The following is a 57,324-nucleotide window of genomic DNA, read 5'->3' as shown; positions in this document are numbered from 1 at the left end:
GTTGCCCATGTCGCTGAAAGTCCTGCTGGAAAACCTGCTGCGCTGGGAAGATGAAAAAACTGTTACCGGCGCCGACCTCAAGGCCATCGCCGCCTGGCTCAAGGAGCGCCGCTCCGACCGGGAAATCCAGTACCGCCCTGCCCGGGTATTGATGCAAGATTTTACCGGTGTACCCGCCGTGGTCGATCTCGCCGCGATGCGCGCCGCCATGGCCAAGGCCGGCGGTGATCCGCAACGGATCAACCCGCTGTCACCAGTGGATCTGGTGATCGACCACTCAGTGATGGTCGACAAATTCGCCACCCCGAGCGCCTTCGAACAGAACGTCGACATAGAGATGCAGCGCAACGGCGAGCGTTATGCGTTCCTGCGCTGGGGTCAGAGCGCCTTCGACAACTTCAGCGTGGTGCCGCCGGGTACCGGGATCTGCCACCAGGTCAACCTCGAATACCTCGGGCGCACGGTATGGACCAAGGATGAGGACGGCCGCACCTATGCCTTTCCCGACACGTTGGTCGGCACCGACTCCCACACCACCATGATCAACGGCCTCGGCGTGCTCGGCTGGGGCGTCGGCGGGATCGAGGCGGAAGCGGCGATGCTCGGCCAACCAGTGTCGATGCTGATTCCGGAAGTGATCGGTTTCAAACTCACCGGCAAGCTCAAGGAAGGCATCACCGCCACCGACCTGGTGCTGACCGTCACGCAGATGCTGCGCAAGAAAGGTGTGGTCGGCAAATTCGTCGAATTCTACGGTGACGGCCTCGCCGATCTGCCACTGGCCGACCGCGCGACCATCGCCAACATGGCCCCGGAATACGGCGCGACCTGCGGCTTTTTCCCGGTGGATGACGTAACCCTCGAATACCTGCGCCTGTCCGGTCGCCCGGCTGAAGTGGTAAAACTGGTCGAGGCCTACACCAAGGCCCAGGGCCTGTGGCGCCTTCCCGGTCAGGAACCGGTGTTTACCGACAGCCTGGCGCTGGACATGGGCAGCGTCGAAGCCAGCCTGGCCGGACCAAAGCGCCCGCAGGATCGGGTTTCGCTGCCGAACGTGGCGCAGGCCTTCAGTGACTTCATGGACCTGCAATTCAAGCCCACCAGCAAAGAAGAAGGCCGTCTGGAAAGCGAGGGCGGCGGTGGCGTGGCCGTGGGTAACGCCGATCTGGTCGGCGAAACCGAATACGAATACGAAGGCCACACCTATCGCTTGAAAAACGGCGCGGTGGTAATCGCCGCGATCACCTCCTGCACCAACACCTCAAACCCGAGCGTGATGATGGCGGCCGGTCTGCTGGCGAAAAAAGCCGTGGAAAAAGGCCTGACCCGCAAGCCATGGGTCAAGAGTTCGCTGGCACCCGGGTCGAAAGTGGTCACCGACTACTACAAGGCGGCGGGGCTGACGCAATACCTCGATCAACTGGGCTTTTCGTTGGTCGGCTATGGCTGCACCACGTGCATCGGCAACTCCGGGCCACTGCCGGAACCGATCGAGAAAGCCATTCAGAAAGCCGACCTCACCGTGGCGTCGGTGCTCTCCGGCAACCGCAACTTCGAAGGCCGGGTGCATCCGCTGGTGAAAACCAACTGGCTGGCCTCGCCACCGCTGGTGGTCGCCTACGCCTTGGCCGGCAGCGTGCGCACCGACATCAGCACTGAACCGCTGGGTAACGACCAGCAAGGCAATCCGGTTTACCTGCGCGACATCTGGCCGAGCAGCAAGGAAATCGCCGAGGCGGTGAATCAGGTGAACACCGCAATGTTCCACAAGGAATACGCCGAAGTGTTTGCCGGCGACGAGCAATGGCAAGCGATCCAGGTGCCGCAGGCCGCCACCTATGTGTGGCAGGACGATTCGACCTACATCCAGCATCCACCGTTCTTCGACGACATTTCTGGCCCATTGCCGGTGATCACTGACGTCAAGGGTGCGCGGGTTTTAGCGTTGCTCGGTGATTCGGTGACCACCGACCACATCTCCCCGGCCGGCAACATCAAGACTGACAGCCCGGCCGGGCGCTATCTGCGCGAAAAAGGCGTGGAACCGCGAGACTTCAACTCCTACGGCTCACGACGTGGCAACCATGAGGTGATGATGCGCGGCACGTTCGCCAACATCCGCATTCGTAACGAGATGCTCGGCGGCGAAGAAGGTGGCAACACGATCCACATCCCGAGCGGCGAGAAAATGCCGATTTATGATGCCGCCATGCGTTATCAGGCCTCGGGCACGCCGCTGGTGGTAATCGCCGGTCAGGAATACGGTACCGGCTCCAGCCGCGATTGGGCGGCCAAGGGCACCAACCTGTTGGGTGTCAAAGCGGTGATCGCTGAAAGCTTCGAGCGCATCCACCGTTCCAACCTGGTGGGCATGGGCGTGTTGCCGTTGCAGTTCAAGCTCGATCAGAACCGCAAGAGCCTGAACCTCACTGGCAAGGAAACCCTCGATATCCAGGGGCTGACTGGCGTCGAGCTAACGCCGCGCATGAACCTGACCCTGGTCATCACTCGTGAGGACGGCCGCCAGGAGAAACTCGACGTGCTGTGCCGCATCGATACGTTGAATGAGGTGGAGTACTTCAAGTCGGGCGGGATTCTGCACTACGTGTTGCGGCAGCTGATCGCCTCGTGATTGCTTGATTCCCGTGGTGAGGGGATTCATCCACGATGGACTGCGCAGCAGGCCCTTTTTTGGCGTCGCTTCGCAACCCATCGGGGATAAATCCCCTCACTACCCGTGCTCGACACAAATACTTTTCTGCAGGCGAAAAAAAACCCGCCGAAGCGGGTTTTTCCCAAGACCATTATCGACTCCCTGTCGGCAGCGATCCTTGCTAATGGTCGATCATCCGTGATCCTGAAACACTCCCTGTGTCTCAGTTGATGGGTGTAGATTACGCCATGGATCCAATCGGCAATAGTCGCAAAAGCTACCACCACGTGTAAGACATTCGCTATAAAAGCCCTTCCGAAAACCCCTACGTCAGTCAGGCACCCAGCCTGCAAGCCGCCATGTCAGTCACCATCACGCTCGCGCGTCTTCGCACTTTCGGTGAGAAACTGTTCAAGTCGACTCAATTGCTCCTCCCAGCCGCGGCTGTCCATGTAGTACGCCTCCTTCTGCCGCACATCGGGGATATGCGCAAAGCCGGACTCGGACACCTTGAGCAATGTGCCGCTCTCGTAATCCTGCAGCTCGAACTTGACCAGCGTTGTCGGCTCCTGGGAATAGTCGATGTTCGGATTGACCGCGTACGGGTGCCAGCGAAACGAAAACAGCTGCTGCGGCTCCACCCGCTCCACCAGCACGTTCCACAGCACGTGTTCATAACCGGGATACGTGACCTGCCCTTGCGTCCATTCCCCGGCAATGAACCGCCTGCCCTCCAGTGCCACACCAAACCACTGACCAAACGCCTCGGCATCGACCAATGCACGCCAGACATATGAACGTGGCGCCTTGAGCGCGATTTTGCGTTCGAAACTATTGGGTACCGGTTTCATAAGTCACCTCCTGTTTTGAACAGTAGGCTTGTATGACCACATGTCCAACCTGAAGTTGTATCAAAGGGCTGCACCTGTCCAATCCAGAGGAAACATTCGGCGGCATTTCCGTTCATTGAAACGAGCGCCCCCCTCCGATGAACCTGTTACCGTTTCCTGCGAAATGGACACAGACAAGGATGAAGCATGCAGCCATCTCTCTCCGAACGTTATCGCGGCGCCCTGCTCGGCCTCGCTTGCGGCGACGCCGTCGGCACCACGTTGGAGTTCAAGCCAAGAGGCTCGTTCCAGCCGCTGACGGACATGGTCGGTGGCGGCCCCTTTCACTTGAAACCCGGGCAATGGACGGATGACACCTCGATGGCGCTGTGCCTGGCGGAGAGCCTGCTGAGGAAAAACACATTCGATGCGGCGGACCAGATGGGACGCTATCTGAATTGGTGGCGATGGGGGTATCTCAGTTCCACCGGTGATTGTTTCGATATCGGCATGACGGTCAGCCAGGCGCTGTCGCGGTATCAGCAAACCGGTCAGCCGTTCGCGGGATCTACCGACCCGTTTACCGCCGGCAACGGGTCGCTGATGCGTCTGGTGCCGGTGGTGCTGTTTTATTTTCCTGATGCCCGGCAGATTCGCCAGTTCGCCAGTGACAGTTCGCGAACCACCCATGCTGCACCTGAAGCCATCGAATGCTGTCAGTTATTTGCCGAAGTGCTCAGCAAAGCACTGCTAGGCGCCTCCAAGTCAGAATTGCGCAAATTGCCAGACACAACCTTCGTTCAACCTAAAGTCGCAGCCATCGCCCGAGGTGATTACCTCGCAAAGTCGGCGAGCGAAATCCGTGGCAGCGGCTACAGCGTCGAGTCGCTGGAGGCGGCTCTGTGGTGTTTTCATCACACTGACGGTTTCGCTGCGGCGATTCTGCAAGCCGCCAACCTGGGCGATGATGCCGACACCACTGCCGCGATCGTCGGCCAATTGGCTGGGGTCTACTATGGCGTTCGGGCGATTCCTGCCCACTGGCTGGAAATGCTCCATGACGGCGAGGAGATTGCAGCCACCGCAGATCGCCTGCTCGAAGCCTCCCGGCTACGCGTCCCTGATTAGAAGCTCCACAGCCGCTAAACTGCACTGCACTTTCATCCGACTCAGTGAGATTACCCAATGTCCCCACGCCTGCTTCTGGCCCTGACCCCCTTTCTGTTCAGCCCCCTCGCCCACGCTGCCGTCGACTGCGCCAATGCCAGCGATCAGGCCACCATGAACCAGTGTGCCGGGCAGGAATTCAAGTCGACTGACAAGGAGTTGAACGTGGTGTATCAGCAGATCACCGGCCGCTTGAAGGACAACCCTGACCGCAAGAAGCTGCTGGTGGGTGCGCAGCGAGCGTGGATCGGGTTTCGCGATACCGAGTGCAAATTTTCGGCATCCGGGGTCGAGGGCGGGAGTGTTTATCCGCTGATCTACAGCAATTGCCTGACCGCTGTGACCAAGGCACGGATTGAGGCGCTGAAGCAGTATTTGGAGTGTCAGGAAGGTGACATGAGTTGCCCGGTGCCAGGGGCCTGACTTTGTAGTGGCTTCGGTCTTGCCGCCAGGTTTGTTGATTCCACACCTGGCGCAGCTTCGGCTCGCTGGCCAGTGAATCGATTTCCGCACCATTACCAACGACTGCGCGGAGCCGGAACATAAGAAGGTGGCGCAGCAATAAAGTACAAACTAATTATTGTAATCAGATAATTTATCATCGAGAATTCGCTACCAAATTGTAACAACCAGGAATTTTCATGAGTACTCACATCAACGGATTGGCGCCGCAGCGCATGCATTGGATCGGTCTGCTGGCTGCGATTCTTGTCTGGGTTCTGGGGGTGACGGAGGTCGGTGGCAACGTGACGATCTGGTTCTTCAAGAAAGATGAAATGCTGGCAAGCCTGCTTTATGCCTTTGCAGAAGGCTCGCCGCAATTGCTTGACCCATTTGTCGAAGGTGCATTGCTTGATCCTGACACTTGGCTGTCATCAACGGTCACTGCGCTGATCGTCTTTCTGGATTTCCTGCCCGTTGTCCTGTCGGCTTACGCGTTATGGCTAACCGGGTTGTTTTTTCTGCGATTGTCGCGCGGCGAAACATGGACCGACCGCAACATCAGGGTTCTCTGGCGAGTGGGCGTACTCTGCATCGTTTCTCCGGCAACCTACCCGCTAATAGAGACCTTGCAAGGTCTGGCGTTGTCGATAGATCTGCCGCCGGGGGATCGGATTTTCCAGTTCTCGATCGGCCTGTCTTCCGCTTCTGCCTACGAGATAATCAAAGGCGTATTACTCTGTATTTTTTCAATTATCATGCGTGATGCAAAAGTACTCAGCGATGAGCAAAGCCAATACATATAGAACAATATAATGACCATTATCGTCCGCCTTGACGTCGTCATGGCCACGCAAAAAATTCGCTCGAAAGAGTTAGCCGCCTTGCTCGGAATAACCGAGGCCAACCTGTCATTGCTCAAAAACGGCAAAGTCAAAGGCGTGAAGATGGCAACTCTGGACAAGCTCTGCGCTGCGCTCGATTGCCAGCCGGGCGATCTGCTGGAATACCAGAAAGACTGAGACTTTCCCCGGACGGCGAGTTATTTATCGCAGGTCCCAATCGTTTAACTCTTATTCAATCCTTAGTTTCAAGGCGGCTTTGTCATGTCCCGTTATTTGTTATGCGCGCTGTTATTGCTGACAGCGTCACTCAGCGGCTGCGCCACACAATTTGACGTAGCACTCAATGCAATCCCTGATCCGGACTATCAGTTCGACCGAAAGGCAACCGTACTGGTGACCTCGACGAATGGCGCGGATGAGAACGCACTGAATGCGCGCTACCATCTTCGCGACATGGTCAACGCATTGAAAGACAGGGGTTTCCAAGAGGTCTATACCGACGCCAACCTGCCCAGAAATCACGCACCGATCAAAATGACCATCAGCCTCGATATCGGCAGCCGGCAAGTGTCTTACCGTTATACCGCTACCGACTATGGGCAAGTGCCAACCAGCACTACCACCGTTTGCAAGAACACCAAGAAGAAAGATGACCGACTGACCTGCACCAGTAAGCCCAATACGACCTATGGTCCGGTGGGTACTTCGGAGCGAATCGGCTATACCACCCTAAGTACCTTTATTGCCACCGCCCGGGATGAGGCGAGTAAACGCACGGTGTATCTGCTGCGGGCGTCGTCTTATAACGAGGACTGTCAGGCCGCCAAGGTCGAAACGTTTCTGGTCGAGCAGGGCCTGCAGAACCTGAACTTCCAGGATCGCGTGCAACGCAACTACAGCGTCACGATGCCCGAGGGTTACAGCTGCAAATAGTCAGTTACCCAAACCCCTGCCTCGACAGCTTCACAGCGCAGCCAACGTGAGCCGGTGTAGTGAAGCGCATCCCGGCTACACGTGCGGATCACCCGGCGGCTTGGCCGGCGCCGCGTATTGCGGCTTGAGGTGGCCGTCCTGGTCCAGTAGCCAGGCGTCCATGATCTGCCGCACCACGGGACCGGCAACCCGACCACCGGCCTCACCGTTTTCGATCATCACCGAGATGGCGATCTTCGGGTGTTCTGCCGGAGCGAAGCCGACAAACAAGGCGTTGTCGCGATGCCGTTCAAGGGTTTTCTCACGGTTGTAACGCTCACCCTGCTTGATCGCCACCACCTGCGCCGTACCACTCTTGCCGGCGATGCGGTACTGCGCACCGGCCGCTGCGGCACGCGCGATACCGCGGGCATCATGCATCACCATCTGCATGCCGTGGTTGACCTGATCCCAGTCACGCGGGTTCTTCAGCAGGATATTTGGCATCGGATGCTCGTCGACCGGCGCCACGCCATCGACCGTCCTCGCCAGATGCGGACGATTCCATACGCCCTTGTTGGCAATCAGTGCGGTGGCCTGAGCCAGTTGTAGCGGCGTGACCTGCATGTAGCCCTGGCCGATGCCCAGGATTACTGTTTCCCCCGGGAACCAGGCTTGACGGCGCGTGGCGCGTTTCCAGGCCTGAGATGGCATTAAACCGGGCGACTCTTCGAACATATCCAGCGAGACTTTTTCGCCGAGGCCGAACATCGCCATGTAGTCGTGCAGGCGATCGATGCCGAGCTTGTGCGCCAGATCGTAGAAGTAGGTGTCATTGGAACGCATGATCGCCGCGTCCATGTCCACCCAGCCATCGCCACTGTGATTCCAGTTGCGGTACTTGTGATCGAAATCCGGGAGTTGGTAATAGCCCGGGTCGAAGACTCGTGTCTGCGGGGTCACAACACCGGCATCAAGGCCGGCAATCGCCACTTCGGGTTTGATGGTCGAACCCGGTGCATACAGGCCGCGTAGCACACGGTTGAACAGCGGCCGATCGATGGAGTCGCGTAGCGCCGAGTATTCCTTGGAGCTGATACCGGTGACGAACAGGTTCGGGTCGAAGCTCGGATTGCTGACCATGGCCAGCACTTCACCAGTGGATGGATCGAGAGCCACCACCGAACCACGGCGGTCGCCCAGTGCGGCTTCAGCAGCTTCCTGCAGTTTGACGTCGAGACTTAGAACGATGTTTTTGCCTGGGACCGGATCGGTGTGTTTGAGCACTCGCAACACTCGGCCTTGGGCGTTGGTCTCAACTTCTTCGTAGCCAACGTGACCGTGCAGCTGCGCTTCGTAGAAGCGTTCAATGCCGGTTTTACCGATGGATTGCGTGCCGCGGTATTCCACCGAGTCGAGGGTTTTGGATTCTTTTTCGTTAATCCGGCCAACGTAACCGATTGAATGCGCAAAGTGCGGACCCAACGGGTAATGCCGAACAAACTGCGGCTCGACATCGAGGCCTGGCAAACGGAACTCGTTAACCGCCAACACGGCGATTTGCTCTTCCGTCAGTTCGTAGAACAGCGTCACCGGGGTGAACGGGTGACGGGACTGCTTCATGGCCTTATCGAAAACCGTACGATCTTCAGCGGGCAAATGCAGCAGATTGATCACCTCGTCCAGCTCCTGATTTACATCAGTGGCGCGTTCGCGGGTGATGATCAGGTTGTAACTGGGACGGTTATCAGCGAGCAGCACACCATTGCGATCGTAGATCAGGCCTCTCGTCGGCGGAATCGGCAATACGTGCACGCGGTTGTTTTCAGAGATGGTCGAGTGGTAGTCGTATTCAACCACTTGCAGGATGTACAAGCGCACCACCAGCGCGCAGCTGATAGCAAAGACAAACAGAGCGCAGGCGATCAACCGTTTGTTGACCAAGCGCTTCTCTTTTTCATGATCTTTGATCGGGATGGGTTCAGGCATTTCTACAGCAACTCTTTGACATAATTTGAGCGCCGATCCGTGGGCATGACATCAATCCGTTAAAAAACGAGCTGCACCATACCAAAAACCGAGTGATCACTTCAGAAGGATTTTCTCCAATGGCAGTCTTGGCGACGGTTGGAACACTCGTATCGTCTGATCTTGGCGAGCCAAGCACTTTCCTGCGGACAAAACAAAACCCCAACTGCTTTCGCAATTGGGGTTTCGGAATTTAATCTTGACGATGACCTACTCTCACATGGGGAAACCCCACACTACCATCGGCGATGCATCGTTTCACTTCTGAGTTCGGGATGGGATCAGGTGGTTCCAACGCTCTATGGTCGTCAAGAAATTCGGGTACTGACTCGTGACCAATTGGCCTCGCTTCAGCAAATCGGGTATGTGATACAGGTGTTTGTGAGCAGCGCGAACTTTCGGTTCATTGCGTCTTCACACACCGCAATCTGGTCTCTTTCGAGCATTCAGATTGCTTGGGTGTTATATGGTCAAGCCTCACGGGCAATTAGTATTGGTTAGCTCAACGCCTCACAGCGCTTACACACCCAACCTATCAACGTCGTAGTCTTCGACGGCCCTTCAGGGAACTCAAGGTTCCAGTGAGATCTCATCTTGAGGCAAGTTTCCCGCTTAGATGCTTTCAGCGGTTATCTTTCCCGAACATAGCTACCCGGCAATGCCACTGGCGTGACAACCGGAACACCAGAGGTTCGTCCACTCCGGTCCTCTCGTACTAGGAGCAGCCCCTCTCAAATCTCAAACGTCCACGGCAGATAGGGACCGAACTGTCTCACGACGTTCTAAACCCAGCTCGCGTACCACTTTAAATGGCGAACAGCCATACCCTTGGGACCGGCTTCAGCCCCAGGATGTGATGAGCCGACATCGAGGTGCCAAACACCGCCGTCGATATGAACTCTTGGGCGGTATCAGCCTGTTATCCCCGGAGTACCTTTTATCCGTTGAGCGATGGCCCTTCCATACAGAACCACCGGATCACTAAGACCTACTTTCGTACCTGCTCGACGTGTCTGTCTCGCAGTCAAGCGCGCTTTTGCCTTTATACTCTACGACCGATTTCCGACCGGTCTGAGCGCACCTTCGTACTCCTCCGTTACTCTTTAGGAGGAGACCGCCCCAGTCAAACTACCCACCATACACTGTCCTCGATCCGGATAACGGACCTGAGTTAGAACCTCAAAGTTGCCAGGGTGGTATTTCAAGGATGGCTCCACGCGAACTGGCGTCCACGCTTCAAAGCCTCCCACCTATCCTACACAAGCAAATTCAAAGTCCAGTGCAAAGCTATAGTAAAGGTTCACGGGGTCTTTCCGTCTAGCCGCGGATACACTGCATCTTCACAGCGATTTCAATTTCACTGAGTCTCGGGTGGAGACAGCGCCGCCATCGTTACGCCATTCGTGCAGGTCGGAACTTACCCGACAAGGAATTTCGCTACCTTAGGACCGTTATAGTTACGGCCGCCGTTTACCGGGGCTTCGATCAAGAGCTTCGCGTTAGCTAACCCCATCAATTAACCTTCCGGCACCGGGCAGGCGTCACACCCTATACGTCCACTTTCGTGTTTGCAGAGTGCTGTGTTTTTAATAAACAGTCGCAGCGGCCTGGTATCTTCGACCGGCATGAGCTTACGGAGCAAGTCCTTCACCCTCACCGGCGCACCTTCTCCCGAAGTTACGGTGCCATTTTGCCTAGTTCCTTCACCCGAGTTCTCTCAAGCGCCTTGGTATTCTCTACCCAACCACCTGTGTCGGTTTGGGGTACGGTTCCTGGTTATCTGAAGCTTAGAAGCTTTTCTTGGAAGCATGGCATCAACCACTTCGTCACCTGAAAGGTAACTCGTCATCAGCTCTCGGCCTTAAGATCCCGGATTTACCTAAGATCTCAGCCTACCACCTTAAACTTGGACAACCAACGCCAAGCTGGCCTAGCCTTCTCCGTCCCTCCATCGCAATAACCAGAAGTACAGGAATATTAACCTGTTTTCCATCGACTACGCTTTTCAGCCTCGCCTTAGGGACCGACTAACCCTGCGTCGATTAACGTTGCGCAGGAAACCTTGGTCTTTCGGCGTGGGTGTTTTTCACACCCATTGTCGTTACTCATGTCAGCATTCGCACTTCTGATACCTCCAGCAAGCTTCTCAACTCACCTTCACAGGCTTACAGAACGCTCCTCTACCGCATCACTTGCGTGATACCCGTAGCTTCGGTGTATGGTTTGAGCCCCGTTACATCTTCCGCGCAGGCCGACTCGACTAGTGAGCTATTACGCTTTCTTTAAAGGGTGGCTGCTTCTAAGCCAACCTCCTAGCTGTCTAAGCCTTCCCACATCGTTTCCCACTTAACCATAACTTTGGGACCTTAGCTGACGGTCTGGGTTGTTTCCCTTTTCACGACGGACGTTAGCACCCGCCGTGTGTCTCCCATGCTCGGCACTTGTAGGTATTCGGAGTTTGCATCGGTTTGGTAAGTCGGGATGACCCCCTAGCCGAAACAGTGCTCTACCCCCTACAGTGATACATGAGGCGCTACCTAAATAGCTTTCGAGGAGAACCAGCTATCTCCGAGCTTGATTAGCCTTTCACTCCGATCCACAGGTCATCCGCTAACTTTTCAACGGTAGTCGGTTCGGTCCTCCAGTCAGTGTTACCTAACCTTCAACCTGCCCATGGATAGATCGCCCGGTTTCGGGTCTATTCCCAGCGACTAGACGCCCTATTAAGACTCGCTTTCGCTACGCCTCCCCTATTCGGTTAAGCTCGCCACTGAAAATAAGTCGCTGACCCATTATACAAAAGGTACGCAGTCACCCAACAAAGTGGGCTCCCACTGCTTGTACGCATACGGTTTCAGGATCTATTTCACTCCCCTCTCCGGGGTTCTTTTCGCCTTTCCCTCACGGTACTAGTTCACTATCGGTCAGTCAGTAGTATTTAGCCTTGGAGGATGGTCCCCCCATATTCAGACAAAGTTTCTCGTGCTCCGTCCTACTCGATTTCATGACTAAGAGACTTTCGCGTACAGGGCTATCACCCACTATGGCCGCACTTTCCAGAGCGTTCCGCTAATCTCAAAGCCACTTAAGGGCTAGTCCCCGTTCGCTCGCCACTACTAAGGGAATCTCGGTTGATTTCTTTTCCTCAGGGTACTTAGATGTTTCAGTTCCCCTGGTTCGCCTCTTGCACCTATGTATTCAGTACAAGATAACCATCTTATGATGGCTGGGTTCCCCCATTCAGACATCTCCGGATCAAAGTCTGTTTGCCGACTCCCCGAAGCTTTTCGCAGGCTACCACGTCTTTCATCGCCTCTGACTGCCAAGGCATCCACCGTATGCGCTTCTTCACTTGACCATATAACCCCAAGCAATCTGGTTATACTGTGAAGACGACATTCGCCGAAAATTCGCAAAACTCTTAAGAGTCACTCACAAATTTTACCTTAGCCTGATCCGTTACCAGTGAAAGTAACGTTCAGTCTATCTTTCTATCACATACCCAAATTTTTAAAGAACGATCTAATCAAAAGACTAGAAATCAGCATTCACCATCACAGCGATGGAATGCTCATTTCTAAGCTTTAACTTAGCTTTCGTCTTCTTCAATGAATCAAGCAATTCGTGTGGGAACTTATGGAGCAGCTGATGTCGTCGATTAAGGAGGTGATCCAGCCGCAGGTTCCCCTACGGCTACCTTGTTACGACTTCACCCCAGTCATGAATCACACCGTGGTAACCGTCCTCCCGAAGGTTAGACTAGCTACTTCTGGTGCAACCCACTCCCATGGTGTGACGGGCGGTGTGTACAAGGCCCGGGAACGTATTCACCGCGACATTCTGATTCGCGATTACTAGCGATTCCGACTTCACGCAGTCGAGTTGCAGACTGCGATCCGGACTACGATCGGTTTTATGGGATTAGCTCCACCTCGCGGCTTGGCAACCCTCTGTACCGACCATTGTAGCACGTGTGTAGCCCAGGCCGTAAGGGCCATGATGACTTGACGTCATCCCCACCTTCCTCCGGTTTGTCACCGGCAGTCTCCTTAGAGTGCCCACCATAACGTGCTGGTAACTAAGGACAAGGGTTGCGCTCGTTACGGGACTTAACCCAACATCTCACGACACGAGCTGACGACAGCCATGCAGCACCTGTCTCAATGCTCCCGAAGGCACCAACCCATCTCTGGAAAGTTCATTGGATGTCAAGGCCTGGTAAGGTTCTTCGCGTTGCTTCGAATTAAACCACATGCTCCACCGCTTGTGCGGGCCCCCGTCAATTCATTTGAGTTTTAACCTTGCGGCCGTACTCCCCAGGCGGTCAACTTAATGCGTTAGCTGCGCCACTAAGAGCTCAAGGCTCCCAACGGCTAGTTGACATCGTTTACGGCGTGGACTACCAGGGTATCTAATCCTGTTTGCTCCCCACGCTTTCGCACCTCAGTGTCAGTATCAGTCCAGGTGGTCGCCTTCGCCACTGGTGTTCCTTCCTATATCTACGCATTTCACCGCTACACAGGAAATTCCACCACCCTCTACCATACTCTAGCTTGCCAGTTTTGGATGCAGTTCCCAGGTTGAGCCCGGGGATTTCACATCCAACTTAACAAACCACCTACGCGCGCTTTACGCCCAGTAATTCCGATTAACGCTTGCACCCTCTGTATTACCGCGGCTGCTGGCACAGAGTTAGCCGGTGCTTATTCTGTCGGTAACGTCAAAATTGCAGAGTATTAATCTACAACCCTTCCTCCCAACTTAAAGTGCTTTACAATCCGAAGACCTTCTTCACACACGCGGCATGGCTGGATCAGGCTTTCGCCCATTGTCCAATATTCCCCACTGCTGCCTCCCGTAGGAGTCTGGACCGTGTCTCAGTTCCAGTGTGACTGATCATCCTCTCAGACCAGTTACGGATCGTCGCCTTGGTGAGCCATTACCTCACCAACTAGCTAATCCGACCTAGGCTCATCTGATAGCGCAAGGCCCGAAGGTCCCCTGCTTTCTCCCGTAGGACGTATGCGGTATTAGCGTTCCTTTCGAAACGTTGTCCCCCACTACCAGGCAGATTCCTAGGCATTACTCACCCGTCCGCCGCTGAATCCAGGAGCAAGCTCCTTTCATCCGCTCGACTTGCATGTGTTAGGCCTGCCGCCAGCGTTCAATCTGAGCCATGATCAAACTCTTCAGTTCAAACATCTTTGGGTTTTTAAGAAACCCTAAACTTGGCTCAGCAATCGTTGGTTACATCTTTGATTTCTCGCGGAGTAACTTGTGATGCTGATAATCTTGTTGACTATCAGTCTGACTCCACAAGCACCCACACGAATTGCTTGATTCAGTTGTTAAAGAGCGGTTGGTTAAGATCTTTCGTCTCAACCGAGGCGCGCATTCTACAGCAGCCTCATTTGCTGTCAAGTGATTATTTTCAGAAGTTTTCGAAGAATTCTTCAACAACTTCAACCACTTGCGCTTCCGATCTCTCGTTAGCGGGAGGCGAATTCTACAGCGTTACACGCTGCTGTCAACACCTCTTTTTCACCGCTTTCGACCGAGAAGATCGAACCATCAAAAGAGCCAAACATCACCGCTCTTTCAACTCCTTCCAGGCCTCGATGAACTGAAGCGACCCACTGTCGAAAACCGCGTAACTCATTGAATCTCAAGGAGTTTTCCGTTTCGACTGCGCCGGAAGTGGGGCGAATTATAGACCTCCAGAATCTGCCGTCAACCGTTAATTTCAGTTTTCTGTCGAGACACCGAAAAAGCCAGCTATATATAGACGCAACGCCTGCGAATGCGCAGTATATTGCCCAACACCTAAAACAATACCCTGCTCTTACTTTCGGACGATGCCTCGCAATGACTGACCAACCTCGCTCCCTGGCCTCAACGCTGTTCCCGGTTGGCCTCTTATTAATAGCCATGGCATCCATCCAGTCTGGCGCCTCTTTAGCCAAGAGCATGTTCCCGGTAGTCGGCGCTCAAGGGACGACCACGCTGCGCCTGGTCTTCGCCAGCGTAATCATGCTGTTGTTGTTGCGCCCATGGCGCGCAAGGCTGACAGCTCAGTCGCTGCGGACAGTGATCGTTTACGGAATGGCGCTAGGCGGGATGAACTTTCTCTTCTATATGTCATTGCGCACCGTACCGCTTGGTATTGCAGTCGCGCTTGAGTTCACGGGTCCGCTGGCCGTCGCCATTTACGCCTCTCGCCGCGCTATCGATTTTCTCTGGATTGCCTTGGCGGCGGTCGGCCTGCTGTTGTTGATCCCGACTGGAGCAACATCCGCGGGAATTGATCTGGTCGGCGCCGGTTATGCCTTGGGCGCCGGCGTGTGCTGGGCGTTGTATATTCTGTTCGGCCAAAAAGCCGGTGCAGACAACGGCGTGACGACTGCGGCTCTGGGCGTGATGATCGCCGCACTGTTTGTCGCGCCGATCGGCATCGTGCATGCCGGCACCGCGTTGCTGACCCCGTCGCTGATCCCGATCGCCATCGGCGTCGCCATCCTCTCAACGGCTTTGCCCTATACCCTTGAGATGGTCGCCCTCACCCGCATGCCTGCCCGCACCTTCGGCACCTTGATGAGCATCGAACCGGCCTTCGGCGCATTGTCGGGACTGCTGTTTCTGCAGGAGTACCTCACGCTGTCACAATGGATGGCGATCCTCTGCATTATTCTGGCCTCCGTCGGGGCAACCATGACCATGGGCAGCACCGCCAAGCCCGCCGTTGCGGCAGATTGAGACAGGATTTGACGAAGGTCTGGCAATTGGCGTTCATTTAGGCCATGTTTAGCCCCCTTAACTCAGTGCCAGACATGGATTTTTCGGACAGGGATATCAAACCGCTTAAAGCGCAGGCGAATACAGGCAGACCCGAGCGCCAGACTCGTGGCTACCATAAGGACGGTAATGAAACGAATTTTGATACTGATCGCTGTATTGGCAGTAGCGGGGTGCGCAGCGACCTCCAAGACTCAGGTGAAGCACGGTAAAAAAGGGCTGCACATCAACTGTTCCGGGCTGTCGTCCTCTTGGGACAAGTGCTACACCAGCGCCGCCAATTCCTGTGCCCCCAAAGGCTACAAGGTCATCGCCAAATCCGGGGACGCCGTGGAAGAACCAGGCGATTACCCGTTCGGTCTCAATCCGGCTGGCTATACCAGCCGCAGCATGATCGTCATCTGCAAGTGAATCATTCTGGCTGCTCGCCTTGTCGAGCAGCCAGTTGACGCCCGATTTCCTCATGACTGGACTGCAATACCGTCTGTTGAATCTCCGGCGTCACCAGCATCCGCGCCACCACCAGTGCTCCGACGCATTGCGACAGAATCGACCAAGCCAAGCTGTCGCTTTCCAGGATTTGCGCCCAACTGGCTTGCAGCCGACAAATCCACAACTCTGCCTGCTCGCGAACCTGATCATCTGAACGGGCAATTTCTGCGCCCAGTGTCGGCAAGGCACAGCCCGATTCAGGCTGCTCCACGTGAGCCATGCTCAGGTACTGCTTGAGACAGCGTTCCAGCCGCTCACGGTCCTGCGCTCCCTTCCCCCCCAGCCGCTCCAGGCTCTGACACAGTTCGCGCTCGACGATAGCGGTGAACAGCTCGTTTTTCGACGAGAAGTGGCTATAAAACGCCGCGCCACTCAGGCCGATCGCCTTCATCAAACCATCGACACCGACTGTGGAAAAGCCCGAACGCTTGGCTGATAGCGCACTGCTGTTCAGCAATTTTTCTCGGGTTTCCAGCTTGTGACCGGCGGAATACCGCATGTGCTTTCCTCTTGATCGAGCGCCTTGACGTTGTCCGGATCCTAGCATAACGTTCGTTCACTTAACGATCGTTTACTAAAGGGGTTCACCCATGAATAACAACAAGAAGGTCGTATTAGTTGTTGGTGCCGGCGATGCCACCGGCGGAGCGATTGCCAAGCGCTTTGCCAGGGAAGGATTTGTCGCTTGCGTCACCCGGCGCAGTGCCGACAAATTGCAGCCGCTGGTCGACGCGATTTCGGCCGAGGGTGGAGAAGCACATGGTTTTGCCTGCGATGCACGCAAGGAAGAAGACGTCATTGCGTTGATTGAAGAAATCGAAACCCGCCTGGGTCCGATCGAGGCGTTTGTCTTCAACATCGGCGCCAACGTGCCTTGCAGCATTCTCGAAGAAACTGCGCGCAAGTATTTCAAGATCTGGGAAATGGCCTGTTTCTCGGGCTTTCTCAATGCCCGCGAAGTGGCCAAGCGCATGGTCACGCGCCAGCGCGGCACCATTCTGTTCACTGGCGCCACCGCTGGACTGCGTGGCGCTTCCGGATTTGCCGCGTTTGCCGGCGCCAAACACGGTATCCGTGCACTGGCGCAAAGCATGGCTCGCGAGTTGGGCCCGATGAACATCCACGTCGCCCATGTAGTGGTCGATGGCGCCATCGACACCGACTTCATCCGCAACAGTTTCCCGGAGAAGTACGCGACCAAGGATCAGGACGGTATTCTCAATCCCGAACACATCGCCGAAAACTATTGGTATCTGCACAGTCAGCCACGGGATGCCTGGACCTTCGAGCTGGATCTGCGCCCGTGGAACGAACGCTGGTAAGCCCCGCCTCCTCCATAACAATAAATAGAGAGCAGCGAAGATGACGAAAACCGTGGAGTTCTATTTCGATCTCGGCAGCCCTGCCACTTACCTGGCCTATACCCAGTTGCCGAAAATCTGTGCCGACACCGGCAGCCAACTGATCTACATCCCGATGCTGCTGGGCGGCGTGTTCAAAGCGACCGGCAACGCTTCGCCGGCGATGATTCCGGCGAAGGGCCGCTACATGTTTCAGGATCTGGATCGCTATGCCAAACGCTATGGCGTGCCGCTGAAATTCAATCCGCACTTTCCGATCAACACACTGACGCTGATGCGCGCGGTCACCGGCATCCAACTGCGCCAACCGGAACGCTTTCACGCATTTATTGATTGTCTGTTCAAGGCATTGTGGGTGGAGGGACGCCCACTCGATGAACCGGCAACTGTCGCTGCGGTATTGAGCGAGCACGGCTTCGACCCCAATGAAGTTCTGGCCCTGACCAACGACGAGACGGTAAAGGCAGCCCTGAAGGACAACACCGAAACAGCCATTAAACGCGGGGTGTTTGGCGCGCCGAGCATGTTTATCGGCAATCAGATGTTCTTTGGACAGGACCGCCTCGACTTCGTCGAAGATGCCCTGCGTCAAGATTAGAAACAACACCCGGGCACTGCCGACAGCGCCCGGGTTTCAGCCATTCAGATCGCCGCGGTGCGCGTGTTCAGCCACTCCAGCGCAGCGCCCTCCAGCAACGGACTCAGACGCTCGCGCACTTCAGCGTGGTAGACGTTGAACCACTGCTTCTCTTCCTGCGTCAGCAAGGACGGCTCCAGGCAGCGTGTGTCGATCGGACACAGGGTCAAGGTTTCAAACTTGAGGAACTCACCGAACTCGCTGTTCCCCGCCTCGCGGTTCATCGCCAGGTTCTCGATGCGCACGCCCCAACGGCCCGGACGATAAGTGCCCGGTTCGATCGAGGTGATCATCCCCGCCTGCATCGCCGTTTGCGGTGCCGGTGCTGCCTGATAGGCGATCACCTGCGGGCCTTCATGCACGTTGAGGAAATAGCCGACCCCATGACCGGTGCCGTGACCGTAATCCACGCTTTCCGCCCAGATCGGTGCGCGGGCGATGGCGTCGAGCAACGGCGACAGAATGCCTTTCGGGAACTGCGCCCGCGAAAGAGCAATCACGCCTTTGAGTACCCGAGTGCAGTCACGCTTCTGTTCAGCCGTCGGCGTCCCCACTGGCACCATTCGGGTGATGTCGGTAGTGCCGCCCAGGTACTGGCCGCCCGAGTCGATCAGCAGCAAGCCGTCCCCCTCGATCACCGCGTGTTCTTCTTCGGTGGCGTGGTAGTGCGGCATTGCGCCGTTGGCGTTAAACGCGGCAATCGTATTGAAGCTCAGCGACACGTAATCCGGACGACGCTCACGGGCAGCCGTGAGCTTCTCGTCGATGGTCAGTTCGGTGATGCGTTCACGACCCCAGGCCGATTCCAGCCAGGCGAAGAATTCGCACAACGCCGCGCCGTCCTGCTCCATGGCTTTGCGGATGTGCTGCGCATCAGCCTCACTCTTTTGCGATTTGGCGAGCGTGGTCGGGTTCAGGCCTTCGACCAGTTTCACCGCGCTGTCGAGGTTATCCAGCAAACCGCTGGTCACCCGCGCCGGATCCACCAGCAGGCTGGCGCCGCCTGGTACAGCGCGCAAGGCGTCGGCGACTTCGCGGTAATCGCGCAGAGTCACGCCATCCTGCTCCAGCACTGCGCGCAACTCGGCGTCGACTTTGCTCAAGGCCACAAACAGGGTCGCTTGCTGTTGATTGATCAACGCGAACGACACAAACACCGGATTGAACGAGACATCGCCACCGCGCAGGTTGAACAGCCAGGCAATGTCGTCGAGGGTGGCGATGAAGTGCCAGTCAGCGCCACGTTCCCGCAAGGTCTCACGCAGTTTGGCGAGTTTCTCGCCACGACTGACCGTCGCTTGCGGTGGCAGATGTTGATAGATCGGCGCATTCGGCAGGCTCGGGCGGTCCGCCCAGACTTCATTCAGCAAGTCGATGTCAGTACGCAAACGCGCGCCGCGGGCTTCAAGCTTGCTGCTCAACGTGCGGGCCGAGGCAACGGCCATCACCGCGCCGTCGACCGCCACCACGCCACCTTCAGGTGTCTGCTCGGCGAGCCAGTCCAGCGGACTCGGCTGACCCGGTTGCAGCTTGACCAGTTCGATGCCGCTGCCCTTGAGTTCCTTGGTCGCCTGCTCCCAATAGCGACTGTCAGCCCAGACTCCGGCGAAATCAGCAGTCACGATCAAAGTGCCGACCGAGCCATGAAAGCCCGACAGCCATTGTCGCCCCTGCCAGTAACCCGGCAGGTATTCCGAGAGGTGCGGGTCCGCCGACGGCACCAGCAACGCATGAATGCCTTCGCGGCGCATCAGTTCACGGGTGTGCGCCAGGCGCTGGGGAACCGTTCCTTCGGTCAAAGTCTGGGTACTCATCATGTCTCCTGCCAATCACTTCATCGTTATTGTTCGTAGCCGTGAAAACCGGCTGGTTAAAGCCCTGTCGCCCAGAATGCCGGGGCACTGGCGCAGGCGCCTTTGATCAGTTCTGCCGCCTGATCGATATCGTCGACGGTGGTGAAACGGCCGAGGCTCAGGCGAATGGTGCGACCGGCCAGCCGGGCATCGTGTCCCAGGGCCAACAGCACGTGAGAGGGCGTGTTGCTCGCCGAGTTACACGCCGAGGTCGCGGAAAAGGCGATCGACTGGCTCAAGGCCGCACTGTTGAATTCACCTTCGCTGAACGTCAGGCTCAGCGTATGCGGGATGCGCTGGCTATCGCTGCCGTTGAGGCGCACGCCAGGCAGGCTCGACAACTGTTCGAGCAAGCGCTCACGCAGCGCCACGATGGATGCTTTCTCCTCATAGAACGCCGCAGCGGCCAAGGCGAATGCCGCGCCCATACCAGCGATCTGATGGGTGGCCAGCGTCCCGGAGCGCAATCCGCCCTCATGGCCACCACCGTGAATCTGCGCCAGCAAGCGCTGTTGCGCGCCGGGGCCGACGTACAACGCACCGATGCCTTTGGGGCCGTAGAGTTTGTGCGCCGAAAACGACATCAAGTCCACCGGCCATTGCTGCAGATCGATCGCCACTTTGCCCGCACCCTGCGCGGCATCGACGTGGAACAACGCGCCACGGCCGCGCACGACTTCACCAATGGCCGGGATATCGTTGAGGGTGCCGAGTTCGTTGTTGACCAGCATCAGCGACACCAGAAAAGTGTCGTCGCGCATGGCTTCACTGACCGCCTGCGGGGTGATCAGGCCATCGGCGTCCGGCACCAGATAGGTCACCGCAACGCCGCCGTCCTGCAATTGCCGGGCGGTATCGAGAATGGCTTTGTGTTCAATCTGGCTGGTAATGATGTGGCCACCGGCAACGCCGCGCGCCTGCGCCACGCCCTTGAGGGCGAGGTTGTTGGATTCGGTGGCGCCGGAGGTCCAGACGATCTGCGCGGCTTCGGCGCCGACCAGTTCGGCGACTTGTCGGCGGGCCTGCTCGACCGTTTGCCGGGCCTGCTGGCCGAAAGCGTGGGAGCTGGACGCCGGGTTGCCGAAGTTACCGTGAAAACCCAGACAGTCGATCATCACCTGGATGACCCGTTCGTCCACCGGGGTGGTGGCGGCGTAATCGAAATACAGCGGACGTTTATTCATAAAAGACTCGCAGAGCGTGTTCCGGGATCAGGAGGCTCGTGTCTGCAAACGGCACAACGCAGCCTCGTGAGCTGCGCGTCGATTCGAGAGCGTCATCAATACCTGATCGGATGCCGTTAAAGAAGAACAACTTCATTTAAAAGTGCGTAGGAACGCTCCTGAAGCCGAGCTTAACAGGCATCGGGCCGGCGGTTGAAGCAATGCGTCAGTGAAAGCTTTCGAGAAGTAACGGGTACAGCGAAATCACCAACAGCGCCGCCATGCCCCAGTTGAACACGCGCAACCAGCGCGGCTCCTTCAGCACGTTGCGCAACAGCGTGCCACACGCCGCCCAGACGCCGACACTGGGCAGGTTGATGATGGCAAACACGGCGGCAATCACCACCACGTTGGTGAAATAACCCTGCATCGGCGTGTAGGTGCTGATGGCTCCGATGGCCATGATCCAGGCCTTGGGATTGACCCACTGGAACGCCGCCGCGCCGAGATAGCTGATCGGCCTGGCCTCGCCTTCGACGCCCTCGCCCACCGGCCCCGAGTGGGCGATTTTCCACGCCAGGTACAACAGATACGCGGCGCCGACATAGCGCAGCACCGTGTACAGAATCGGGTATGTCTGGAATACCGCGCCCAGGCCAAAGCCCACCGCGACCACCAATACGAAGAAACCGCAGGTGATGCCGAGCATGTGAGGAATGGTGCGGTTGAAGCCGAAGTTCACCCCCGACGCCAGCAACATGGTGTTGTTCGGCCCCGGTGTAATCGAGGTGACAAGGGCAAACAGGGCAAAGCCCAACAGCAGATCAAGCGAAAGGGTCATGGAGGGCAATCCGTCGGGGGTCATTCAGGTGTTGACCCTATCGCACGGCAGCCCGCAAACCCACGGACAGTTACGCGAAAATTCGAGCAGTACAGTTTTCGATTAACTTGGACGACCGTGCAGCTGTATGGCTCGCCCGGCGCTCATTTCAGCTTTCTTGTCGAATTGCGATTCGCCCAGCAGTGCGGCTTTCTTCGCGTGATATTCGTCGAAGGACAAGCCGCTGCGATTCAGCGCTTCCATCGCCAGTTCGCGGGTTTCTTCGGCGGTGTAAGGCCGTTGTTCGGGGGAAACATGGGTCGCGCAACCGGCGAGTACGGAGACAACGAGCAACAGCGAAACAGTCAGTAAACGATTCATGGGGAGCGTCCTGGCGAGCGGTGGTAGTCGATGGACAAAGGCTACGCCCGCGCCCGCCCGGGCAAAAATCAACGCGCTCAATAGTGGCTATCAGGATTTCAGCTTGATCGGCGACATATCTCTTAACGATCTATAAATATCGATTAACGTTCTTTTACGGAATAAACAGCAGTCGCTATAAATCCCTGCACTCGGCGAACAACTGTTGCTCCAGCAACTGTTGCTCAGGCAACAGCAGATCAACAAACCCGCCTGATATCCGCACAACCGACTCACGCCAGAGCGCTCAGGCCCAAGTAAACCGGGCCTTTAAGGAATTGGTACAGCGCTTGCTCAAGCCTTGGCAATGACTCACTGCTCGCTGAGCAACTGTTGATAAAAAGGAACTGATCATGTCGCGTCCCCTGAAAGTCGTCGCCCTCTCCGGCGGCACCTGGCGTCCATCACGCACGCTGGTGCTGACCCAAGCGCTGTTGGCCGAACTGGCCGGGCACTTGCCGGTCGAGAGTCATCTGATCGAACTCGGTGACATCGCCCGGCCGTTGGGTGCTGCCCTGTCGCGTCAGGAACTGAGCGTCGAAGTCGAAGCCGAACTGCAAGCCATCGAACAGGCCGATCTGCTGATCGTCGCCGCGCCGGTGTATCGCGGTTCCTACCCGGGACTGCTCAAGCACCTGTTCGACCTGATCGACCTCAACGCGCTGATCGACACCCCGGTGCTGCTCGCCGCCACCGGCGGCAGCGAGCGTCATGCGCTGGTGCTCGATCACCAGTTGCGGCCGCTGTTCAGTTTCTTCCAGGCGGTGACCCTGCCGATCGGGGTCTACGCCACCGAAGCCGATTTCGCCGACTACCAGATCACCAGCGAACCGCTGAAAGCGCGGATCCGTCTGGCCGCCGAACGCGCCGCGCCGCTGTTCGGCACACAAATCAAACCGTTGCTGAAAATCGCTTAAGGAGCTGTTCATGGAGGTTTTCTGGTTCCTGCCGACCCACGGCGACGGGCATTACCTGGGCACCACCCAAGGCGCACGCCCGGTCACCCTGAATTACCTGAAACAAGTGGCGCAAGCCGCCGACAGCCTCGGCTATCACGGCGTGCTGATTCCCACCGGGCGCTCCTGCGAAGACTCGTGGGTGATCGCTTCGGCGCTGGTGCCGTTGACCGAACGCCTGCGTTATCTGGTAGCGATCCGCCCGGGGATCATTTCGCCCACTGTTTCGGCGCGCATGGCGGCGACGCTCGATCGACTGTCCAACGGCCGCCTGCTGATCAACGTCGTGACCGGCGGCGACCCCGACGAAAACCGTGGCGACGGCAGCTTCCTCAGCCACAGCGAACGCTACGAAGTCACCGACGAATTCCTCAAGATCTGGCGCCGGGTGTTGCAAGGCGAATCGGTGGATTTCGAAGGCAAACACCTGAAAGTACAGAACGCCAAGGCCCTCTATCCGCCCGTGCAGAAACCCTATCCGCCGCTGTATTTCGGCGGCTCGTCCGACGCCGCGCATGATCTGGCCGCCGAGCAAGTCGACGTGTACCTGACTTGGGGCGAACCGCCCGCCGCTGTCGCCGAAAAACTTGCCGATGTGCGAGAACGCGCCGCTCGTCATGGGCGCAAGGTGAAGTTCGGTATTCGCCTGCACGTCATCGTTCGCGAGACCGCCGAAGAAGCATGGAAAGCGGCGGACAAACTGATCGAGCACATCAGCGACGAGACCATCGAGGCCGCGCAGAAATCCTTCTCGCGTTTCGATTCCGAAGGCCAGCGGCGCATGGCGGCGTTGCATGACGGGCGTCGCGACAACCTGGAAATCGCCCCCAACCTGTGGGCCGGCGTCGGTCTGGTACGTGGCGGTGCCGGTACCGCGCTGGTGGGCGATCCGCAGCAAGTGGCCGCGCGAATCAAGGAGTACGCCGACCTCGGCATCGAGAGCTTCATCTTTTCCGGTTATCCGCATCTGGAAGAAGCTTATCGCTTTGCCGAACGGGTGTTCCCGCTGCTGCCCGAGCCGTATGCAAGCCTTGCCGGCCGCGGCGTGACTAACCTGACCGGGCCGTTTGGCGAAATGATTGCCAACGATGTGTTGCCCACCAAGTCCTGACCCAACACAAACTCTGTAGGAGCTGCCGCAGGCTGCGATCTTTTGACTTTGTTTTTTACAAGCAAGATCAACAGATCGCAGCCTTCGGCAGCTCCTACAGGACAGTTGTAAAACATAGGAGATTTGGTGTGACCGCCAAACCACAAAGCACCCTGCTCTCCCCGCTGCAGACCGCGCGCCAACTGGCCGCCGAATTCGCCGTCACCGCCGTCGAGCGTGACGAGCGCGGCGGTACGCCGAAGGCCGAGCGCGATGCCCTGCGCGACAGCGGCCTGCTGGCCCTGAGCATTCCCACCCGCTACGGCGGCCTCGGCGCGACATGGAGCGAAACCCTGCAGATCGTGCGCGAGTTCGCCAAGGTCGACAGTTCCATCGCCCACGTCTTCGGTTTTCATCACCTGATGCTCGCCACCGTTCGCCTGTTCTCGCGGCCCGAACAATGGCAGCCGTGGTTCGAGCAGACCGCGCGGCAGAACTGGTTCTGGGGCAACGCCCTCAACCCGCTCGACACCCGCACCGTGGTCAAGGACTTCGGCGGTTGGCGCGAGTTTTCCGGGAAGAAAAGCTTCTGCTCCGGCGCCAGCGATTCACAGATGCTGATCGCCTCGGCCGTCGACGAAAGTGCCGGCGGCAAGTTGCTGATCGCGGCGATCCCCAGCGGTCGCAGCGGCATCACCCTGCACGACGACTGGAACAACATCGGCCAGCGCCAGACCGACAGTGGCAGCGCCACGTTCGAACGGGTGCGGGTCGAAGAATCCGAGCTACTGCTCGATCCCGGGCCGTTGAGCACACCGTTCGCCTGCCTGCGTCCGCTGATCGCGCAACTGACCTTCACCCACATGTTTCTCGGCATCGCCGAAGGTGCCTTTGCAGAAGCCCGGCAATACACCCTGAGCGAAACCCGGCTCTGGCACAAATCCGCTGCCCGCAACGTACGCGAAGATCCGTACGTGCTCGCGCATTACGGCGAATTCTGGGTCGCACTGGAAGGCATTCGTCTGCTGGTCGAGCGGGCCGCCGCGCTGCTCGACGAGGCCTGGGCCCAAGGCCCGAACCTGACGGCAGAAGAGCGTGGACATCTGGCCACGGCGATTGCCACCGCCAAGGTCGCCGCCAGTCGTCAGGGGCTGGACATCTGCAGCCGTTTGTTCGAAGTCACCGGCGCGCGCTCAACCCACGCCTCGCTGCGTCTTGACCGACACTGGCGCAACCTGCGCACGCAGACCCTGCACGACCCGCTCGATTACAAACTCCACGAGCTGGGCGACTGGGCGCTGAACCAGGCGCTGCCAGTGCCAACGTTCTATTCCTGATCTTGCCTTTAATGGAGCGAGTTCCATGCAACTGCTGACCCTTCCGCCCTCACCCGCTCTGGCGACGTCGATCCGTGCCACCGCGCAGGTCTTTGAAGACCCGAAATCCCAGGCCTTGCTGGCGCATCTGCAACAAGTCGCGCCGAGCGAAGCCAGCGTGCTGATCATCGGCGAGACCGGTACCGGCAAGGAACTGGTGGCGCGTCATATCCACAATCTGAGCCACCGCCGGCATCGGCCGTTTGTCGCAGTCAACTGCGGCGCCTTCTCCGAATCACTGGTGGAAGCCGAGCTGTTCGGCCATGAAAAAGGCGCGTTCACCGGCGCGCTCAGCGCCAAGGCCGGCTGGTTCGAAGAGGCGGATGGCGGCACCTTGTTCCTCGACGAAATCGGCGATTTGCCAATGGCGATTCAGGTCAAGTTGCTGCGGGTGCTGCAGGAGCGCGAAGTGGTGCGCCTCGGCTCGCGCAAAAGCATTCCGATCGATGTGCGGGTGCTGGCCGCGACCAACGTGCAACTGGAGAAAGCGATCAATGCCGGCAACTTCCGCGAAGACCTGTTCTACCGTTTGAACGTGGTCAATCTGGAACTCAGTCCGCTGCGCGAACGGCCCGGCGACATCCTGCCGCTGACCCGGCATTTCATCGAGGCCTACAGCCAGCGCCTGGGTTACGGACGGGTCAACATCAGCCCCGGTGCCGAACAGAAACTGCGCAGCTACAGTTGGCCAGGGAACATTCGCGAACTGGAAAACGTCATCCATCACACCCTGTTGATCTGCCGCAATGGCGTGATCGAGCGCGACGATCTGCGCCTGTCCAACCTGCGCATCGAGCGCGCGGACGATCAGCAGTCGAGCGCCGACGATTCACCGGAAGCGTTGCTGGAAAGGGCCTTTCAAAAGCTCTTCGAGCAACAGGCCGGCGCCCTCCACGAAAAGGTCGAAGACGCCTTGCTGCGCGCCGCCTATCGCTTCTGCCATTACAACCAGGTGCACACCGCCGCGCTGCTTGGTCTGAGCCGCAACGTCACGCGCACACGGCTGATCAAGATCGGCGAACTGGCGGTGAACAAGCGGCGGCTCACGGAGAATCTGCACGGTGAACGCCTGATCCAGTTGTCGATCTAGCCGACCAGATTGCAGTGCAGCGCATCGTCATGACTGCGGGCGATGCTGCTCAACACCTGAAAAGAATTGAAGGTCACGGTCTTCGCCTGATGGGCGCGGATCAGTTGCCAGAAATCCTGCTCGCCGCTTTCATAGCGACAGAACGCCGCCTCCCCGGCCTCGCGGCTCTGCCACTGCAGCAAGCTCAGCACCCGCCGACCGTCGTCGCTGACCTGGACGCTGGCGCTGACGAAGCCTGCGTAGCGCTGCGCCAGATGTTCGCTCTGCTGCGACAGCGCACAAACCAATGCCGGCTGCTGACGCGGCTCGATCTCAAATTCGATCAACTGGGTAAAACTGCGATTTTTCGCTGAGGTTTGCATGAGAAGTCCCCACTCATTAAGCCGAGTCTTGCGACACGAAGGCCTGCAGGGTAAAACCTCTAGTTAAGTCAAGGTCAAGAGCCCTTTGCAAAATGATCACCCCGGAAAACCTGCACAAACCGCTCACCGTCGGCGAAGTCGCCGCGCGCAGCGGTGTCGCGGTCACTGCCCTGCACTTTTATGAAGCCAAAGGCCTGATCAAGAGCCAGCGCAATGCCGGCAATCAGCGCCGTTATCCACGGGCGGTCTTGCGCCGGGTGGCGTTGATCAAGGTCGCGCAACGCCTGGGTATTCCGCTGGCGGAGATTGGCGAGGCGCTGAAGAGACTCCCCGACGACCGCGCACCAACCGCAGCGGACTGGAAAATCCTTTCCGAGCAATGGCGCCGCGAGCTGGATGAACGGATTAATCAACTGATCCTGTTGCGTGACCGGCTTACCGGCTGCATCGGCTGCGGCTGTCTGTCGATGGAAGCTTGCCCGTTGCGCAACCAGGGCGATGTGCTCGGTGAGAAAGGGCCGGGGGCGCACTTTCTCGGCTGACGGCTCGTCGGGGAAAATTTCTGCCCGCGCAGACAGTTCTATAGTGAATCTTCCACAAATCCGGTGGAGCCCTACCTCGCAAAACAAAGAACAGGGAGAACGTCATGAGCGTCAAACCCATTCCCGAGGGGTATCACAGCATTACCCCGTACCTCGGCATTCTCAAGGCTGCCGATGCCATCGAATTCTATAAAAAAGCCTTCGGCGCCACAGTGGTCATGCGCCTGGACATGCCGGACGGCCGCATCGGCCACGCCGAACTGCGCATTGGCGACAGCGCGATCATGCTCGGCACACCGTGCGATCAAGGGCCATTGAGCGGCCCGGACCATGCCGTGTCGGTCGGTCTGCATCTGTATGTCACCGATGTCGACAAATCCTTTCAGCGAGCACTGGAGGCCGGGGCGCAAGCGGTGTCTGAGGTCAAGGATCAGTTTTATGGTGATCGCAGCGGGACGCTGAAGGATCCTTATGGGCATCTGTGGTTTCTGGCGACGCGCAAGGAGGATCTGACAGAAGAGCAGATCAAGCAGCGGGCGATGGAGATGTTCAGCCAAGGTTGAGATTTTCAGGGTTTGGGCTGGCCTCTTCGCGGGCAAGCCCGCTCCCACAGGGATCTCTGGTGTTTACACGATAGGTGTCACACAGAAAAACACTGTGGGAGCGGGCTTGCCGCGAAGGGGGCCAGCCCTGGCGACACACATCACACTTCATGAACCACCACACCACGCTTCAACCCTTGCCCCGGATGCCGAACACTTTCAGGATGCATCCCACCCGCACCTGAACAAGGATCAGCCCGATGTTTGCCGGATTCAGCAAAGACCAGCGCCATGTCAACGGCGTCGATATCGCTTACCGCCTCGGTGGCAGCGGCCCGGGGCTGTTGCTGTTGCACGGACACCCGCAGACCCACGTGATCTGGCACAAGATTGCCGAGCAGTTGGCGGAGCATTTCACCGTGGTCGCCGCCGACCTGCGTGGGTACGGCGACAGCGCCCGGCCGGCTGCCGATGAACAGCATCGTCATTACTCAAAACGCGAAATGGCCAGGGACAACCTCGAGTTGATGCAGGCACTGGGCTTCGAACAGTTTTCGATTCTGGCCCACGACCGTGGCGCCCGGGTCGGCCATCGCCTGGCCCTCGACCACCGCGCGGCGGTGCAACGGATGATGCTGCTGGACATCGCCCCGACCCTGGTAATGTACACGCAGACCAACGAAGCGTTCGCCCGCGCCTATTGGCACTGGTTCTTCCTGATCCGCCCGGCGCCGTTGCCGGAAACCCTGATCGAAGCCGATCCCGAAGGCTATCTGCGCAGCGTGATGGGCAGCCGCAGCGCCGGACTCGCGCCGTTCACCGAACCAGCGTTCAGCGAATACCTGCGTTGCCTGCAACGTCCCGGCAGCGCCCGGGGTATTTGCGAGGACTACCGCGCCAGCGCCAGCATCGACCTGGAACATGACCGGGCCGACCTCGCTGCCGCCCATCATCTCGACCTGCCGCTGCGGGTGCTGTGGGGCGCGCAAGGCACGGTCGGGCGTTGCTTCGACCCGCTCAAGGAATGGCAGCACGTGGCAACCAACGTCAGTGGCAAGGCGCTGCCGGCCGGGCATTATCTGGCCGAAGAAGTGCCCGAACTGTTGCTCGCCGAAGCGCTGGATTTCCTGCGCTGAATCGAGCCCTGTACGGCCGATGCTATGCTGGCGGCTTGTGCCGCCAGTGCTCGTTCCCACATGTCCCAGAACCAAGACCCCGTGCCCCTGCCCGAAGACCTGCGCGTGCTGCTGACCGTGATCCGCAAGAACGGTTTCGCCGCTGCCGCCGATGAACTGGGCCTGTCCCCGGCCTACGTCAGCAAACGCATCCAGATTCTCGAATCGACCCTCGGCACCCGACTGCTGCACCGCACCAGTCGCCGCGTGTCGCTGACCGAAGACGGCGAGCGGGTGCAGCGCTGGGCCTTGCGCATCCTCGATGACTTCCAGCAACTGCGCGACGACCTCGCCGACGCCCACGACAGCCCACGCGGGCGCCTGCACATCTGCAGCAGTTTCGGTTTCGGCCGCAATCATGTGGCGCCTGCGGTTTCGCGGCTGGCCGAGCTTCACCCGCAGTTGCAGATTCGCCTGGACCTGTTCGACCGCGCGGTGGACATCGTCAACGAAGGCTTCGATCTGGAAATCCGCGTCGGCGACGACCTGCCCGGTCAGCACATCGGCCGGCAACTGGTGAGTAACCGCCGGGTGCTGTGCGCTGCGCCCGCATACCTTGAGCGCCGCGGCACACCGCAGACTCTGGACGATCTGCAACAACATGACTGCCTGGTGATCAAGGAGCGCGACAACGCTTTCGGCGTCTGGCATCTGGATCGCGACGGCACGCAGGAAAGCGTGCGGGTCAGTGGGCCGCTGTCTTCCAACAACGGCGAGATCGTCCTGCAATGGGCGCTCGACGGACGCGGCGTGTTGCTGCGTTCATTGTGGGATGTGAAACCGTTGCTGGAACAGGGCCGACTGCTGCCGGTGCTGGCCGATTACAGCCAGAGCGCCAACGTCTGGGCGGTATATCCGACGCGGCTGGCCAATTCCGGCAAGCTGCGGGCGTGTGTGGAGTTTTTGCAGGGGCATTTCAAGGATCTTTCTCTCTAGCCCAAACATCACAAAACCCTGTGGGAGCTGGCTTGCCAGCGAAGGCGTCAGTTCAGCCAATATAAATGTTGGATGTGCTGGCCTCATCGCTGGCAAGCCAGCTCCCACAGGGTCAAAGGGGTGTCAGGTCAGCCATGGGTTGGCGGCCAGGTGTTCGCGCTCGAACGCCTCGATCTGCGCTCGCCGCTGCAAGGTACTGCCAATCGCATCCAGCCCCAGCAACAGTGCGGTCTTGCGCAAGCCATCAATCTGGAAGTCGATGACTTCACCTTCCGCCAGACGAATCTGCTGCGCCTCCAGATCCACACTGATCTGTGCCGTTTCAGGCTGACTCACCAACCGGCCAATGCGCTGCAGCTGTGCCTCGTCCAGGGTAATCAGCAACACCCCGTTGCGCTGGCAGTTGTCGTAGAAGATCCCGGCGAAACGGCTGCCGATCAGCGCGCGAATGCCCATTTGCTGCAGCCCCCACACCGCGTGTTCGCGGCTGGAACCGCAGCCGAAATTCGCCCCGACCACCAGAAAACTCGCGCCCTGCCAGGCTGGCTGGTTCAACACGAATTCCGGGTTGGGCGTACCGTCGGCGAGAAAGCGCAGATCGAAAAACAGCCCACGATCCAGCCCCTGACGGTCGATGCCCTTGAGGAATTGCTTGGGCATGATCACGTCAGTATCGACGTTGGCCGCGAGCAGCGGCGCGGCCCGGCCGCTGACTTGCGTGAAGGGTTGCAGACTCATGGACGTTCTCCAAAGTGGCGGATGTCGGTGAGGTGGCCGCTGATCGCGGCGGCGGCGACCATCGCCGGGCTCATCAGGTGCGTACGCGCCCCGGCGCCCTGGCGGCCTTCAAAGTTACGGTTGGTGCTGGAGGCGCAGCGGTCGCCGGGCGCGAGCACGTCATCGTTCATCGCCAGGCACATCGAGCAGCCGGACTGACGCCATTCGAAACCGGCGTCGATGAAGATCTGCGCCAGCCCTTCGGCTTCAGCCTGAGCGCGGACCTCACTGGAGCCGGGCACGATCATCGCCCGCACATGCCCGGCCACCTGCCGTCCACGCACGACGCTGGCGGCGTCACGCAGATCCTCGATCCGCGCGTTGGTGCAGGAGCCGATAAACGCGTGACTGATGACGATATCGCGCAGCGCCATGCCCGGCTCCAGGCCCATGTAATGCAGGGCGCGGCGCATGTCCTGACGCAGGATCGGATCGTCGATGCTTTGCGGGTCCGGCACCTGCGCGCCGATCGGCGCCGCCTGATCCGGGCTGGTGCCCCAGGTGACCATCGGTTCCAGCAGACTGGCGTCGAGATGGATTTCGCGGTCGAACACCGCACCGGGATCGCTGCGCAATTCACGCCATTTTTCCACGCCGAGCGACCACCGTTCGCCTTGCGGTGCGCGGGGTTTGCCCTTGAGATAAGCAAAGACTTTTTCGTCCGGTGCCATGAAGGCGCCGCGTGCGCCGGCTTCGACCGCCATGTTGCAAATGGTCATCCGCGCTTCGACGCTGAGGGCTTCGATGGTCGAACCGCAGAATTCGATGGCATAACCCGTGGCACCCGATGCACCGATGCGGCCGATCAGCGCCATGATCACATCCTTGGACGTCAGCCCCGGCGCCAGCTCGCCCTCCACCGTCACGCGCAGGCTTTTCAGGCGCTTGTAGACCAGCGTTTGCGAGGCCAGCAGGTGCTCGATTTCCGAGGTGCCAATGCCAAATCCGAACGCCCCCAGCGCGCCGTACGTGGTGGTGTGGCTGTCGCCGGCGGCGATGACCATGCCCGGCAGAATGAAGCCCTGCTCCGGGGCGATCACATGCTCGATGCCCTGACGTTTATCGAGGATATCCAGCAGTTCGATGCCGAAGTCCCGGCAGTTCTCCGCCAGATACGACACCTGCCGCGCACCGCCGGCATCAGGCATCGCCGCCACCCGTTTGGGGGTGGTCGGGTTGACGTGATCGACCACCGCCAACGCCGTACCCGGCCGCCAGACCTTGCGCCCGGCAGCCCGCAGACCGCTGAACGCCTGAGGGCTGGTGTATTCGTTGATCACCTGGCGATCGATATACAGCAGCACATGGCCCTGATCGTCGAGGCGGCACACGGTGTGCGAATCGATGTGTTTGTCGTAGAGGGTTCTGGGGCTCATCAGGGGGCTCACTCGGGGAATCCAGTGCTTTCCATCATAGGGAGCGCTTTGATCGCATCAATTGCCAGGCAGTGAGAGCGGCGTTCATGAATCGTGTTTGATCGCCTGCCCGCAAAAATCCTGTAGGAGCTGTCGAGTGCAACGAGGCTGCGATCTTTTGATCTGTTGTTTAAAGATCAAGATCAAAAGATCGCAGCGTGCCGCAGCTCCTACAGGGGGATGTCGTCGCCCCCTGCGAAGTGCGAAACATTTGCTTTCATATCACCTTTCGGGATTTGTCCGGCTCATCCGTCCTATAGAGATGCAGGCCGTTCGCACAGGCAACCGCCACGACCGCGCCTTTTGCGGACACCCGCGCTGCGAAGCCCGTAGCCGCGTGCCCTTTCATCGAAATCAAGACGCGCAATCATGTCGAAGAAATCCCGTTCCAAACTGTGGTTCCTGGTGCATAGCTGGCTCGCGCTGCCGATCTGGTTTTTTGTCCTGATCGTCTGTGTCACCGGCACGCTGGCGGTGGTCAGCCAGGAAATCGTCTGGCTGGCCAACCCGCAGATGCGCGCCAGCCAGCCATCGGATGACGCGCCGCGGCTCAGTTACGATCAGGTGCTGGCCGCGATCAAACAGGCCGAACCGCAGACGCTGGTGGAAAGCATCAGCCGTCCCGACGAGTCGCACTTCGCCCTCGATGTCGAGGTCAGCTACCCCGACGGCCGTACCCAGACGGTCTACGTCAACCCGTACACGGGGGTGATTCAAGGTCCGGCGCCGGACTTCAACTTCAAGGCGTTCACCCGCGCCCTGCACGGCTGGTGGCTGGTGCCGTTCACCAACGGTTTCAGTTGGGGCTGGTACCTGGTGTCGTTCCTCGGCCTGCCAATGCTCGCTTCGCTGGTCACAGGGCTGGTGGTGTACAAGCGCTTCTGGAAAGGTTTCTTCAAACCCACCCTGCGTTTTCGCCACGGCGCGCGGATTTTCTGGGGCGACTTCCACCGACTGAGCGGCATCTGGTCGATCTGGTTCATCGCGGTGATCTCGATCACCGGCACCTGGTTTTTGATCCAGGCCATTCTGGCCGACAACCAGGTGTCCATCAGCAGCGAGCCGATCATTCCCGCCATGTCCCGGGAAAGCGTACCGATGTCGAGCGACGCCAGTCCTCCCCCACGGATCAGCCTTGATCGCGCGGTGCAGATCGCCGAACAGCACATCCCCGGGCTGGAAGTCAGCTTCGTCAGCCTGCCGGGCAATGCCTACAGCCACCTGAGCCTTGGCGGTCGCGGCTGGTATCCGCTGATGTTCCAGACCGCCACGCTCAACCCGTACAACGGTGACATGGCCGCCACGCGACTGCTGACTGACCGTTCCTCGCTGGAGTTCGTCACCGAGTCGATGCGCCCGCTGCACACCGGTGATTTCGGCGGTCTGTGGATCAAACTGATCTGGTTCTTCTTCGGTCTGCTGCTGAGCATGATGGTCCTCAGCGGCCTGTTGATCTGGACCAAGCGCACCGCGCTGGCCACCGCCAACGCCCTCAAGCGCGAAAACAAAAAGGCCCGCAGCCCCCGCGTCAGCCGTGAACCGGCGGAGGTCAACCTGTGAGCCCGTCCAACCGCACTGCCCAACCGTCCGCCCTGCGCCGCTTCTGGCACAAATGGCGCTTTCACCTGAACGCCTTGTTGCTGCTGATTCCGCTGGGGTTCATGCCCAAGTACTTCGCCGATGCCGCGCTGTTTCGCGGTGACGTCGGCCTTGGTGAGCATGAGGTCGGCGAGATCCAGGTCGGCCCGTGGAGCCTGCGCCTGGCCGAACTGCGTAACGAAGCACCGCGCCTTAGCGGCCCCGCCGGCTACATGAAGGACTTCAATGCCGCCCTGTGCGATGCCTGTGTCGAACAGGTCAAGGCCACCTACCTGCGCATCGGCAAACCGCGCAGCCTGCGCGCCGCCGGGGTGATTTTCTTTGGCACGCCGTATCGCATGGGCGCGCAATTGCCGGTGGCGGAAAAGACCAAGGCCGATGCCGAACTGTGGATCACCATGGAAGGCTGGGACGGCAGCCTGCACCAAGCCTCGATTCCCCTGAGCCAGGCCTCTCCCGCGACCCTCGCCTGGCTGACCAAACAAGGAGCCAAACCATGAACCGCGTTCAACGCCCTTCCCGCCTGCGGTTGCGCGCCGCGTTGCTGATGCTGTGCGCAAGTTTCAGCGCCGGCGCCCTGGCCCATAACCCGATGTGCGAATGCAAAGCCGTCGATGCCGAGCAGATCAAATGCACCGGCGGCTTCTCCGACGGCAGCGGCGCGCCGGGGGTGACCCTCGATGTGATCGGTTACGACGAAACCATTCTGCTGCCGGGCAAGCTCGGCGCCGACTCGACCGTGACGTTCAAGAAACCGGCAGCCGAGTTTTACGTGCTGTTCGACGCCGGCCCCGGCCACGTCGTGGAAATCGACCAAGCCGACATCGAGGCCCCATGAGCACGCCCACCACGCAAGTCGTCCGCCCGGCCGGTGCCGGGCATGAAACCCTTAACGTTCTGCTGTTGTGTTTGCTGATCCTTGCCGTCGCCGGCTCGGTGGTGGCATGGCGCGGTGTGTCCCATGAACCGGAACCAGTCGCCAGCCATCAGCTCGATGCGCGGCGCGACCTCAGCGCCGCCGAGCAAGGCATCTACGCCGACCTGCGGGTGACCCTCGACGAAATCCGCCTGCTGCGTGCAGAACAGCAAAGCCTGCCGACGCCACAGACCCTGGCTGAAGAAGGTTTCGCCCCGTTCGCCCAGGACGCCAGTTCGGTCAGCCGTGGCGGACATGCCTGGCAATTGCTGGCAGACACCGCCTATTTCGGCCACAGCCAGGCGCCCGCCGTCGCCGGTTCGTTCGTGATGCGGCTGAGCGCCGACGCCACTGCCGCGCCGGACATCTGGCTCAACCGCGCTGCCGAGCTGCAGACGCCCGCCGACCTGACCGACGCCGCGCTGTCCGCCGCTGGCTGGAAACAGATCGTCGCGCAGTTCGATGCCGGTGTGACCCGCGAGCATCGCCACTGAACCTTCGCCTTCACCCGAGAGAAGACCGCTTGCCCATGCTTATTTCCCTGCCTCGCCGTCCCCTCCTGCGCACCCTGCTGTTAGGCCTGTGCGCGTGCCTGCTGAGCCCGCTGGCCAGCGCCGATCCGGGCAAACGCCTGCGCATCGGCATCACCCTGCACCCGTACTACAGCTATGTGGCGAACATTGTCGGCGACAAGGCCGAGGTGGTACCGCTGATTCCCGCCGGTTTCAACCCGCACGCCTACGAGCCACGCGCCGAGGACATCAAGCGCATCAGCGGGCTGGACGTGATCGTGCTCAACGGGGTCGGTCATGACGACTTCGCCGACCGCATGATCGCCGCCAGCGAAACGCCGAACATCAAGACCATCGAAGCCAACGAAAACGTGCCGCTGCTGGCGGCCACCGGTACCGCGGCGCGCGGTGCCGGCAAAGTGGTCAATCCGCACACCTTCCTGTCGATCAGCGCCTCGATTGCTCAGGTCAACAATATTGCCCGAGAGCTGGGCAAGCTCGATCCGGACAACGCCAAGACCTATACCCAGAACGCCCGCGCCTACGGCAAACGCCTGCGGCAGATGCGCGCCGATGCCTTGGCCAAACTGACCGAGGCACCGAACGCCGAACTGCGCGTGGCCACAGTGCATGCGGCTTATGACTATCTGCTGCGCGAATTCGGTCTGGAAGTGACGGCCGTGGTCGAACCGGCCCATGGCATCGAACCGAGCCCGAGCCAGTTGAAAAAGACCATCGACCAACTGCGCGAGCTCGATGTGAAGGTGATCTTCTCCGAGATGGATTTCCCTTCGACCTACGTCGAAACCATCCAGCGTGAGTCCGGGGTGAAGCTGTACCCGCTGTCGCACATTTCCTACGGCGAATACAGCGCCGACAAGTACGAAAAGGAAATGACCGGCAACCTCGACACCGTGGTGCGGGCGATTCAGGAGTCCGGGGCATGACAGCAAAAGAATCCCTCTCTGACACCCCGCCATCCCCTGTGGGAGCGAGCTTGCTCGCGAAAGCGTCCGGTCAGTCAGCATCATTATTGAATGAACTACCGCATTCGCGAGCAAGCTCGCTCCCACAAGGATGGGGGCCGACTCTGGATTTTGCGCAAGTCTCTCTGACGCTCGGGCGCACGATGATCCTCGACAACGTCAGCTTCCAGGTCCAACCCGGCCACGTTCACGCCCTGGTCGGCCCCAACGGCGGTGGCAAGAGTTCGCTGATCAAGACCTTGCTCGGGCAAATGCCGCATCAGGGTCAACTGAGCCTGCACTGGCCCGGTCAACCCGGGACCATCGGTTACGTGCCGCAGGCGCTGGAGTTCGATCGTGGCCTGCCGATGACCGTCGACGACTTCATGGCCGCCATGTGTCAGCGCCGGCCGGCGTTTCTCGGTTTGAGCAAGCACTACGCCAGCTCCATCGGCGAGGCGCTGGAACGGGTCGGCATGCAGGACAAACGCAAGCGGCGCATGGGCGCGCTGTCCGGTGGCGAACGGCAGCGCGTGTTGCTCGCCCAAGGCTTGATCCCGGCCCCGCAATTGCTGGTGCTGGATGAGCCAATGTCGGCGCTCGACGAAGCCGGAATTCAGGTCTTCGAACGCCTGCTCGGCGACTGGCGCGCGACCGGCATCACCGTGCTGTGGATCGAGCACGATCTGGAAGCGGTCAAGCGTCTGGCCGACCGAGTCACCGGTCTCAACCGCCGCCTGCTGTTCGACGCCACGCCGCAACAGGCGCTGACCCCGGAACGGCTGCTCAGTCTGTTTTCCACCCATCCACGGAGCGCGGTCTGATGAGTTACGAAGCCTTTCGTTTGATGGTTCAGGGCTGGGCGTCGTCCGGTTACCTGCCGGAAGCGCTGGCCTACGGCTTTGTGGTCAACGCATTGCTCGCCGGCCTGTTGATCGGCCCGGTGCTCGGTGGCCTCGGCACGCTGGTGGTGGTCAAGCGCTTTGCGTTTTTCTCCGAAGCGGTCGGCCACGCAGCACTGACCGGCGTGGCCATCGGCATTCTGCTCGGCGAACCCTACACCGGGCCGTACGGCAGCCTGTTCGGTTACTGCCTGCTGTTCGGCATCCTGCTCAATTACCTGCGCAACCGCACCGGCCTGGCGCCGGATACCCTGATCGGCGTGTTTCTCTCGGTGTCGCTGGCCCTCGGCGCGAGCCTGCTGTTGATTCTGGCCGGCAAGATCAACGTGCACATTCTGGAGAACGTGCTGTTCGGTTCGGTACTCACCGTCAATGGCAATGACCTGCTGGTGCTGGCCATCGTCGGCTCGCTGGTCATGGCTTTGGCACTGCCTTTGTACAACCGGATCATGCTGGCCAGTTTCAACCCGCAACTGGCGGCGGTGCGCGGCGTCGCGGTGAAGACTCTGGATTACCTGTTCGTGATTCTGGTGACGCTGATCACCGTCGCGGCGGTGAAGGTCATCGGCGCGATTCTGGTCGGCGCATTGCTGGTCATTCCGGCGGCGGCAGCACGCTTGCTCAGCCAGTCGCTCAAGGGCTTCTTCTGGTGCTCGGTGCTGATTGCCACCGTCAGCACCCTGTGCGGGATTCTCGCGCCGATCGTCTTCGATCTGCCGATCCCGTCCGGCGCCGCGATCATTCTGGTCGCCGGCATCGCCTTTGCCCTCGCCGCCATTGCGCGCGGGGTTGTTCCGAGTCTGAAAGGGAACCTTGGATAAATGACTTTCTCACTGCGCAAACTGACCCTGGCCATGGCCCTGTGCGGCGTGGTCGGCAGCCCGTTGCTGGCGGCTGAAAACCCTCAACCGCTGCGCGTACTGGCCTCGCTGCCCATCACCTACGGCCTCGGCGAAGTGCTGCTCAAAGGCACCGACGTCAGCCTGGAACGCGCGGCCCCGGCCAATCTGCCGGGCAGCCGTCAGACTGCGTACTTCACCGGTCGCGGCGCACCGGCGCTGGGCAAACTGGCAAGCGATGCCGATGCGGTGATCGGCGTGCGCTCGCTGTGGGCGGATGATCCGCTGTACCCGATCGCACGGCGCAGCAACATTCGCATTGTCGAGGTCGACGCAGCACGTCCGGTGGACGGCGCCCTGCCGGGGATCGCTGTGCAGCCGGGGCTGAAGGTCGATGGCTTGAACAGTCAGCCATGGCTGGCGAGCAACAACATGGGGCGCATGGCCGACGTGATCGCGGCGGATCTGGTGCGCCTGGCGCCGTCGGCCAAACCGAAGATCGAGGCCAATCTGGCGGCGCTGAAACAGCGCCTGCTCAAGCTCAGCGCCGACAGCGAAGCGCGCCTGGCCGAGGTCGACAACTTGAGTGTGATGAGCCTCAGCGATCACTTCGGTTACCTGATCGGCAGCCTGAATCTGGAGCTGATTGGCCAGGACGCGCGAGCAGATGCCGAGTGGACAGCCGAAGATCTGATGAAGCTCACGGCGACGCTGAAGGACAACGATGTGGCGCTGGTGCTGCATCATCGTCAGCCGTCGGAGGCGGTGAAGGCGGCGATTGCCGAGTCGGGCAGTCGTTTGCTGGTGTTGAGTACCGATGCCGAAGACCCGGTGGCGGAGCTGGAGGGGAATGTGGATTTGTTGCTCAAGGGGTTGAGCGGCGGGCCTTCGGCCTAAGATCAAAAGATCGCAGCCTTCGGCAGCTCCTACATGGGGATACTTACACACTGTAGGGGGCTGCCGCAGGCTGCGATCTTTTGAAAGCCATGAAAAAACCCGCTGACTGTCACCAGTCCAGCGGGTTTGTTTTTGCCTGTCAGATTACTGAGCAGCCGTCTGCCCTTCCATCTTCTGGCGCAGGCTCAACGGACGCATGTCGGTCCAGACCTCTTCGATGTAGGCCAGGCATTCCTTCTTCAGGCCGCTCTTGCCCACGGTGCGCCAGCCTTGCGGCACGGCTTTGTAATCCGGCCAGATCGAGTATTGCTCTTCGTGGTTGACCACGACCTGAAAGAGGATGTCCTCGCGGTCGAATACTGACGTCATGCTGGTTCTCCATCGTTGTGAGGGTGGGCTGCAGCCGAGTGCAGCCGGTTATGTAGAATGAACGTTCGGCGCTGCGAAAAATTTACTCAGCGCCAGTGGCAGCGGCCAAGGCCCGGCCAAAGATCTCGGCGACGCGGTCGATTTCGGCGGCGGTGATCACCAGCGGCGGCAGGAAGCGCACCACCGCGCCATGCCGGCCGCCCAGCTCGAGAATCAGCCCACGCTTGAGGCATTCACGCTGCACCAGCGGTGCCAGACGCGCGAACGCGGGAGGGTGACCGAGAGCATCCGGCGCGCCGTTCGGGTCAACCAGCTCGACGCCGAGCATCAAGCCACGACCACGAATGTCGCCCAGTTGCGGAAAGTCGCGTTGCAGGATGCGCAGGTGTTCGCCCAGGCGCTCGCCCATGGCGGCGGCGTGTTCGCAGACCTTGTGCTCAAGCAGATAACGCATTACCGCGGAACCGGCGGCCATCGCCATCTGATTGCCACGGAACGTGCCAGCGTGGGCACCCGGCTGCCAGGTGTCGAGCCAGTCGCGATAGACCACCACCGCCAATGGCAGGCTGCCGCCGATGGCTTTGGACAACACCACTACGTCGGGGACGATACCGGCGTGTTCGAAGGCAAACATTTTGCCGGTACGGGCGAAACCGCTCTGGATCTCATCGACGATCAGCGCCACGCCAGCCTTCTCGGTTATCCGGCGCAAACCGCGCAGCCACTCGACATCAGCCGGAATCACCCCGCCTTCGCCCTGCACCGCCTCGACAATCACCGCTGCTGGCAACTGCACGCCGGCTTCAGGATCGTTGAGCAGGTTTTCCAGATAACTCAGGTTGGCTTTGATCCCGGCTGCGCCGCCGAGACCGAACGGGCAACGGTAGTCGTACGGAAACGGCATGAATTGCACACCGTTGCTGAGCAAGGCGCCCAGCGGTTTTTTCGGCCCCAGGCTGCCCATCAGGCTCAAGGCGCCCTGGCTCATGCCGTGATAACCGCCGGAGAACGACAGCACCGTGCTGCGCCCGGTGGCGGTGCGTACCAGTTTCAGCGCGGCTTCCACCGCATCGGTGCCGGTCGGCCCGCAGAACTGGATTTTCGCCTCGGCCGCGAGTGCCGGCGGCAGCAGGCCGAACAGGTCCTGGACGAATTGATCCTTCACTGGCGTGGTCAGGTCGAGGGTGTGCAGCGGCAGCTCATCGGCGAGCACTTGCTGGATCGCCTCGATCACCACCGGGTGGTTGTGCCCCAAGGCCAGCGTGCCGGCACCGGCCAGGCAGTCAATGAACGTACGGCCTTCGACATCCTCGACGTACAGGCCCTTGGCGCGTTTGAGGGCCAGCGGAATGCGTCGCGGGTAGCTGCGGGCATTGGATTCCTGCTGGCTCTGCCGGGCCAACAGTGGCGATTCGTTGAACTGGTACAGGGTTTCGGCCGGCGCGGCGGTGATCCGCCCCGACGACTCTTCGATAAGGCTGGTGGCGACTGACATCTCTCGACCCCTCAATACGCTATGGATAGTGACCAAAACAGCACACCGCACAGGTGCGCGTTCCGGTCGCGGGGCGCACATGCAGGTTTTCCTGTTCTGGAAACGCTTAAGCGGGGCGAGGATTTAGACCCTTGATCAAGTTGTCAGCCAGGCAATGCCAACGGCTTGTACAGCGTCACGCGGTGCAAGCCCTGATCGCTGGCGGGTGGCGCCAAATCGCAATAGCCCAAATGTCGATAAAAAGCTGCGCCACTGCGGGTGCTGGCGATGCACGCCTGCGGCACACCACGAATCCGCAGCCAGCCTTCCAGGTCGCTCATCAGCGCACGTCCTGCGCCACGGCGAAACCATTCCGGCTGCACATGGCAAAAGCCGATGTCACCGCTGGCTGTGGCCATGCCGACCCCCACCGGTTTGTCCTGTAGCAGGGCGACGTTCAGGTAGCAATGCGAGTCGGCAAGGCGCGCACTGATGATGTCGGCGGATTGCCGGTCAATCCAGCGGTTGACCTGCTGCGGGTCGTTGCGGTGTTCCAGCGCACAACCGACGCGAATCGAACGCTCGATGATGCGACTGATGAGACCGGCGTCGGCAGGTTTCGCTGGACGAATGCAGATCGGTGCTTGCATGGCGCGTTCCCTCAATCCATTGAGTCAGAGCAGCCCCGACCTTAGCGTCGAGAGCTGTGAATCACTAATGGAGAGAAGTTACATTTGATGTAGACCAACACAAATCCCCTGTAGGAGCTGCCGCAGGCTGCGATCTTTTGATTTTGATTTTTTCAAGATCAAAAGATCGCAGCCTGCGGCAGCTCCTACAGGGGGGAAGTGTTTTCAGAGGGACTGTAGCGGCATGGTCAGCTCAACGCGCAGCCCATCCGCGCGGCTGTCGAAATGCAGGGTGCAGGCGCAGCGCTGGACGATAGCCTGGACGATGGCCAGGCCGAGGCCGCAGCCGGTGCTCTGGCCGTTGCGCCAGAAGCGTTGGGTCAGGTGCTGCAGATCTTGCGCCGCAATCCCCGGGCCGTGGTCGCGCACCACAAAACGGGCGCGTTGGCCGACCGTTTCCAGACTCAGCTCGACCTCAGCATCCGCCGGGGTATGGCGCAGGGCGTTGTCGAGCAGATTGCGCAACGCGGCAATCGACAGCACCGCCGGCATTTGCACCGGCGCACTGGAGAGCTGCTTGGGCAAGTGCAGTTTGATGCGCTGACGCTCACCGCCCGCTGCATCCTGCATCGCCAGTTTCGCCACCTGCTCGGCGCTGCACTGCACGCCATCATCGAACGACAGACTGCCCTCGACCCGCGCCAGCAACAGCAGTTGCTCCAGCGTGCGGTGCATGCGGTCGGCGCCCTCCTCGGCCCGCGCCAGCGACTGATCGCGGGCACTGCCTTCGGTCATGCGCGCCACTTGCAGGTGGGTCTTGATCGCGGTCAGCGGGCTGCGCAGTTCATGCGCGGCGTCACCGGTCAGGCGGCGTTCACGCTCGATGGTCTTGCCGATGCGCTGGAACAGCTGGTTCTGCGTATCGAGCAACGGTTTCAGTTCGCTGGGAAACGATTGCAATTGCAGCGGCTCAAGCGAGTCGGCATTACGTCGCATCAGTGCTTCGCGCAGCCGATTGAGCGGCGCCAGGCCCTGGCCGATGCCCAGCCACAACAGGCACAGACAACCGAGCAACGCCACGCCGACCGGCACCGAGGCCGCCAGCAGGATCGACATGTTCAGCGCTTCGCGTTCAATCTGCCGATCAGCCGTGGTGATCCGCACGTCGCCTCGCGCGAGGGTAAAACTGCGCCACGGCGCGCCATCGATCATCTGGTCATGGAAGCCCATTTTTTCTGCTTCCAGGGTTTGCTCGGGACTGCTGTGACTACGCGCGAGAATCTCCCCGCGCAACGAACTGACCTGACACGCCATGCCGCCGGGAATGTTCAATTGTTCGGCGCTGAAATGGGTGCCCTCGCCCTTGCTCGGCAGCGCCGGCAGTTGCTCCAGCAGCCCGGCGACCATGCGCGCCGAAGCCACCAGCCGCTGATCGAGGGAAAACATCATTTGATTGCGCAAGTCGCTGAGCATCCAGGCAGCGGCCAGGGCCCAGATCAGGGCAAACGCGGCGCCGAGGGTCAGACTCAGGCGCAGACGCAGGCTCATCACTTCTGTTGTTCTCCACCATCGGCCGGCCCAAGGCGATAACCCAGACCGCGCACGGTTTCGACGATGCCCTTGCCGAGTTTGCTGCGCAGGTGGTGGATATGCACGTTGAGGGCGTTGCTCTCCAGTTCATCATTGAAGCCGTAGACGCTGTCCTTCAACTGCTCGGTGGACAACACCCGGCCACGGTTGTGCAACAGCGCCTGCAACAGCGATTGCTCGCGGCGCGACAAATCCACCGGTTGCCCGGCCAGAGTGGTTTCGCGGCTGCTTGGATCGTAGGTCAGCGCACCGTGCTCAATCAGGTTGACGCTACGCCCGGCGACCCGGCGCAGCAGGGTTTGCAGGCGCGCGAACAATTCACGCAGATCGAAGGGTTTGAGCAGGTAATCGTCAGCCCCGGCTTGCAGGCCGTCGACCCGGTCGGTCACCGAATCGCGCGCAGTCAGGATCAGCACCGGAATTTCCAGGCCCTGTTGACGCAGTTGTTGCAGCAACTTGAGGCCATCTTCGTCGGGCAGGCCAAGATCGAGCACCATCACGTCGAATTCGGCGACCTTGAGCATCGCCCGTGCTTTCGAGGCGGTATTGACGTGCTCGACCGTCAAGCCTTGGGCTGTCAGGCCGGCGACGATGCCACTGGCGATCAACTCATCGTCTTCGCAAACCAGTACGTGCATGGTGGTTCCCTGAAATAAAAGGCAAGTCGAACAGAACAGGATTAAGCCGCAATTATGGCAGGGCGACAACCAACACGGCAGCGACTCGTTTGTTCGCCGGGTCCGGACTCAAAACTGCCAACAGACAACTTGCGCAAGAACATGGCTCAACCAACACAAAAACAAACTAGCCGACATGAAATCAAACACCTTCAAACTATACAAACCCACAACTAAAAACTAATCTCGCTTTCGCAAGTTACATACAACTAATCAAAACTTTAAAAACATAAATCAACCTATTAAAGGAAACATGAATGAGCATTACAAAAAACTTCGTAGCCGTTGACTGGCGCACCGGCCCCGACCGCATTTATTTCTTCTTCCCGGAGAAAAACAGTTATTCCCGTTTCGACTTCGAGGATAACAAAGTACTTTCCGGCTTCCCCAAGCCGGTGGATGGCAAATGGGAAGGCTTCGACAAGACCGCTGCAGACTTGCGCTTTGGCTTTACCACAACGACCACCCACTGGAACGGTGGCGTCGACACGCTCTGGCTGTTCTACGACGAAGGAACAACACCCTCCGTTTGTGAGTTCAGCCAACAATCCGACAAGGCACTCTCGAAAACCCCCATCGCAAAATCAAAGTGGGAAAAAATATTGCCTTACTACGACAAAATCGTTGGCGTCATGTGGGCTGAAAGCACTGCACAAAGAGAGAGTTACTGGTTCTTGTTAAATGACGGAAACTATCTGATCTACGAAATATACTCAAAGACCCTGGAACTACTACCTCTAAAAGGTTCGCCCTGGGCATCGCTGGAAGAATATAAAAGCCAAATGATGACAGCCGTCACCAATGACTACCCGACCTTCGACACTTACTTTTATGTTTTCCTGAACGACAACCGCTACCTGCGTTATGAACAGAACGCGAAAAAAGTATTTGGCCCGTATACAATCTCCGACTCAACCTGGCCGGGACTGCTGAAGGACTGAGCCACTCGCAGGCACCAGTGAATCGGCGTCGGGTCGCCCATCCGACATCGTGCGGGGCGGTTAATCATCGGTTAATCGCCACCCGCCACTGTGCACCAGACTTGCACAGGGACAAGGCTCCTCCATGCGTCATTTTTTTCTTTTGTTTGCACTGCTGATCTCCAGCCTGGCCCAGGCCGGGAACAATCCATTCGAGACCAAACCGGAATTTCTGCCGGTCGACAAAGCCTTCGTGCTGACCTCCGAACGCCTGGAATCCGGGGAAACCCAACTGTTCTGGCAGATCACCGACGGCTATTACCTGTACCAGAAACGCCTGAAATTCGACGGTTTGTCGGCAGAGCAGCAGCCGACGTTGCCCGAGGGCGAGTCGCACAGTGACGAATTCTTCGGTGAACAACCGGTGTATCGCCAAGGGCTGGAGGTGAAAGTCCCGGCCTCGGCCAGCGGCCAGATCAAGGTCAGCTATCAGGGCTGCGCCGATGCCGGCCTGTGTTATCCGCCGCAGACCCGGGTCATTGACCTGGGCGGCAAAGCAACACCAACGGCCAGTGCTGAAGCGCCGGATCAAGCCTTGGCCAGCAGCCTGCAACAACGGGCGCTGGGCTGGAGCCTGCTGGTGTTCTTCGGCCTCGGCCTGCTGCTGGCGTTTACCCCGTGTTCATTGCCGATGCTGCCGATTCTGGCGGGCATGATTGTCGGCAGCGGCGCCACCCCGCGTCGTGGTTTCGCCCTGGCCAGCAGCTATGTGATCTGCATGGCGCTGGTGTATGCCGCGATGGGTGTGATCGCCTCGTTGCTCGGCGCCAACCTGCAGGCGTGGCTGCAAAATCCGTGGCTGCTGGGTGCCTTTGCGACGATTTTCGTGGTGTTGGCGCTGCCGATGTTCGGCTTCTTCGAATTGCAATTGCCGGTGGCCTTGCGTGATCGCCTCGAACACGCTTCGCGCAGCCGTAACGGCGGCAGCCTGATCGGCGCCGGAGTGCTCGGCGCGTTGTCCGGTCTGCTGGTCGGCCCGTGCATGACCGCACCGCTGGCCGGCGCCTTGCTGTACATCGCGCAGAGCGGTAATGCGCTGCACGGTGGCTTGATCCTGTTCGCGCTGGGCATCGGCATCGGTGTGCCGCTGTTGCTGTTAGTGACCGTCGGCAACCGCTTCCTGCCCAAACCCGGGGCATGGATGAACCTGCTCAAAGGCATCTTCGGTTTCCTGTTCCTCGCGACCGCGCTGCTGATGTTGCGCCCGGTGCTGGACTCGTCGCTGTGGCTGGGACTGTGCGGCGCGCTGCTGCTGATCGCGGCGTTCTGCGCCTGGAAGCAATCGGAAGGCTTCGGCCGCGTCGCCCAAGTGTTCGGCGCCAGTTCGTTGCTGCTCGGTCTGTGGGGCAGCCTGTTGCTGATCGGCGCTGCCGGTGGCAGCGACGACCCGTATCAACCGTTGCAGGTGTACAGCGCCGGTCGGGTCGCCAGCACCACGCCGAGCGGGCATGACGCGTTCACCACGATCAAGGATCCGGCAGCCCTGCAGCGCGAACTGGATAGCGCCAAGGCTCAGGGCCAGTGGGTGCTGCTCGATTACTACGCCGACTGGTGCGTGTCGTGCAAGGTCATGGAGAAACAGGTGTTCGGCAAGGACAAGGTCATGCAGGCGCTGAGCGATGTGCGCCTGCTGCGCCTCGACGTCACTGCCGACAATGCCGCCAGCCGCGAGCTGCTCGGCCGCTACAAAGTCCCGGGGCCACCGAGTTTTGTCTGGATCGGCACCGACGGCGAAGAGCGGCGCAGCCAGCGCATTACCGGCGAAGTCGATGCCGAGACGTTCCTGCAACGCTGGACCACCACCCGAGACGCCAATTAAATGCTGACGTTTACCCTCGGCACCTTTGCCATCGCGCTCAACCACCTGTTGCTGATCAGTGCCTTGGCGCTGGCGACCTTTGTCGGCTGGCGGGTGGCCAAGCGTGGTGGCGATAACCCCGAGTCGGCGCTGTTCAGCCTGTTCCTGCTGGGCATGCTCGCGGCGCGCGTGGCATTTGTGGCCCTGTACTGGGGCCACTATCGCAACGATCCGTGGCAGATCATCGACCTGCGCGACGGTGGTTTCCTCGCCTGGCCGGGGGTGATCGTGCTGCTGCTCGCCGCTCTCTATCGCGGCTGGCGTCGCCCGGGGCTGCGTCGGCCACTGGGTTTTGGCGTGGCCAGTGGCGTAGTGTTCTGGCTGTTGGCGACCCTGTCACTGAATATCTACGAACAAGGCACGCGCCTGCCGGACATCACCCTGCGCAACGCCGCCGGGGAGACCATCCAGCTCAGCGACTATCAGGGCGGCCCGTTGGTGATCAACCTGTGGGCAACCTGGTGCCCGCCGTGCCGGCGCGAGATGCCGGTGCTGGAAAATGCGCAACAACAACGCCCGGACCTGACTTTTCTGTTCGTCAATCAGGCCGAAAGCATGCAAAGCGTTGCCACCTTCCTGGAAACCCAAGGCCTGAGCCTGAACAACGTGCTGTTCGACCGCAGTGGCCGACTCGGCCAGGCCGTGGGTTCCATGGCACTGCCAACTACGCTGTTCTATAGCCCTGACGGCCGCTTGCTGAGCAGCCATCTGGGCGAACTGTCGAACGCCAGCCTGGCCCGCGCCCTGGAAAATTTCGACACCCCGAATCCAACCGCCGCACCGGCCACCTCTGCAAGGAAACTGCCATGCCCCGCCTCCGCCACCTGCTGACGCTGACCCTGGGCACTGCCCTGCTGCACCTGCCGTCGGTGCAGGCTGCCGAAGAATTGCCCGCCGCGATCAAGCAGATCGAAGCCAAGGGCGCAAAAATCGTCGGCCAGTTCGACGCCCCGGACGGCTTGCGCGGCTATGCGGCGCAGTACCAGAACCGTGGCATGGCGCTGTACCTGACGCCGGACGGCCAGCATGTGTTGCTCGGCAATCTGTACGACGCCGACGGCAAGGACTTGAGCAGCGAACCGCTGCAAAAACTGGTCTACGCGCCGATGGCCAAGGAAATCTGGGGCAAGTTCGAAGCCAGCAACTGGATTCAGGACGGCAACAAGGATGCGCCACGTACCGTGTACCTGTTCAGCGATCCGAACTGCCCGTACTGCAACATGTTCTGGGAACAGGCGCGGCCATGGGTCAAGGCCGGCAAGGTGCAACTGCGGCACATCATGGTCGGGATCATCCGCGAAGACAGCCCGGCCAAATCCGCCGCCCTGCTGGCCGCGAAAGATCCGGCCAAAGCCCTGGAAGACCACGAAAAGGCCGGCAAGGCCAGCACCCTCAAGCCCTTGAAAGACATTCCAAAAGCGGTGCAGACCAAACTGGCCGCCAACATGCAGTTGATGGAAGACCTGGAACTCCAGGCGACGCCGGCGATTTTCTATATGGATGACAAGGGTGAGCTGCAACAGCAGCAAGGCGCGCCTTCACCGGAGAAACTGGCGAAAATTCTCGGGCCGAAATAAGCCAGATCAAGAGATCGCAGCCTGCGGCAGCTCCTACAGGGGAACGCGTTTTCTGTAGGAGCTGCCGCAGGCTGCGATCTTTTTCAATGTCGCTCAGCCAGGAAGGCGAACAACACCTCAGTAACAAACTGCGGATTCTCCAGACTGGAGATATGCCCCGCTTCCGGCACCAGCACCCACGGGCAGCCGATCAATTCAGCCATTTCCTGTGCTTCGGACAGCGGTCGCGGTTTGTCTTGATCGCCGCACAGCACCAGCGTGGTTGCGGCATTCAATTCGCCCAGACGCGGCAACAGATCATCCCGACTGAAGGTGATACGCCCCATGGGCACGATGCTTTCGCGCAGGCGATCCGCGGTGTACGCCGCGAGTTTGGCGCGGAAGTCCTGATACAGCGGCGACTGCGGATCGATGCCCGGGCGGAAGAAGATCGGTACCACGATGTCGAGCAACTGAGGCGCAATCTCGCCGCTTTCCTCGATCTGCTTGAACAGCGAGAAATAGTACTGACGGGTTGGCTCAGGCTCGACGCCGACGTAGGTGTCGAGTAGCACCAGACCGTTGATCCGCTGCGGTGCCGACAACGCCAGACGCACGCCCCACATGCCGCCGACCGACAGCCCCGCCAGCGTGACCCGTTCGATCTGCAGGTGATCGAGCAAGGCCTCGACCTGCCGCGCGATGTCATCCAGCGAGGTGGTGCCTGAAGGTAAACGCCCGGACTCACCATGGCCCCACAAATCCAGCGCAATCACCCGGTAGTGCGGTGACAGTGCAGCGATCTGCGGCGCCCACATGGCCGTGTCCCACAGATAACTGCCCGCCAGCAACACGGCCGGGCCGGTGCCTTTATCAATGTAGTGCAGCGCTTGTCCGTCAACCGTGAAGAAAGGCATCGACCACCCCCGCGATGAAAAAGAGAACCGGCAGACTGAGCTGCCGGTTGTTGATCGTCAACCCTGGATATGTACGTGAATATGCCGGTTTATCGGTGTTGAATGCACTGACGCCATCGCTGGCAAGCCAGCTCCCACAGTGATCGAGTGTGTACACAAATTATGTGCTCACCATGAAACGTGTGGGAGCTGGCTTGCCAGCGATGGGGCCGGAACAGGCGCTGAAGATTTACAAGCCTTCCAGCTCCGCCATCAGATCATTCAAGCGCTCCACCTTGTCCTCGGTCATGTCACTCGCCGCCAGGCCTTCGATGTACTCGGCCAGTTCCTGCACCGTGCTGCACTCGAACATCGCTCGCAGCGGCACATCGCGTTGCAGAGTTTTCTGCACCCGCGAGGCGATCTGCGTGGCCAGCAACGAATGCCCGCCCAGCTCGAAGAAGTTGTCGCGTACCCCGACCTTGTCGACCTTGAGCACTTCGGCCCAGATGTCGGCCAGGGTCTGCTCCAGTTCGTTGCGCGGGGCCAGGTAATCCTGGCTTTGCAACTGGCCGATCTCCAGCGCCGGCAAGGCCTTGCGGTCGAGTTTGCCGTTGGCGTTGTGCGGCAGCTGATCGAGCCACAACCAGTGCAGCGGCACCATGTATTCCGGCAGTTCGCTGCGCAGGCGTTGCTTGATCCGCTCCAGACGTTCGCTCGGGTTGAGCGCCGAATCCGCCGCGACCAGATAGCCGACCAGGTGCTTGCCGTTCGCCCCCTCTTGCACGCCGACCGCCGCATCGCGGACTTCCGGTTGTTCGTGCAGACGCGCTTCGATTTCACCCAGTTCGATACGGTAACCGCGAATCTTCACCTGATGGTCAACCCGGCCGACGTACTCCAGCACCCCGTCACTGCGCCGCCGCGCGAGGTCTCCGGTGCGATACAGACGCTCGCCCGGCGCGCCGAACGGGTTCGGCACAAACACCGGCGCGGTGCGCAACGGATCGCTGACGTAACCGCGACCGACGCCAGTCCCGGCCACGCACAACTCACCCACCGCGCCCAGCGGCACCAGTTCCAGCGCGCCATCGACCAGGTACAGCAAGTTGTTGTCGGTCGGCGTACCGATCGGCAAATAGCTGCCGCGAGTCGAGGCCAGGTCGACGCGGAAGAACGCCACGTCATCGGAGCATTCCGCCGGGCCGTAAGCGTTGACCAGACCGATGTCCGGATAACGCAGCAGCCATTGGTGCGCCAGTTCCGGCGGCATCGCTTCCCCGGTCGGCAGCATCCAGCGCAGACCGTCGAGGCTCAGGCGCTCCGAGGCGAGCATGCCCTGAATCAGCGACGGCACGCTCTCCAGCACGGTGATGCCCTGCGCTTGCACATGCACCAGCAAGCCTTGCGGATCGTGGGCGATGACGTTCGGCACGATGTCCACCCGCGCGCCAAACAACGGCGCGGCGAGGAACTGCCAGACCGAAATGTCGAAGCTTTGCGAGGCGGTCTGAGCGATCACGTCGGCGTCCGTCAGTTGCAGGTACGGCACCTTGCTCAGCTGGTTGTTGAGCATGCCGCGCTGCTCGACCATCACGCCTTTCGGCAACCCGGTCGAACCCGAGGTGTAGATCACGTAGGCCAGGTTGTCCGGGCCACTGTAGATTCCCGGGTTGTGCAGCGATGTCGCCAGCGCCTGCACTTCTTCCCAGACCAACAGCCGTGGACGGTTGGCGCAGCTGAACTCATCGAGCAAAGTCTGCGCCTGTTGGCGGCAGGCTTCGCTGCACACCAGCACTGGCGTGCGGCTCAGCTCGATGATCCGCTGCAGACGCTGGCTCGGCAGGCCCGGATCCAGCGGCAGGTAACCGGCACCGGCCTTGAAGCTGCCGATGATCATCCCCAAAAGATCCAGATTACGTTCGGCCAGCAACGCTACCGGTTGATCCAACTGCACCCCGGCGGCGACCAGTGCATGGCCGAGGCGGTTGGCGTTCTGGTTCAGCTCGGCATAGCTCAGTTGCTGGTCGAGGCAAGTGGCGGCGATGCGCTGCGGATACGCCGCGACCTGTGCTTCGAACAGCGCCACGTAGCTGTGCTCCAGCGGATAATCGTGCGCGCTCTGGTTGCAGCCGTGCAGCAGGAAGTCCTGTTCCTCGTGGCCCACCAGCGGCAGGTCGGCCATGTCGCCATGGAAACCATCGACCAGCGCCAGCAACAGACGCTTGAACTCGCCGAGCATGCGCTCGATGGTCGACTCGTCGAAGTAACGCTGGTCATACGACAGGTGCAGACCGAGGTCATCGCCCGGGTAGCACACCGCCGTCAGCGGGAAGTTGGTGTGGGTACGGCCGGAGTCCGAAGTCGCGTTGAGGCTCTGCGCACGGTCCAGCACCGAGACTTCCACCGGGGCGTTCTCGAACACAAACAGACTGTCGAACAGCGGCTGGCCTTTCGGCAGTTCGCTCTGTTCCTGAATGCTCACCAGCGGCAAGTATTCGTACTCGCGCAGTTGCATGTTGCTGTCGAGCAGTCCGCTCAACCACTGCCGCACGCTGGCGCGTTCGTCGTCCGCCGGGATCTGCACCCGCAACGCAATGCTGTTGATGAACAGGCCGACGGTGCGTTGCATCTCCGGCAACTCCACCGGGCGCCCGGCCACGGTCACGCCGAACAGCACGTCGCGATCACCGCTCATGCGGCGCAGCACCAGTGCCCATGCCGCCTGGGCGAAGGTGTTGATGGTCAGTTGATGGGCCTGGGCCAGCTCGCGCAGACGGGCGCCGTCCTCGACATTCAGTCGCGTGTAGCGGTCACCAACGATCATGCCGCCGCTTTCACCCGCATGTTCACGCAGGAACGGCCGGTCGCTCGGGATCGGCGTGGTGCGCTCGAACCCTCGCAGGTTCTGCTGCCACCACTGGCGTGCCTCGGCCAGGCTCTGGCGTTGCAGCCAGCCGATGTAGTCGCGGTAACGCGGCGGCAGCGACAACTGTGCTTCGCGACCTTCACCGAGGGCGGTGTAGATCTCGAAGAAATCGTTCATCAGCAGCGAACGACACCAGGCATCGATGAGGATGTGGTGGTTGCTCATCATGAACCAGTAACGCGCCGCGCCGACCTTGATCAGGCGCAGGTGGAACGGTGCCTGATTGAGCAGATCGAAGCCGGCCTCGCGCTCGCTTTTCAGCAGCGCCTGCAGCTTCGGTTCTTGCTCTTCTTCGGCAACGGCGCTCCAGTCCAGGTACTCGATCGGCGTGCGGCCCGGCGTGTGGATCACTTGCAGCATGTCCTCGCCGACGTTCCAGCAGAACGAGGCACGCAACGCTTCATGACGGGCGACCACCGCTTGCCAGGCCTGGGCGAAACGCTCGGGATCGAGCTCGCTGTTGATGCGGTAGCGATCCTGCATGTAGTACAGACCGGTGCCCGGTTCGAGCAAGGTGTGCAGCAACATGCCTTCCTGCATCGGCGTCAGCGGATAGACGTCTTCGATCTGCGCGGCTGGCACCGGCAGGGCATCGAGTTGCGCCTGGGTCAGTTTCGCCAGCGGGAAGTCCGACGGTGTCAGGCCGCCGGCTTCGTCCTGCAGGCAATGTTCGATCAGACTTTGCAGCTCGCCGAGGTAAGCGTCGGCCAGGTCATTGATGGTCTGCGCGTCATAACGTTCGGCGCTGAAGGTCCAGCGCAGCAACAGTTCACCGCCATACACCTGACTGTCGATGCTCAGCTCGTTGGGCAGCGGCGCCTGCGGATCGTGGGCTGCACCGACCGGCTCATCCAGCGGACGGAACAGTGCATCGCTGGCGAAACTCTGGTCGAACTGGCCGAGGTAGTTGAAGGTCACCGGAGCATTCGGCAACGCCGCCATGCTGCGCTGGCTGAGGTCATCGGCCAGATAACGCAGCACGCCATAACCGAGGCCTTTGTGCGGCACGGCGCGCAGTTGCTCCTTGATCGCCTTGATCGAAGCGCCCTGCCCGGCGGCCTCTTCGATGTTGTGCGGGGTCAGGCGCAACGGATAGGCGCTGGTGAACCAACCGACAGTGCGGGTCAGGTCGATCTCGTCGAACAGGGTTTCGCGGCCGTGGCCTTCCAGTTGGATCAATGCCGACGGCTGCCCGCTCCAGCGGCACAGCACGCGGGCCAGCGCGGTCAGCAGCAGGTCGTTGACCTGCGTGCGGTAGGCGCGCGGCGTTTGCTGCAGCAATTGTCCGGTACGCTCGGCATCCAGGCGCACGCTGACGGTTTGCGCGTGACGATTCTGCTGTCCGCCCTGCGGGTTTTCGCACGGCAGCTCGGCGTTCGGCCCGGCCAGTTGGGTTTGCCACCAGTTCAGTTCCTCGCGCAACGATTCGCTGCCGGCATAGGCCTGCAAACGTGCTGCCCAATCCTTGAAGGCACTGGTTTTCGCCGGCAGTTGTACCGACTGTTCGGCGTCGAGCTGGCGATACACGGTTTGCAGATCGTCAAGCAGCACGCGCCACGACACACCGTCGACCACCAGGTGATGGATCGCAATGAACAGGCGTTGCTGACCTTCGGGCCCGTCCACCAGCAAGGCGCGCAGCAGCGGGCCGGTTTGCAGATCGAGACTGCGCTGGGCATCGGCAAACAGCGCTGCGCACTTGTCCATCGCCGCCACCCGCACCTGCCACAACACCTCGGCGTCGGACACCGGTTGATGCGTGGCCTGCCATTGATCGTTGACCTGGGTGAAACGCAGACGCAGGGCGTCGTGCTGCTCGATCACCGTCAGCAGCGCCTGTTCCAGACGATGCGGTTCCAGCGCCACGCTCGGCTCCAGCAGCAGCGCCTGGTTCCAGTGCTGACGCTCGGGGATTTCAGTGTCGAAGAACCAGTGCTGAATCGGCGTCATGGCCGACTCGCCGACCACCAGCCCCTGCTCGGCGGTGGCTTGCTCGCTACGGCTGGCGACAGCGGCCAGGGTCTGCACCGTCTGATGCTGGAACAGATCCCGTGGACTGAAATGAATGCCCTGCTGCCGCGCACGGCTGACCACTTGAATCGACAGAATCGAGTCGCCACCGAGTTCAAAGAAGTTGTCATTGAGACCGACCTGTTTGACGTTGAGCACCTCGCACCAGATCTGTGCCAGGGTCTGCTCCAACTCGCTGCTCGGGGCGACGTAGTGCTGACGATTCAGCTCGGGATCCGGCGCCGGCAAGGCGCGGCGGTCGAGTTTGCCGTTGGCGGTCAGCGGCATGCTCGCCAGCAGGATCAGGTGCGTCGGCACCATGTAATCCGGCAGTTGCGCCTTGAGGTGTGACTTCAGTGCTTCGCGCAACTCGGCCTGGTGGGTTTCGCTTTGTTCGGCGACATCGCTGACCAGGTAGCCCACCAGTTGCTTGCCGCTCGGCGCATCCAGCGCCAGCACCACCGCTTCGCGGATCGAGTGGTGATCGAGCAGACGGGTTTCGATCTCGCCCAACTCGATGCGGAAACCACGGATTTTCACCTGATGGTCGATCCGCCCCAGATATTCCACCAGCCCATCGGCACGCTGGCGCACCAGATCGCCGGTGCGGTACATGCGCCCGCCATCGGCGGCAAACGGGTCAGCCACGAAACGCTCGGCGCTGATGCCCGGACGGTCGTGATAGCCCTGGGCCAGACCGGCACCGCCGACGAACAACTCACCGGTCGCGCCTTGCGGCACCAGTGCCAGATCGGCGTCGAGAATGTACGCCACACGGTCACCGATCACGCTGCCGATCGGCACGCTGCCGGCGCCCTCTTCCAGCACTCCCGGCGCCAGACTGGCCAGCGGCATGACCACGGTTTCAGTCGGGCCATAGGCGTTGAAGAACAGGCTCGGTTTGAATGCGGCGCGAATCCGTTGCAGGTGCTCGCCGGTCAGTGCTTCGCCACCGGTGATGATCATCCGCACCGGCAGGGTTTCATTCTGTGTGGCGAGGAATTGCGCCAGCTGACTGCCGTAGCTCGGGGTGAAACCGAGCACATTGATCCGATGAGTGCGGATCAAGTCGCAGATCTCCTCCGCGTCCCACTGCCCTTGCGCCCGCAACACCACCTGCGCGCCGCTGAGCAACGGCACCAGCAGACGCTCGGTGGCGGCGTCGAAGTTGATCGAATAGAAGTGCAGTTCGCAGTCGTCCGCACGCATGCCGAAACGCTCGATCACCGCCTGGCAATGCATGGCGATTTCACCGTGCGACACCACCACGCCTTTCGGCTGGCCGGTCGAGCCCGAGGTGTAAATCAGATAGGCCTGATGCTGCGGCAGGCTGATAAAGGGCAGCTCAGTGGCCGGGTAATCCGCCGGCGCCGCGCTGTCATCCTCCAGGCACCAGCGCGCCACGCTCGACGGCAAATCACCGAGGGCAGTGAACATCGCCCGGTCGCTGAGCAGCAGACCGATGCGGCTGTCTTCGATCATGTAGTGCAGGCGATCGAGCGGGTATTCCGGGTCCAGCGGCACATAAGCGCCACCGGCCTTGAGAATCGCCAGCAGGCCGACGACCATTTCCAGCGAGCGCTCCAGCGCCAGACCGACCCGCACCTGCGGACCGACCCCACGCTCGCGCAGGGCCCAGGCCAGACGATTGGCGCGGGCATCGAGTTCGGCGTAGCTCAACGTCTGCCCGGCGAACGTCAGCGCCGGCGCGTCTTTGCGCGCCAGCGCCTGCTCGGCGAACAGGTGATGGATGCATTGATCGAGACGCCGTTCGCCCGGTTCGACACCGAGGCTGTCGAGCAGGTGTTGCTGCTCAGCCGGGTCGAGCAGCGGCAACTGGCTCAGACGCTGTTGCGGATCGGCGATCAACGCTTCCAGCAGGTTGCGCCAATGTTTGGCCATGCGCGCAATGGTCGGTTCATCGAACAGATCGGTGCTGTAGGTCAGGCAGCAACCGAGACGATGGTCGAGGTCGGTGACTTCCAGGTTGAGGTCGAACTTGGTCGCCCGCGCATCGTTGGCCAGGTACTCGACGGTCATCCCGGCGAGCATGCGGCTCTGCTGGAACTCCCAGCGCTGCACGTTGCACATCACCTGGAACAGCGGGTTGTACGCCGCACTGCGTGGCGGTTGCAGCGCTTCGACCAGATGATCGAACGGCAGGTCCTGATGCGACTGGCCTTCGATCACGGTGTGGCGCACTTGCTCGAACAACTCGCCGACCGACATCTGCCCGTCGAGCTGGCAACGCAGCACCTGGGTGTTGAGGAACGCGCCGATCAGCCCTTCGCTTTCCGGGCGGATTCGGTTGGCCACCGGCGCGCCGATGCGCAGGTCGGTCTGGCCGCTGTAGCGGTAGAGCAAGGTGGCGAGCGCAGCGGTCATGGTCATGAACAGGGTCAGACCGTTTTGCGCATTGAACGCTCGGACGCGGGCGGCGAGGTCATCACTGAGGTCGAAACGGAACAGTTCACCCTGATGGCTTTGCACCGGCGGACGCGGACGGTCCCCGGGCAGTTCCAGCAACGGATGTTCGCGACCGAGTTGCGCGGTCCAGTAGTCGAGTTGGCGCTGACGTTCACCGGACTCCAGCCACTGCCGCTGCCAGACGCTGTAATCGAGGTACTGCACCGGCAACGCTTCCAGCGGCGAGTCGCGTTCATCGACGAAGGCTTCGTACAGCGCGCTGAGCTCGCGGGCAAAAATGTCCATTGCCCAGCCTTCGGTGACGATGTGGTGCAGGGTCAGGACAAAGTAATGCTCGTGCTCGGCGGTCTTGACCAGGCAGGCGCGCAGCAGCGGGCCGCTTTCCAGGTCGAACGGCAAATGCGCTTCTTCGTCGGCCAGTTGCTGGACTTTCTGTTCGCGCTGGTCAGCCGGCAGTTTCGAGAAATCCTTCCAGCCCATGCGCACGCCAGTCTCGGCATGCACCTGTTGACGGGCAACGCCATCGACGCTCGGGAACGTGGTGCGCAGGGTTTCGTGGCGCAGGATCAACGCCTGCAAGGCCGACTCGAAATGCTCGACATGCAACACGCCGCGCAGGCGGGC

At 60.2% G+C, this 57,324-nt stretch carries 47 protein-coding genes and 3 rRNA genes (2 of these 50 running past the window's edge); 30 read left to right on the top strand and 20 right to left on the bottom strand.

Annotated features, from left to right (window positions below):
- Positions 1-2,632: the 3' portion of an aconitate hydratase AcnA gene (gene acnA, locus AB1J88_RS02020; protein ID WP_430290066.1), read on the top strand. Its footprint begins 110 nt before the window's first position; the window shows 2,632 of its 2,742 coding nt (coding positions 111-2,742); its start codon lies off the left edge, out of view; its stop codon occupies positions 2,630-2,632.
- Between the two features lie 383 nt (positions 2,633-3,015).
- Here the strand turns inward: acnA and AB1J88_RS02015 are convergent, their stop codons facing one another.
- On the bottom strand, positions 3,016-3,504 hold the full coding sequence (locus tag AB1J88_RS02015) for an SRPBCC family protein (RefSeq protein ID WP_198760283.1): 489 nt from the start codon (positions 3,502-3,504) through the stop codon (positions 3,016-3,018).
- A gap of 186 nt (positions 3,505-3,690) precedes the next feature.
- Here AB1J88_RS02015 and AB1J88_RS02010 point away from each other — a divergent pair, with 186 nt between their 5' ends.
- The 5 genes from AB1J88_RS02010 to AB1J88_RS01990 all read left to right on the top strand — a co-directional run bounded on the left by AB1J88_RS02010 (position 3,691) and on the right by AB1J88_RS01990 (position 6,869).
- Complete coding sequence (locus tag AB1J88_RS02010; RefSeq protein WP_430290065.1) at positions 3,691-4,611, top strand: ADP-ribosylglycohydrolase family protein; 921 nt, start codon at positions 3,691-3,693, stop codon at positions 4,609-4,611.
- 57 nt (positions 4,612-4,668) lie between these two features.
- Positions 4,669-5,073 carry a lysozyme inhibitor LprI family protein gene (locus AB1J88_RS02005; RefSeq protein ID WP_222018807.1) on the top strand — a complete coding sequence of 135 codons (405 nt, stop codon included), beginning with the start codon at positions 4,669-4,671 and terminating at the stop codon, positions 5,071-5,073.
- Positions 5,074-5,291: 218 nt separating this feature from the next.
- On the top strand, positions 5,292-5,897 hold the full coding sequence (locus tag AB1J88_RS02000; RefSeq protein WP_041069052.1) for a DUF2975 domain-containing protein: 606 nt from the start codon (positions 5,292-5,294) through the stop codon (positions 5,895-5,897).
- Between the two features lie 9 nt (positions 5,898-5,906).
- A complete protein-coding gene (locus tag AB1J88_RS01995; protein ID WP_003226632.1) occupies positions 5,907-6,113 on the top strand; it encodes a helix-turn-helix domain-containing protein in 207 nt (68 codons plus the stop codon).
- Between the two features lie 84 nt (positions 6,114-6,197).
- On the top strand, positions 6,198-6,869 hold the full coding sequence (locus AB1J88_RS01990) for a hypothetical protein (RefSeq protein WP_430290064.1): 672 nt from the start codon (positions 6,198-6,200) through the stop codon (positions 6,867-6,869).
- Positions 6,870-6,944: 75 nt separating this feature from the next.
- On the opposite strand, the gene mrdA is transcribed toward AB1J88_RS01990, so the two are convergent.
- The 4 genes from mrdA to AB1J88_RS01970 form a co-directional block, all read right to left on the bottom strand.
- Entirely contained in the window at positions 6,945-8,837 is a 1,893-nt protein-coding gene (gene mrdA / locus AB1J88_RS01985; RefSeq protein WP_430290063.1) for a penicillin-binding protein 2, read from the bottom strand.
- Positions 8,838-9,073: 236 nt separating this feature from the next.
- Positions 9,074-9,189, bottom strand: a 5S ribosomal RNA gene (gene rrf / locus AB1J88_RS01980).
- A 153-nt stretch (positions 9,190-9,342) separates the two neighbouring features.
- Positions 9,343-12,234, bottom strand: a 23S ribosomal RNA gene (locus AB1J88_RS01975).
- Between the two features lie 301 nt (positions 12,235-12,535).
- Positions 12,536-14,072: ribosomal RNA gene (locus AB1J88_RS01970) — 16S ribosomal RNA — on the bottom strand.
- The 16S, 23S and 5S rRNA genes sit together here, the layout of an rRNA operon.
- A gap of 669 nt (positions 14,073-14,741) precedes the next feature.
- Between AB1J88_RS01970 and rhtA the strand changes: the two genes are divergently transcribed.
- Entirely contained in the window at positions 14,742-15,629 is an 888-nt protein-coding gene (rhtA, locus tag AB1J88_RS01965) for a threonine/homoserine exporter RhtA (protein ID WP_041069804.1), read from the top strand.
- Positions 15,630-15,797: 168 nt separating this feature from the next.
- Entirely contained in the window at positions 15,798-16,079 is a 282-nt protein-coding gene (locus AB1J88_RS01960) for a hypothetical protein (protein ID WP_041069802.1), read from the top strand.
- A gap of 1 nt (position 16,080) precedes the next feature.
- Here AB1J88_RS01960 and AB1J88_RS01955 read toward each other — a convergent pair whose 3' ends face one another.
- Entirely contained in the window at positions 16,081-16,659 is a 579-nt protein-coding gene (locus AB1J88_RS01955) for a TetR/AcrR family transcriptional regulator (protein ID WP_086794366.1), read from the bottom strand.
- Positions 16,660-16,750: 91 nt separating this feature from the next.
- Between AB1J88_RS01955 and AB1J88_RS01950 the strand changes: the two genes are divergently transcribed.
- Positions 16,751-17,482, top strand: coding sequence for an SDR family oxidoreductase (locus tag AB1J88_RS01950; RefSeq protein WP_086794364.1), 732 nt, complete (start codon positions 16,751-16,753; stop codon positions 17,480-17,482).
- Between the two features lie 40 nt (positions 17,483-17,522).
- Complete coding sequence (locus AB1J88_RS01945; RefSeq protein WP_430290062.1) at positions 17,523-18,119, top strand: 2-hydroxychromene-2-carboxylate isomerase; 597 nt, start codon at positions 17,523-17,525, stop codon at positions 18,117-18,119.
- Positions 18,120-18,163: 44 nt separating this feature from the next.
- Here the strand turns inward: AB1J88_RS01945 and AB1J88_RS01940 are convergent, their stop codons facing one another.
- The 4 genes from AB1J88_RS01940 to AB1J88_RS01925 form a co-directional block, all read right to left on the bottom strand.
- The gene (locus tag AB1J88_RS01940; protein ID WP_430290061.1) at positions 18,164-19,972 is read right to left on the bottom strand and encodes an aminopeptidase P family protein; all 1,809 of its coding nucleotides are present in this window, start codon (positions 19,970-19,972) and stop codon (positions 18,164-18,166) included.
- Positions 19,973-20,028: 56 nt separating this feature from the next.
- Positions 20,029-21,195: an aminotransferase class V-fold PLP-dependent enzyme gene (locus tag AB1J88_RS01935; protein ID WP_430290060.1), complete on the bottom strand. Its 1,167-nt coding sequence runs from the start codon at positions 21,193-21,195 to the stop codon at positions 20,029-20,031.
- Between the two features lie 205 nt (positions 21,196-21,400).
- Positions 21,401-22,015: a LysE family translocator gene (locus tag AB1J88_RS01930; RefSeq protein ID WP_108183357.1), complete on the bottom strand. Its 615-nt coding sequence runs from the start codon at positions 22,013-22,015 to the stop codon at positions 21,401-21,403.
- A 102-nt stretch (positions 22,016-22,117) separates the two neighbouring features.
- Positions 22,118-22,375, bottom strand: coding sequence for a hypothetical protein (locus AB1J88_RS01925; protein ID WP_003226643.1), 258 nt, complete (start codon positions 22,373-22,375; stop codon positions 22,118-22,120).
- A 392-nt stretch (positions 22,376-22,767) separates the two neighbouring features.
- Here AB1J88_RS01925 and msuE point away from each other — a divergent pair, with 392 nt between their 5' ends.
- The 4 genes from msuE (at position 22,768) to AB1J88_RS01905 (ending at position 26,926) form a co-directional block, all read left to right on the top strand.
- Positions 22,768-23,331 (top strand): FMN reductase, encoded by a 564-nt coding sequence (msuE, locus tag AB1J88_RS01920; RefSeq protein ID WP_041069777.1) that lies wholly within the window; start codon positions 22,768-22,770, stop codon positions 23,329-23,331.
- 10 nt (positions 23,332-23,341) lie between these two features.
- The gene (ssuD, locus tag AB1J88_RS01915; RefSeq protein ID WP_222018801.1) at positions 23,342-24,481 is read left to right on the top strand and encodes an FMNH2-dependent alkanesulfonate monooxygenase; all 1,140 of its coding nucleotides are present in this window, start codon (positions 23,342-23,344) and stop codon (positions 24,479-24,481) included.
- Positions 24,482-24,609: 128 nt separating this feature from the next.
- The gene (locus tag AB1J88_RS01910) at positions 24,610-25,797 is read left to right on the top strand and encodes an acyl-CoA dehydrogenase family protein (RefSeq protein ID WP_430290059.1); all 1,188 of its coding nucleotides are present in this window, start codon (positions 24,610-24,612) and stop codon (positions 25,795-25,797) included.
- Between the two features lie 25 nt (positions 25,798-25,822).
- Positions 25,823-26,926, top strand: coding sequence for a sigma-54 interaction domain-containing protein (locus AB1J88_RS01905; RefSeq protein WP_414905365.1), 1,104 nt, complete (start codon positions 25,823-25,825; stop codon positions 26,924-26,926).
- Here the strand turns inward: AB1J88_RS01905 and AB1J88_RS01900 are convergent.
- Positions 26,923-27,288 carry an antibiotic biosynthesis monooxygenase gene (locus tag AB1J88_RS01900; RefSeq protein WP_041069765.1) on the bottom strand — a complete coding sequence of 122 codons (366 nt, stop codon included), beginning with the start codon at positions 27,286-27,288 and terminating at the stop codon, positions 26,923-26,925. The two genes, AB1J88_RS01905 and AB1J88_RS01900, sit on opposite strands and share 4 nt — an antisense overlap.
- Before the next feature lie 92 nt (positions 27,289-27,380).
- Between AB1J88_RS01900 and soxR the strand changes: the two genes are divergently transcribed.
- From soxR to AB1J88_RS01880, 4 genes are all read left to right on the top strand, one after another.
- Complete coding sequence (gene soxR, locus AB1J88_RS01895) at positions 27,381-27,830, top strand: redox-sensitive transcriptional activator SoxR (RefSeq protein ID WP_430290058.1); 450 nt, start codon at positions 27,381-27,383, stop codon at positions 27,828-27,830.
- A gap of 104 nt (positions 27,831-27,934) precedes the next feature.
- Positions 27,935-28,393, top strand: coding sequence for a VOC family protein (locus AB1J88_RS01890; RefSeq protein ID WP_430290057.1), 459 nt, complete (start codon positions 27,935-27,937; stop codon positions 28,391-28,393).
- Between the two features lie 239 nt (positions 28,394-28,632).
- The gene (locus AB1J88_RS01885) at positions 28,633-29,508 is read left to right on the top strand and encodes an alpha/beta fold hydrolase (protein WP_430290056.1); all 876 of its coding nucleotides are present in this window, start codon (positions 28,633-28,635) and stop codon (positions 29,506-29,508) included.
- Positions 29,509-29,532: 24 nt separating this feature from the next.
- Complete coding sequence (locus AB1J88_RS01880; RefSeq protein ID WP_430290055.1) at positions 29,533-30,483, top strand: LysR substrate-binding domain-containing protein; 951 nt, start codon at positions 29,533-29,535, stop codon at positions 30,481-30,483.
- A 123-nt stretch (positions 30,484-30,606) separates the two neighbouring features.
- On the opposite strand, the gene leuD is transcribed toward AB1J88_RS01880, so the two are convergent.
- Both leuD and leuC read right to left on the bottom strand, forming a co-directional pair.
- Positions 30,607-31,221, bottom strand: coding sequence for a 3-isopropylmalate dehydratase small subunit (gene leuD / locus AB1J88_RS01875; RefSeq protein WP_430290054.1), 615 nt, complete (start codon positions 31,219-31,221; stop codon positions 30,607-30,609).
- Positions 31,218-32,636 (bottom strand): 3-isopropylmalate dehydratase large subunit, encoded by a 1,419-nt coding sequence (gene leuC / locus AB1J88_RS01870; RefSeq protein ID WP_430290053.1) that lies wholly within the window; start codon positions 32,634-32,636, stop codon positions 31,218-31,220. The genes leuD and leuC overlap by 4 nt, the downstream gene beginning before the upstream one ends.
- A 408-nt stretch (positions 32,637-33,044) precedes the next feature.
- Here leuC and AB1J88_RS01865 point away from each other — a divergent pair, with 408 nt between their 5' ends.
- From AB1J88_RS01865 to AB1J88_RS01830, 8 genes are read left to right on the top strand one after another with little or no spacing between them, the layout of a single operon-like run.
- Positions 33,045-34,235: a PepSY-associated TM helix domain-containing protein gene (locus AB1J88_RS01865; RefSeq protein WP_430290052.1), complete on the top strand. Its 1,191-nt coding sequence runs from the start codon at positions 33,045-33,047 to the stop codon at positions 34,233-34,235.
- Positions 34,232-34,774: a hypothetical protein gene (locus tag AB1J88_RS01860; RefSeq protein ID WP_041069742.1), complete on the top strand. Its 543-nt coding sequence runs from the start codon at positions 34,232-34,234 to the stop codon at positions 34,772-34,774. The genes AB1J88_RS01865 and AB1J88_RS01860 overlap by 4 nt, the downstream gene beginning before the upstream one ends.
- On the top strand, positions 34,771-35,112 hold the full coding sequence (locus AB1J88_RS01855) for a hypothetical protein (RefSeq protein WP_430290050.1): 342 nt from the start codon (positions 34,771-34,773) through the stop codon (positions 35,110-35,112). The genes AB1J88_RS01860 and AB1J88_RS01855 overlap by 4 nt, the downstream gene beginning before the upstream one ends.
- On the top strand, positions 35,109-35,684 hold the full coding sequence (locus AB1J88_RS01850) for a DUF6162 family protein (protein WP_108183366.1): 576 nt from the start codon (positions 35,109-35,111) through the stop codon (positions 35,682-35,684). The genes AB1J88_RS01855 and AB1J88_RS01850 overlap by 4 nt, the downstream gene beginning before the upstream one ends.
- A 35-nt stretch (positions 35,685-35,719) precedes the next feature.
- Entirely contained in the window at positions 35,720-36,649 is a 930-nt protein-coding gene (locus tag AB1J88_RS01845; RefSeq protein ID WP_430290049.1) for a metal ABC transporter substrate-binding protein, read from the top strand.
- Positions 36,646-37,491: a metal ABC transporter ATP-binding protein gene (locus tag AB1J88_RS01840; RefSeq protein ID WP_430290048.1), complete on the top strand. Its 846-nt coding sequence runs from the start codon at positions 36,646-36,648 to the stop codon at positions 37,489-37,491. The genes AB1J88_RS01845 and AB1J88_RS01840 overlap by 4 nt, the downstream gene beginning before the upstream one ends.
- The gene (locus AB1J88_RS01835; RefSeq protein ID WP_003226663.1) at positions 37,491-38,390 is read left to right on the top strand and encodes a metal ABC transporter permease; all 900 of its coding nucleotides are present in this window, start codon (positions 37,491-37,493) and stop codon (positions 38,388-38,390) included. Before AB1J88_RS01840 ends, AB1J88_RS01835 begins: the two co-directional genes overlap by 1 nt.
- On the top strand, positions 38,391-39,305 hold the full coding sequence (locus AB1J88_RS01830) for a metal ABC transporter substrate-binding protein (protein ID WP_430290047.1): 915 nt from the start codon (positions 38,391-38,393) through the stop codon (positions 39,303-39,305).
- Positions 39,306-39,449: 144 nt separating this feature from the next.
- On the opposite strand, the gene AB1J88_RS01825 is transcribed toward AB1J88_RS01830, so the two are convergent.
- From AB1J88_RS01825 to AB1J88_RS01805, 5 genes are all read right to left on the bottom strand, one after another.
- A complete protein-coding gene (locus tag AB1J88_RS01825) occupies positions 39,450-39,674 on the bottom strand; it encodes an MbtH family protein (RefSeq protein WP_047295362.1) in 225 nt (74 codons plus the stop codon).
- Between the two features lie 82 nt (positions 39,675-39,756).
- On the bottom strand, positions 39,757-41,169 hold the full coding sequence (locus AB1J88_RS01820; protein ID WP_041069719.1) for an aspartate aminotransferase family protein: 1,413 nt from the start codon (positions 41,167-41,169) through the stop codon (positions 39,757-39,759).
- 143 nt (positions 41,170-41,312) lie between these two features.
- Positions 41,313-41,798 (bottom strand): GNAT family N-acetyltransferase, encoded by a 486-nt coding sequence (locus tag AB1J88_RS01815; RefSeq protein WP_430290046.1) that lies wholly within the window; start codon positions 41,796-41,798, stop codon positions 41,313-41,315.
- A 204-nt stretch (positions 41,799-42,002) separates the two neighbouring features.
- Positions 42,003-43,325 carry an ATP-binding protein gene (locus tag AB1J88_RS01810; RefSeq protein WP_108183372.1) on the bottom strand — a complete coding sequence of 441 codons (1,323 nt, stop codon included), beginning with the start codon at positions 43,323-43,325 and terminating at the stop codon, positions 42,003-42,005.
- Positions 43,325-44,005, bottom strand: a complete 681-nt coding sequence (locus AB1J88_RS01805) for a response regulator (protein WP_007969056.1) — start codon at positions 44,003-44,005, stop codon at positions 43,325-43,327. Before AB1J88_RS01805 ends, AB1J88_RS01810 begins: the two co-directional genes overlap by 1 nt.
- Positions 44,006-44,301: 296 nt before the next feature.
- Here AB1J88_RS01805 and AB1J88_RS01800 point away from each other — a divergent pair, with 296 nt between their 5' ends.
- The 4 genes from AB1J88_RS01800 to dsbG all read left to right on the top strand — a co-directional run bounded on the left by AB1J88_RS01800 (position 44,302) and on the right by dsbG (position 48,459).
- The gene (locus tag AB1J88_RS01800) at positions 44,302-44,985 is read left to right on the top strand and encodes a hypothetical protein (RefSeq protein WP_222018784.1); all 684 of its coding nucleotides are present in this window, start codon (positions 44,302-44,304) and stop codon (positions 44,983-44,985) included.
- A 124-nt stretch (positions 44,986-45,109) separates the two neighbouring features.
- Positions 45,110-46,843 carry a protein-disulfide reductase DsbD gene (gene dsbD, locus AB1J88_RS01795; protein WP_262948423.1) on the top strand — a complete coding sequence of 578 codons (1,734 nt, stop codon included), beginning with the start codon at positions 45,110-45,112 and terminating at the stop codon, positions 46,841-46,843.
- A complete protein-coding gene (locus AB1J88_RS01790) occupies positions 46,844-47,713 on the top strand; it encodes a TlpA disulfide reductase family protein (RefSeq protein ID WP_095668688.1) in 870 nt (289 codons plus the stop codon).
- The gene (gene dsbG, locus AB1J88_RS01785; RefSeq protein WP_041069700.1) at positions 47,689-48,459 is read left to right on the top strand and encodes a thiol:disulfide interchange protein DsbG; all 771 of its coding nucleotides are present in this window, start codon (positions 47,689-47,691) and stop codon (positions 48,457-48,459) included. The genes AB1J88_RS01790 and dsbG overlap by 25 nt, the downstream gene beginning before the upstream one ends.
- Before the next feature lie 83 nt (positions 48,460-48,542).
- Here dsbG and AB1J88_RS01780 read toward each other — a convergent pair whose 3' ends face one another.
- Together AB1J88_RS01780 and AB1J88_RS01775 are read right to left on the bottom strand one after the other, a co-directional pair.
- The gene (locus AB1J88_RS01780) at positions 48,543-49,355 is read right to left on the bottom strand and encodes an alpha/beta fold hydrolase (protein WP_430290045.1); all 813 of its coding nucleotides are present in this window, start codon (positions 49,353-49,355) and stop codon (positions 48,543-48,545) included.
- Between the two features lie 229 nt (positions 49,356-49,584).
- On the bottom strand, positions 49,585-57,324 hold the 3' portion of the coding sequence (locus tag AB1J88_RS01775; RefSeq protein WP_430290044.1) for a non-ribosomal peptide synthetase. The gene runs 5,259 nt beyond the window's last position; only the last 7,740 of its 12,999 coding nucleotides appear in the window; the start codon falls outside the window, past its right edge; it ends in the stop codon at positions 49,585-49,587.

Origin of the sequence: Pseudomonas sp. S8, assembly GCF_050473925.1 — a bacterium.
GTDB classification, from domain to species: Bacteria; Pseudomonadota; Gammaproteobacteria; order Pseudomonadales; family Pseudomonadaceae; genus Aquipseudomonas; species Aquipseudomonas parakoreensis.
The sequence above is the reverse complement of the archived record's forward strand: the minus strand, read 5'-3'. Positions and strand labels throughout refer to the sequence as shown.

Excerpts from the sequence above, each read along its gene's own strand:
- AB1J88_RS02015 (WP_198760283.1), bottom strand. The coding sequence starts at position 3,504 with ATGAAACCGGTACCCAATAGTTTCGAACGCAAAATCGCGCTCAAGGCG.
- AB1J88_RS02010 (WP_430290065.1), top strand. The coding sequence starts at position 3,691 with ATGCAGCCATCTCTCTCCGAACGTTATCGCGGCGCCCTGCTCGGCCTC.
- AB1J88_RS02005 (WP_222018807.1), top strand. The coding sequence starts at position 4,669 with ATGTCCCCACGCCTGCTTCTGGCCCTGACCCCCTTTCTGTTCAGCCCC.
- AB1J88_RS02000 (WP_041069052.1), top strand. The coding sequence starts at position 5,292 with ATGAGTACTCACATCAACGGATTGGCGCCGCAGCGCATGCATTGGATC.
- AB1J88_RS01995 (WP_003226632.1), top strand. The coding sequence starts at position 5,907 with ATGACCATTATCGTCCGCCTTGACGTCGTCATGGCCACGCAAAAAATT.
- AB1J88_RS01990 (WP_430290064.1), top strand. The coding sequence starts at position 6,198 with ATGTCCCGTTATTTGTTATGCGCGCTGTTATTGCTGACAGCGTCACTC.
- mrdA (WP_430290063.1), bottom strand. The coding sequence starts at position 8,837 with ATGCCTGAACCCATCCCGATCAAAGATCATGAAAAAGAGAAGCGCTTG.
- rhtA (WP_041069804.1), top strand. The coding sequence starts at position 14,742 with ATGACTGACCAACCTCGCTCCCTGGCCTCAACGCTGTTCCCGGTTGGC.
- AB1J88_RS01960 (WP_041069802.1), top strand. The coding sequence starts at position 15,798 with ATGAAACGAATTTTGATACTGATCGCTGTATTGGCAGTAGCGGGGTGC.
- AB1J88_RS01955 (WP_086794366.1), bottom strand. The coding sequence starts at position 16,659 with ATGCGGTATTCCGCCGGTCACAAGCTGGAAACCCGAGAAAAATTGCTG.
- AB1J88_RS01950 (WP_086794364.1), top strand. The coding sequence starts at position 16,751 with ATGAATAACAACAAGAAGGTCGTATTAGTTGTTGGTGCCGGCGATGCC.
- AB1J88_RS01945 (WP_430290062.1), top strand. The coding sequence starts at position 17,523 with ATGACGAAAACCGTGGAGTTCTATTTCGATCTCGGCAGCCCTGCCACT.
- AB1J88_RS01940 (WP_430290061.1), bottom strand. The coding sequence starts at position 19,972 with ATGAGTACCCAGACTTTGACCGAAGGAACGGTTCCCCAGCGCCTGGCG.
- AB1J88_RS01935 (WP_430290060.1), bottom strand. The coding sequence starts at position 21,195 with ATGAATAAACGTCCGCTGTATTTCGATTACGCCGCCACCACCCCGGTG.
- AB1J88_RS01930 (WP_108183357.1), bottom strand. The coding sequence starts at position 22,015 with ATGACCCTTTCGCTTGATCTGCTGTTGGGCTTTGCCCTGTTTGCCCTT.
- AB1J88_RS01925 (WP_003226643.1), bottom strand. The coding sequence starts at position 22,375 with ATGAATCGTTTACTGACTGTTTCGCTGTTGCTCGTTGTCTCCGTACTC.
- msuE (WP_041069777.1), top strand. The coding sequence starts at position 22,768 with ATGTCGCGTCCCCTGAAAGTCGTCGCCCTCTCCGGCGGCACCTGGCGT.
- ssuD (WP_222018801.1), top strand. The coding sequence starts at position 23,342 with ATGGAGGTTTTCTGGTTCCTGCCGACCCACGGCGACGGGCATTACCTG.
- AB1J88_RS01905 (WP_414905365.1), top strand. The coding sequence starts at position 25,823 with ATGCAACTGCTGACCCTTCCGCCCTCACCCGCTCTGGCGACGTCGATC.
- AB1J88_RS01900 (WP_041069765.1), bottom strand. The coding sequence starts at position 27,288 with ATGCAAACCTCAGCGAAAAATCGCAGTTTTACCCAGTTGATCGAATTT.
- soxR (WP_430290058.1), top strand. The coding sequence starts at position 27,381 with ATGATCACCCCGGAAAACCTGCACAAACCGCTCACCGTCGGCGAAGTC.
- AB1J88_RS01890 (WP_430290057.1), top strand. The coding sequence starts at position 27,935 with ATGAGCGTCAAACCCATTCCCGAGGGGTATCACAGCATTACCCCGTAC.
- AB1J88_RS01885 (WP_430290056.1), top strand. The coding sequence starts at position 28,633 with ATGTTTGCCGGATTCAGCAAAGACCAGCGCCATGTCAACGGCGTCGAT.
- AB1J88_RS01880 (WP_430290055.1), top strand. The coding sequence starts at position 29,533 with ATGCTGGCGGCTTGTGCCGCCAGTGCTCGTTCCCACATGTCCCAGAAC.
- leuD (WP_430290054.1), bottom strand. The coding sequence starts at position 31,221 with ATGAGTCTGCAACCCTTCACGCAAGTCAGCGGCCGGGCCGCGCCGCTG.
- leuC (WP_430290053.1), bottom strand. The coding sequence starts at position 32,636 with ATGAGCCCCAGAACCCTCTACGACAAACACATCGATTCGCACACCGTG.
- AB1J88_RS01865 (WP_430290052.1), top strand. The coding sequence starts at position 33,045 with ATGTCGAAGAAATCCCGTTCCAAACTGTGGTTCCTGGTGCATAGCTGG.
- AB1J88_RS01855 (WP_430290050.1), top strand. The coding sequence starts at position 34,771 with ATGAACCGCGTTCAACGCCCTTCCCGCCTGCGGTTGCGCGCCGCGTTG.
- AB1J88_RS01850 (WP_108183366.1), top strand. The coding sequence starts at position 35,109 with ATGAGCACGCCCACCACGCAAGTCGTCCGCCCGGCCGGTGCCGGGCAT.
- AB1J88_RS01845 (WP_430290049.1), top strand. The coding sequence starts at position 35,720 with ATGCTTATTTCCCTGCCTCGCCGTCCCCTCCTGCGCACCCTGCTGTTA.
- AB1J88_RS01840 (WP_430290048.1), top strand. The coding sequence starts at position 36,646 with ATGACAGCAAAAGAATCCCTCTCTGACACCCCGCCATCCCCTGTGGGA.
- AB1J88_RS01835 (WP_003226663.1), top strand. The coding sequence starts at position 37,491 with ATGAGTTACGAAGCCTTTCGTTTGATGGTTCAGGGCTGGGCGTCGTCC.
- AB1J88_RS01830 (WP_430290047.1), top strand. The coding sequence starts at position 38,391 with ATGACTTTCTCACTGCGCAAACTGACCCTGGCCATGGCCCTGTGCGGC.
- AB1J88_RS01825 (WP_047295362.1), bottom strand. The coding sequence starts at position 39,674 with ATGACGTCAGTATTCGACCGCGAGGACATCCTCTTTCAGGTCGTGGTC.
- AB1J88_RS01820 (WP_041069719.1), bottom strand. The coding sequence starts at position 41,169 with ATGTCAGTCGCCACCAGCCTTATCGAAGAGTCGTCGGGGCGGATCACC.
- AB1J88_RS01815 (WP_430290046.1), bottom strand. The coding sequence starts at position 41,798 with ATGCAAGCACCGATCTGCATTCGTCCAGCGAAACCTGCCGACGCCGGT.
- AB1J88_RS01810 (WP_108183372.1), bottom strand. The coding sequence starts at position 43,325 with ATGAGCCTGCGTCTGCGCCTGAGTCTGACCCTCGGCGCCGCGTTTGCC.
- AB1J88_RS01805 (WP_007969056.1), bottom strand. The coding sequence starts at position 44,005 with ATGCACGTACTGGTTTGCGAAGACGATGAGTTGATCGCCAGTGGCATC.
- AB1J88_RS01800 (WP_222018784.1), top strand. The coding sequence starts at position 44,302 with ATGAGCATTACAAAAAACTTCGTAGCCGTTGACTGGCGCACCGGCCCC.
- dsbD (WP_262948423.1), top strand. The coding sequence starts at position 45,110 with ATGCGTCATTTTTTTCTTTTGTTTGCACTGCTGATCTCCAGCCTGGCC.
- AB1J88_RS01790 (WP_095668688.1), top strand. The coding sequence starts at position 46,844 with ATGCTGACGTTTACCCTCGGCACCTTTGCCATCGCGCTCAACCACCTG.
- dsbG (WP_041069700.1), top strand. The coding sequence starts at position 47,689 with ATGCCCCGCCTCCGCCACCTGCTGACGCTGACCCTGGGCACTGCCCTG.
- AB1J88_RS01780 (WP_430290045.1), bottom strand. The coding sequence starts at position 49,355 with ATGCCTTTCTTCACGGTTGACGGACAAGCGCTGCACTACATTGATAAA.